Consider the following 47,817-nt stretch of genomic DNA (forward strand, 5'->3'; position numbering starts at 1 on the left):
GACTTCCCGGGGCCCCGGCTCCCCGAATCCCAGGTCCGACGGGTCGTACGAGCCCGACGGCACGTAGTGGCCTCCGGCCGCGACCGAGCGTGCATCGCGCGCCTCCCCGGCGTTCTTCGTCCAGATGCGCAGATCGCCGGATCCCGCCGGCAGGGCGTAGACGGGCGGGGTCCCCCCGTACGTAACCCCGGCCGGGTTCGAATCGCTGTACCCCAGCCGCACCCTGGCTTCGCTCAGATCCACGCCCCAGCCGATCTCCAGGACGATGGGGATGAACTGGTCTCCCACGCTGGCGTCGTCGGCGTTCTCGGGCGTGCCGTCCCAGTCGAATCCGTCGGCGAAGTCCGGTATCCCGTCCGCGTCGGCGTCACCCGTGTTCGGCGCGCATACCTTCCCGGGCTTGTCCGGATCGTTGGGCACGTCCTCCACGCTCTCCTCGTAGGCGTTCCTGGACGGCGGGCCGTACGGTCCGGCGTTGTTGTCGGAGTCGGCGTCCAGGTCGATCTCGATGTTCGTGGTGTGTACGATGTCGGTCGACGTCGGTCCATCCTCGCGGTGCAACACCGTGTTGAACTGCAGCGATAGCGCGATGTCGCATGGGCCGTCCTGCACGGCCTCGACCCAGACCTCGTCGGGTGGGGCCTTGTAGTGGGCGGTCCCGGGGGGTTCCGTGTCCTGTTCAACGTGCCATCCCCACGTCCGGTCCTCCCCGTTCATGGGCGTCGGGGAGTCTTCTTCCAGGAAGAACTCCACGGCTGACGCAGGATCCGCTTTCAGTTGCGCCACCCAGTAGGGGAAGGGATCGGAGGGGTGGTCCATGCGGATCGCGTTCAGGTCTTCGGGGAAGAACGCGATGTTGAGCCGGCGGCGCGGGTGGCCGATGGGGTCCACGACCAGAATGCCTCCCGGGACTTGCTCCTCACTGTCCGCGAGACCTTCGAGGGTCAGTTTTGCCGCGAAGATGTGGATCGGCTCGGAGACGGCCGTCGCGAAATCGCCGTCCAGCGTATACGTCATCGTCGCCTTGCCCGGGACGACCTCGTTGTCGGCGTCGAACTTGTAGACGGTCTTCGGGGTGTTCGTGGGAGGGATGGCAAACTGCCAGGCGAATGTTGCTTCTTCCGGCTCGTACGGACGGGGCCGCACGCCCAGGGTTGCCTGCTGACTATACAGCGGCACGTACTTCGGTATGCCGTACGGCGGATCGAGGAAGACCACCGAGACCCCGCGCCCGAGCAGCTCCATGCCGCCGCCGAGGCCGTCAAACGGCCCGACGCCGGTATCGTCGCAGAGGCCGATGAAGGCGTCGGGCGGCGCCTCCCGGCCGAACACGTCGAACGGCTCGACCGTGTCGAAAGAGAGCCCGTCGTGCCGGGACGGCAGCGTGCGGGCGGAACCCCAGAGGGCGTCATCGAACGTCTGGGCGGCCGCCAGGGCGACGACCGCACTGAGCCCCAGGAACAGCGCCAGCAGGCACACGAACGCGCGCCGCGCCATCCCTGCCTCCCCGTCTCTGCCACCCCTCCACACATTTTGTACACATATCGCTCCTGCATGTCAAGCCCTTATTTCGCATTCGTGCCGGCCGGGCGGGACGCCGCCGGGCGGGACGCCCGGCGCTACCCATTGAGGGCGGGCGGCGTGCATCGGCATCGGGGATGCGTTTGCAGTATGATGGGCGCGCCGGCGGCCCGGGAGGCCGCAGCCCTGTGGAGGTACCGTGCGTTCATGAAGCTGTCGGTGATCATGCCGGTGTATAACGAGGCGACGACGATCGGCGAGGTCGTGCGGCGGGTGCGCGAGGCGGCGCCGGACGCGGAGCTGATCGTGGTGGACGACGGCTCGACCGACGGGACGCGTGCCGCGCTGGAGGCGCTCGACGGCGCCCCCGGCCTTCAGGTGTTCCGCCACGAGAGGAACCGCGGCAAGGGCGCGGCCATCCGCACGGCACTGGAGGCCGTCCAGGGCGACGTGGTGGTCATCCAGGACGCCGATCTGGAGTATGACCCCCGCGAGTATGTGCGGCTCGTCCAGCCCATCGTGGAGGGTCATGCCGACGTCGTGTTCGGCTCGCGCTTCGTGGGGCACGGTCCGCACCGGGTCGTCTACTTCTGGCACTACGTGGGCAACAGGCTGCTGACGCTGCTGTCGAACTGCTTCACAAACCTGAACCTGACGGACATGGAGACGGGGCACAAGGCGTTCCGGCGACAGGTTCTACGGGCGATGCCGCTGAGGGAGAACGGGTTCGGGTTCGAGCCGGAGGTCACGGCGCGCGCGGCGGCCATGCGCTGCCGCGTTTACGAAGTGGGGGTCTCGTACTACGGCCGCACCTACGAAGAGGGGAAGAAGATCGGCTGGCGCGACGGCCTGCGCACGCTCTGGTGCATCGTCAAGTACAGCACCTGGGGACGCCGGGGCCGCTGAGCGCACAGTCCGAGACGCCGACCGGGAGGAACGCCCGCCGTTCCGCAGTGGCCCGGCGGGCGTCCGTCGCGGGGCGGACCGGTCAGATCTCCACCGGCTCGCAGAGGTTCGCTGCCTTGGCAGCGGCCCGGCCGCAGATGTGGCAGACGTACTTGGCGTCCTTCGACAACCGGGCTACCTCGGCCATCTTGCGCTTGGCCACCAGGTCGCACAGGTGCTTCGAATGCCCGGTGTGGTTCTCGAACAGCCTGTGCTCCGGCACGACCATCCCCTTGCCCTCTGACTTCGCCATTGCCCTGCCCCCGAATGGAGAAATGGAACGCTACTGCTTGAGTCCAGTGTATGCACGAGCCCGGCCGGAGTCAAAGGCGCGGGGACCTGCGCAGGCCGGCTTCGCTTTGACACGCCGGCCGCGGTCGCATATACTGCACTAATCCGGTGTACTTTGTCATCTGCAGGGGTGAGGCCGATGCGACTGCCCACGCGAGTGCGGTACGGATGCCGGGCCATGGTGACGCTGGCGTTCCTCCAGGAGGACGGGCCGGTGCCTCTGGAGGCCCTGGCCGAACGGCAGGGCATTCCGGAGCGCTACCTGGCCAAGATCGTGCAGGACCTCCGTCGCAGCGGCCTGATCCGCAGCGTTCGCGGCGCGCACGGCGGCTACTGCCTGAGCCGGCCGGCCGCCGAGATCAGCCTCCTGGACGTCTATGAGGCCCTGGAGGGCAGCTTCTGCCCCGTCGACTGCCTGGACACGCCCGGCTCGTGCGGGCGCACGGACGGGTGCACCACCCGGGGCGTCTGGCAGGAGCTGCGCGAGGCCGTCGTCGGCGTCATGCAGGCCCGCACGCTGGAAGACCTGGCACAACAGTCGGCCCATCGGGCCGCAGGGGGGACGGCATGAAGATCGCCGAGAACGTCGTAGAACTGGTCGGCCACACCCCACTGGTGCGGCTGGGCCGGACGGCCGCCGGGCTGCCCGGGCACGTGGCGGCCAAGCTGGAGTCCTTCAACCCGCTCTCGAGCGTGAAGGACCGGATCGCCCGGGCGATGATCGAGGCGGCCGAGCGCGACGGCCGGATCGGCGCCGGAGCGGTGATCGTGGAGCCGACGAGCGGCAATACGGGCATCGGGCTGGCCTTCGTCTGCGCCTCGCGGGGCTATCGTCTCATCCTGACGATGCCGGAGACGATGAGCGTGGAGCGGCGCATGCTGCTGCAGGCGCTGGGCGCGGAGGTTGTCCTGACGCCCGGCCCGGCCGGCATGAAGGGCGCCATCGCGGAGGCCGAGCGGATCGTCCGCGAGACGCCGGGCGCCTTCCTGCCCCAGCAGTTCACGAATCCGGCCAACCCGGCGGCCCACCGGCACACGACGGCCGAGGAGATATGGGCGGACACCGACGGCGGCGTTGACGTGCTGGTGGCCGGGGTCGGCACGGGCGGCACGCTGACGGGCGTGGGCTCGCTGCTGAAGGAGCGGAAGGCTTCGGTGCGGGTGGTGGCGGTCGAGCCGGAGGCCTCGCCGGTGCTGAGCGGCGGCTCGCCCGGCCCCCACGGCATCCAGGGCATCGGCGCGGGCTTTGTGCCCGCCGTGCTCGACGCGGCGCTCATCGACGAGGTGGTGCGGGTGAGCCAGGCGGACGCCGAACGGACGGCGCGACGCCTGGCGCGGGAGGAGGGCCTGCTCGTAGGCGTCTCCTCCGGCGCGGCCGCCTGGGCGGCCCTGGAGGTGGCCGCGCGCCCCGAGAGCGCGGGCGGGCTGATCGTGGTGGTGCTGCCCGACACGGGAGAGCGCTACCTGAGCACGGGGCTGTTCCGGGAGGACGCGCAGCCGCCGGTCACAGGCGCAAGAGAGCGAGAGCGATGAAGAGCATCTACATGGATCACAGCGCGACGACGCCCGTTCGGCCCGAGGTGATCGAGGCGATGAGCCCGTACTTCGGCGACCTCTTCGGCAACCCATCCAGCGTGCACACGGCGGGCCGCCGGGCGCACGAGGCCCTGGAGGCCGCCCGGGGGGCGGTGGCCGCGGCCATCGGGGCCGCACCGGGTGAGATCATCTTCACCGGCAGCGGCACCGAGTCCGACAACCTGGCCATCCAGGGAGTCGCCGCGGCGACCGGGAAACGGCACGTCATCACGTCGGCCATCGAGCACCAGGCCGTGCTGAACACGTGTTTGGCGCTGGAGCGGCGGGGCTTCGAGGTCACGCGCCTGCCGGTGGACGCGTTCGGTCGGGTCTCGGTGAGATCGCTGGCCGAGGCCCTGCGCGACGACACGTGCCTGGTGACGATCATGCTGGCCAACAATGAGGTGGGCACGATCCAGGCGATCCGCGAGCTGGCCGCGCGGGCCGCCGAGGCGGGCGTGCCGTTCCACACGGACGCTGTTCAGGCCGTGGGGAAGATCCCGGTCGACGTGGACGAGCTGGGCGTGCACCTGCTGTCCCTTTCGGCCCACAAATTCTACGGCCCCAAGGGCGTCGGCGCGCTCTACGTGCGCCCGGGCACGCGCCTGCACGCCGTCCAGCACGGCGGCCATCACGAGCGGGGGCTGCGCGCGGGCACCGAGAACGTGGCCGGCATCGTCGGCATGGCCCGCGCCCTCGATCTGGCCGTCGCCGAGATGCCCGTGGAGGCCCCCCGTCTGCGCGGGTTGCGCGACCGGCTCGCGTCGATCCTGACGAAGCGCGTGCCCGAATGCCGCTTGAACGGCCATCCCGAGCACTGCCTGCCGCACATTGCGAACCTGAGCTTCGAGAACGTCGAGGGCGAGAGCCTGCTGATGAGCCTCGACGCATTCGGCATCGCCGTCTCCACCGGCTCGGCCTGCACGAGCGGCACGCTGGAGCCGTCGCACGTGCTGACGTCGATGGGCATCCCGCCGGAGAAGTCGCACGGGAGCCTGCGGTTCTCGCTCGGGCGCGCGAACACCGTTGAGGACGTCGACTACGTCATCGAGAAGCTGCCGGCCATCGTCGAGCGGTTCCGGCAGATGTCCCCCTTTGCCGGCAGGACCTGATCCCATGACACGCTCTGCACGGGCGGGCACGATCGCCGAACTCGGGCGTCGGCGCGGCGTGGAGCGCGTGCCGGCCGCCGGGTGACGGGGGGACGCCATGCAATCCGAACGGTCGCCGGTCGTCGTGGGCCTGTCGGGGGGAGTCGACTCCGCCGTGGCCGCCGCCCTGCTGCGAGAGGCGGGCAGGGACGTGATCGGCGTGGTGCTCCGCATGCAGGACCCGGGCGACGACGGCCGGCCGGCGTGCCCGGCAGCCGGAGCGCTCGATGACGCGCGCCGCGTCGCCGAGGTGCTGGGCATCCCCCTGCACGTCGTCGACGCCACGGAGGTGTTCGAGCGCGCCGTGGTCGAGCCGTTCTGCGCGGCCTACGCCCGGGGGCGGACGCCGAACCCGTGCGTGCCGTGCAACGAGCAGGTCAAGTTCGCCCTGCTGCGGCGCACAGCGCGGGAACTGGGCGCGTCGGCCGTGGCCACCGGGCACTACGCGCGCAGGGGCCGCGACGCCGCGACCGGGCGCTTCACGCTGCGGCGGGGCGTCGGGGCCGGGGACCAGGCCTACTTCCTGTTCCGGCTCACGCAGGACCACCTTCGCGACGCCGTCTTCCCGCTGGGCGAACACGACAAGGAGCGGGTGCGGCGACGGGCACGGGAGTACGGCCTGCCGGTGCACGACCGGCCCGACAGCCAGGACCTGTGCTTCGTCCCCGCCGGCCGCTACCGCGAGTTCCTGCGCGCGCGCAGCCCGGAGGCCTTCCGCCCCGGGCCGATCGTGCACACGGACGGCCGCGTGCTGGGGCGGCACGACGGCATCGGCGGCTACACGGTGGGACAACGCCGGGGGCTGGGCATCGCCCACTCCGAGCCCCTCTACGTGGTCGCCGTGCGGCCGGATCAGAACTCGGTCGTCGTCGGTGAACGGCAACACGTGATGGGCGCCGAGCTGGCCGTCGAGGCCGTCCACTGGGTCAGCATCCCGCCTCCGGCCGATGTCGTCCGGGCGACGGTAAAGATCCGGTATAATCACCCCGGGGCCCCCGCGTCCGTGACCCCCCAACCGGGCGGGACGGCGCACGTGCGGTTCGAGGCGCCGCAGGAGGCGCCGGCCCCCGGCCAGGCAGCCGTCTTCTACGCCGGGGACCTGCTCCTGGGAGGCGGCACCATCGCGGGGAACAACGGCACGCAACCCGGAGGCAAGCGATGACGGACCCCACAGCGGACACGAAGGACCGGGAACTCCGCCGGCGGCTTCGGGAGATGGGTTCCGTCCTCGTGGCGTTCAGCGGCGGCGTGGACAGCACCTTCCTGCTGACGGCCGCCCTGGACGAGCTGGGGCCGCGGGCGGCCGTCGCCGCGACGGCCCGCTCGCCCTTCTTCCCCGAGCATGAGCTGTCCGAGTCCCGCCGGCTGGTCGAGATGCTGGGCGCGGAGCAGTTGGTCTTCGAGGCCGAACACATGGCCGACGCCCGCATCACGGCCAACACTCCGGACCGCTGCTACTTCTGCAAGCTGGCGTTGATGAAGCAGATGCAGCGCATCGCCGCCGCGCGGGGCCTCCTCCGTGTGGCGGACGGATCGAACGCCGACGACGCCGGCGACTACCGGCCCGGCCTGCGCGCCGCACGCGAGCTGGGCATCCGGCAGCCCCTGATGGAGGCGGGGCTGACCAAGGCGGACGTCCGCGCGCTGTCGGCGCGCCGGGGGCTCCCGACGCACGACAAGCCGTCCGCCGCCTGCCTGGCCTCGCGGGTGCCCTACGGACAGGCCCTTACGGCGGAGGTTCTTGAGCGCATCGACCGGGCGGAGGCCGTGCTGAGGGAGATGGGACTGCGGGAGTTCCGCGTGCGCTCACACGGGCCGCTGGCCCGGATCGAACTGGGGCCGCAGGAAGCGGAGGCGGCCCTCCTGGCGCCCGGCGCACGCCGCCGTCTCGTTGCACGGATGACGGCGCTGGGGTACAACTATGTGACGCTGGATCTGCAGGGATTCCGCAGCGGCAGCATGAACGAGACGCTCGGGTCGGCGGCCGCACAGGATGGGGAGCCATGTACACCGAGAAAGTGATGGAGCACTTCCGCGACCCCCGCAACATGGGGGAGGTCGAGGATGCCGACGGCGTGGGTGTCGTCGGCAACCCGGTCTGCGGGGACGTGATGAGGATCTCGATCCGCGTCAGGGATGGACGCCTCGTGGACGTGCGGTTCAAGACGCTCGGCTGCCCGGCCGCCATCGCGACCAGCAGCATCACGACCGAGCTGGCGAAGGGGAAGACCATCGAGGAGGCGCTCAAGATCGGCCGGCAGCAGGTGGCCGAGATGCTCGGGGGGCTGCCGCCCAACAAGATGCACTGCTCGAACCTGGCCGCCGAGGGGCTGCACAAGGCCATCGAGGACTACCTGGACAAATGAGGAGACGGGACACTGGGCAACTGGCAAGACAGACTGGCCGCCAAGGGGCTTCTGGTGGCCGACGGAGCATGGGGGACCGAGCTGGCCGCCCGCGGCCTGCCGGCAGGCGAAGCGCCGGACGTGTGGAACCTCCAGCGCCCGGATGACGTCCGGGCCGTCGCCGTCGCCTACGTGGAGGCCGGGGCGGACATCATCCTGACGAACACCTTCGGCGCCTCGCCGCTGAAGCTGGCCTACGCGAACCTGGACGACCGCACCGAGGAGATCAACCGGCGCGGCGTCGAGTTGTCGCTCGAGGCCGCCGCCGGGCGCGCGCTGGTCTTCGCGTCCATCGGCCCCTCCGGGGCGCTGCTCGAGCCGCTCGGCACGGTGCGCGAAGAGGACATGGTCGCGCAGTTCGCGCGCCAGGCCCGAGCCATCGCCGAGGCCGGTGCCGACGGCATCGTCATCGAGACGATGACCGCCCTGGACGAGGCGAAGGCCGCCCTGCGGGCCGTACGGGAGGTCTGCGACCTGCCGGTGGTCGTCTCCATGACCTTCGACCGGGGCCCCCGGGGGTTCGCCACCATGATGGGTGTGCAGCCGGCCCAGGCGGCCGAGAAGCTGACGGCCGCCGGCGCCGACGTGGTGGGCGCCAACTGCGGGGCCGGGATCGCGCAGATCATCGAGGTGGCGCGCCGGATGCGCACGGGCACTTCCCTGCCGCTCTGGTGCAAGCCGAACGCCGGCCTGCCCCGCCTGGTCGGCGGCCACACGATCTACGAGGAAACGCCGGAGGAGATGGTGCGCCACGTGGCCGACCTGGTGGACGCCGGGGCGCGCATCATCGGGGGATGCTGCGGAACCACACCGGCGCACGTGCGACTGCTGGCGGCCGAGTGCGCCCGGATCGCGGGGACGAGCACGGACGGATAGCGTCCGGCGTCCCGGCCGGGCGTCTCCGGCCGGGCGTGTCCGGCCGGGCGTGTCCGGCGTCCCGGCCGGGCGTGTCCGGCGTCCCGGCCGGGCGTGTCCGGCGTCCCGGCCGGGCGTGTCCGGCGTCCCGGCCGGGCGTGTCCGGCCGGGCGTGCACGGACAGACGCGCAGGGGCACGGCGGTGCGTGCCCCTCCAACGGCGTCGGAGCGTCCTTGCCCGGGGGCCGCGTCAGCGGCGCAGGCCCTGGGGCGTGTAGTCGCCGAGTCCGGCCGCGGGGGCCATCTTCGGGGCAAACTCGGTGAACTCCGGCAGCGGGTCGCCGATGATCGGACGCGCCCACCGCACGAACTCGTCGGTCACGTCCACCCGGCTCTCGGCGATCCACTCGGACGGGAAGTGGCGTTCGGCATTCGCAACGACCTCCAGCGGCACGTCGCCGTAGGTCACGGCGTAGTCGTCGCCCGGCGTGCGCAGCAGGGTGGACATGACGCCGCTGCGGCCGTCCAGCGCCAGCTTCGCCGCGTGCACGCCGATCTGGTAGGCCTCCTGCAGATCGACCGACGAGGCCCGGGAGATGTCGCGCCGCTGGATCGTGCCCGGCACGTCGACCCGTGCGATGCCCGGCACGACGAGGCGCGTCTTGGAGCGCCCGGAGGAGTCGGTGCGGTCCATGCCGTTCAGGTGGCCCATCAGGAGCTGGGCGGCCGTTGTGCGGGACGCGCTGAACTGAGCGTGGCCGAAGCTGTCGCGCAGTTCCTGCACGTCGCCCAGGTTGGCGCCCTCGGTGATGACGACCATGCAGCGCCCGGCCTGGCGCAGGACGGAGTTGACGTTCTCGGTAATCAGTTCGAGGTTGGCAACCGGGTCGTCCTTGCTGAGCGCCTCGGGCATGATGACCAGCAGCGGCATCCTGCGCTGGGGGTCGCCCAGGCGGGCCGAGGCTGTGATGAAACCGATCTTGCGGCCCATCGCCTGCATGATCAGCACGGGATCGCTGGTGTGGCTGGCCTTGTTCTCCTCGTTGGCCTCGCGCACGTTCATGGCCCAGTAGCGGGCCACGCTGCCGTAGCCGGGGTTATGGTCGCACAGGGCGAAGGTGCCGTCCGGCTGGAGCCCGCCGCCGACGTCGTTGTCGACGGTCTTGGCCAGGCCGAGGCCCTGGAGGTCCAGCCCCTGCTCGCGCGCCATGGTGGCGACGCGGTTGGCGGTGTCCATCGAGTCGTTGCCGCCGACGTAGAAGAAGCAGCCGACGCCGTGGGCCTTGAAGACCTGGGTGATGCGGGCGTAGTCTTCCTCGAACAGCCCCCCCTTGCCGGCCAGTTTGTAGCGGCAACTGCCGATCGAGCCGGCCGACGGCGTCTGCCCCAGCCGGCGGACCTGCTCGGGGTCCTGGGCGGTGAGGTCCACCAGTTCGTTGCGGAGCACTCCCAGGATGCCCATGCGGGCGCCGTAGACCCGGTCGACCTGCGGCGAGGCAGCCAGCGTCTCGATGACGCCCCGCACCGAGTTATTGATGACGGCGGTCGGTCCGCCCGACTGCGCCACGACGACGTTCATTGCCATGTCTGCACTCCGTTTCGCCGGTGATGGAAGCGTCCGGATCACACCGTCAGCAGCGTGCCGTCCGGGTGAAGCTCCCGGTAGGTGGCCGCCCGCTTGTCCTGCAGTTCGCGATAGGCCTGGCGCGCGTCGTAGCCGGGCAGTTGCCAGGGGCCCTTCTCCAGGAGGATGTTCTGGAACTCCGCCACCTTCTCGTCCTCCATGGCGCCGCAGTAGCGGCCCTCGAAGAAGGCGTCGAAGGCCTCGCGGGCGTTTTGCCAGGCCTCCTGCTCCTTGCCGGCGGGCGTGGGGTAGAACATCGCGTTGTTGGCCTGGGCCGCCTTCAGATCTCCGCCGCCGTCGCCGACCATGATGACCTGGTCGTCGCCGTAGCCGCCGGCCTCCTTCAGCAGGCGGATGTGCTCGTTCTTCTTGCCCATCTCCTTGCCGGCGATGGCGCCCACGTAGTCGGCCAGTCCGGTGCGCGTCCACCACTGGGCCAGGTCGCGGTACGGCGTGGCCGAGACGACCAGGATGTCGGCCTTCGCGCTCAGGTATTCGAGCGTCTCGCGCACGCCGGCGAACGGCGCCATGCCGAGCGTGACGAACGGGAACGTCCGGTCCACCGCCTCGCTCCAGCCGAGCAGCCGCGTGATGTTGTAGTCCAGCCCGTTCTGCTCGTGGAAGTGGCGCAGCGAGGGGATGCCGAACCCCCAGCGTCCGCCGCTCGCGTCGATGAAGTCCACGTAGCGCTGGACCGACGCCAGCAGATCGCGGACGTGGTCGACGGGCATCGCCTCGGTCGCCTGCGGGTCGTCCAGCAGGGACGCCAGGGTGTGGCGCACGGCCAGGTAGCGGTCGCAGCCGCGGGTCTTGCCCCACAGGTTGTGATGCTCGGCGTGCAGGCGGAAGAACATCTCGATCCCGCGCAGGCCGTTGAAGTCCATGAAATGCGGGTGGAAGACGACGACCTGCTTCGCCCACATGTTGTCGAGCGTGCAGCCGTCCGTGTCGATGCAGATGGCGAAGTCACGCTTCCGCTGCCACTGCCGGACCTGCTGCTGAGGGTCCTGAGCGATCTGCTCGTCGGTCAGCACTCCCTGGAACGCCATGGCATTCTCCCTTTCGGGGCCCCCGCGGGGGGGGCCCCGTCTGCTCGGATGCCCCGGCCCGGCTGCTCAGCGGGCGGGGTTGAGGTGGTAGCCCTTGCCGTCCTTGTCGACGCGCTCGAAGCCGTGCTCGCCGAAGGTGTCCCGCTGGGCCTGGATCATGTTGGCCGGCAGCCGCGCCGTGCTGTAGGTGTCGTAGTAGGTCAGCGAGGCGGCAACGGAGTCCACCGGCAGGCCCAGGGAGACCATTGTGGTCACCCACCGGCGCCAGTTCTTCTGGAACTTCGCCGAGACCAGCACATCTTTGAAGTACGGCGCCATCATCAGGCTGTGCAGCTTCGGGTTCTCCAGGTAGGCCTCGCGGATCGGGTCGAGCAGCTTGGAACGGATGATGCAGCCGCCCTTCCAGATGCGGGCGATCTCGACCATGTTCAGCGTGAAGTTGAAGAGCCCGCCGGACTCCGCCGGGTCGGCCTTGGAGCCTTCCTGGAGCATCCAGAAGCCCTGGTCGTAGGCCGCGATCATGGTGGCGTAGAGGGCGTCTGCCGCGGCGGCGATCAGTTCGTCGCGCTTCTTCGGCGTCACGCGGCTCAGCGCGAAGTGCTTCAGCCGCCGAGCGGCCTTCTCGCGCTGCGGCTTGAACGAACTCATGATGCGCGCCTGCAGCGCCGCCGCGATCGTCGGCACGGGCACGCCCAGGTCGAACGCCATCTGCGAGGTCCACTTGCCGGTGCCCTTCTGGCCCGCGCGGTCCACGATCACGTCCAGCACGGGCTGCTGCGTCTCGGCGTCCACCATGCCGAGGGCGGCCGTGGAGATCTCCATCAGGTAGCCGCCGTGCGCGCCGGCCGTCAACTTCGCGAAGATCTCGTGCAGCTCCGGGTAGGACAGGCCCAGCGACTGCTGGAGGCCGAAGAAGACCTCCGAGATCGCCTGCATGATGCCGTACTCGATCCCGTTGTGGATGTTCTTGACGAAGTGGCCGGCCTCGTTGTCGCCCAGGTAGGTGCAGCAGGGGCCGTCGACCTGCGCCGACACGGTCTCCAGCATCTTACCGACGACCTCGTAGGCCTCCCTGGTCCCGCCCGGCATGATGCTGGGGCCCTTCAGGGCGCCCTCGGCCCCGCCGCTCACGCCCGTGCCCACGAAGAGGATGCCGCGCCTGGCGAACTCGGCGCAGCGCCGGGCGGTGGACGACGGGTGCGAGTTGGCCGCGTCGATGATGACGGTGCCGGGGGGCACCAGGTCGGCCAGCGGCGGCACGCTGCGCGTGGTCTCGCCGATCCGGGCCTGCGAGCCGGTGAAGAACAGTTCGTCGATGCCGCCCAGGGGCTCCACGACCGGGTCGTTGGCCTTGATCATGGCCAGCACGGCGCCGCCGGGGCTCTTGAGCGCGCGGCAGGCCTCCACCAGCGTCTCGGCCGTCCCCACACGGTCGGCAATCGGCTCGTTGGCGACTTCCTTCGCGAACAGCTCCGTGCGGGCGACCGTACGGTTGACGCCGATGACCCGATAGCCGTTCCGGGCGAAGTTCCGGATGAAGTTCTCGCCCATCACGCCCAGCCCATACAGCACCAGATCGTATTCGCCGTTCAGATTCGTCACCGACATGATTGGTCTCCCAGATGAAGCACGGCCGACAGGACACACTCGCGCCGCAACGGCCCGCGAGAGTCAGGGGAACGGCCATTGTGCCAGAGCCTCATCGCGGTGTCAAGCAAGGGAACGCACGGACGGACAGACAGGAACCGACACGGACCGACACGGACTGACACGGACTGACACGGACGAACACAAACCCCGGTCCGCACGGGGGCGCCTGCACGCGCGGCTCCCGGGGTAGCGCCGGGGGTTGCCGGGCAGGGGCACGACGGCGCCGGCGTCCGTGTCAGTCCGTGTCAGTCCGTGTTCGTCCGTGTCAGTCCGTGTTCGTCCGTGTCAGTCCGTGTTCGTCCGTGTTCGTCCATGTGTGGCACAGGCGCGTGCCCTTCCAACGACGCACCGGCGCGGCCCTTGCACGCAGCCGGTGGATGCGCTATAAGCAGGCGATGTGTGGCCCCGGCGTGCGTCCGGACCGCCCGGACGCGGCCGCGGCCCTCCGACCTCATTCCGTGAGCCAGGACGGGGGATTCGCATGAGCAGGCCGAAGACCAGACGCGTCGCTGCCATCGACGGCAGCGGACAGTTCATTTTGATCACCGAGGACGTGCCCGAGCTGAAGCCCGGCCAGGTGCTCGTGAAGAACGAGGCCACGGTCATCAGCCCCGGGACGGAGCTGGGCGAGGTCCCCAACCGCCGGGCCAACCCCAAGCCGGACGCCCGCCCCCGCCGGTTCGGCTACAGCAGCGCCGGCGTCGTGCTGGAAGTGGGCGAGGGGTGCGACGACATCGCCGTCGGCGCCGAGCTGGCCTGCATGGGCGGCGGGTATGCCCTCCACAGCGACTACGTCGTGGTGCCCCGCAACCTGACGGTGCCCAAGCCGGCCGGCCTGACCTTCGAAGAGGCCGCCTTCGCCCACCTGGCCGCCACGTCCATGCACGCCGTGCGGCGCGTGGAGGTCGGGCTCTGCGAGCACTTCCTGGTGGTGGGCCTCGGCATCGTCGGCCAGATCGCGGTGCAACTGGCCGCCGCCGCCGGCGCGCACGTGGCCGCACTGGACCGCATCGAGCATCGGCTCGACCTGGCCGACCAGGGCGGCGCCGAACTCGTCCTGGCGGGCAACGGCGACGAGCCCGAGCGTGTCCGCGAGTTCACGCGCGGCTACGGGCTGGACTGCGCGCTGATCGCCTTCGGCGGCGACGCCACGGCCGTGGTCGAGATGATCGCCGGCATGATGAAGGTCGCCCCCGACGGCCACCGCATGGGCCGCCTGGGCATCGTCGGCGGCGCCCAGTTCCAGACCAAGGGCTGGCCGGTGGCCGTCGGCAACATGGACATCCGCCCCTCCTCGCGCCCCGGTCCGGGCTATCACGACGACGCCTGGGAGCACGGCCGCGACTATCCGCCCGTGTTCGTGCAGTGGACCACCCGGCGCAACATGGAGGACTGCCTGCGGCTGGCCGAGGTGGGCAAACTCGATTTCGAGATGCTCGTCACGCACAGGCTGCCGCTGGACGACTTCGCCGAGGGAGCCGAGGCGCTCGTCAGCAATCCCGCTTCGGCACTCGGCGTGGTGCTCAAGCCGTAAGAGAGCCGACCCGCGAACGAGTTCGCTCCCCGGGGCCGCCCGTCCCGGCGGCCCCGGGTCTTTCCGGCCGGGGCGGGGGGGCCGGAACGACTGCTCGAGAGACACGGGGACCGAACGTGCCTGCGTCATTGCTGTTCGCCCTGGCCCTGGCCGTGCCGGCGATCCTGATCATCAACCGTCTTGCGGACGACCTCGCCCCCTGGGCCGCAAACTCGCACCCAACCGACGTGCGGAGGCGGCACGTCCAGGACGTCACGGCCGGCCGGCAGGAGTACCTGGTCGTCCAGGGCGGCACGGTGGACGGCCGGAGCTGCCGCTCCCCGTTCGGCGTCTTCGACGGCTGGACGCAGAGCTGGGAGTCCAACCGCTTCGTGCGCATTGAAAACGTGGGCGACACGGACGTGGTCAACCCCTGGCTCTCCAACGGCCGCAACAACTTCCGCACCATCGAGGAGATCGCCCGCCAGGCCGTTGCGCCCGGCATGACGGACCGCCAGAAGGCCATCGCGATCTGGTTCCAGGAGGTCACCCACCGCCATCACGCCGGCGGCGACAACAAGGAAGTCGGCGACCCGGTCAAGGTCTACAACATCTACGGGCACAACACCTGCGGCAACGACTCGATCTGCATGGCGGGCCTCTGGACGCGCGCCGGCATGAAGGCCACCCCCGCCCACCCGCAGGGGCACTGCATCTCGCAGGTCTTCTACGACGGCCGCTGGAACCTGCTGGACGCCGACCTGCAGGGCATCTACCTGCTGAGGGACAACCATACCGTCGCCAACGAGCAGGAACTCGTGCGCGATCACGATCTGGTCAAGCGCACCCACGCGCACGGCATCCTGCGCAGCCGGAGCACGGCCGCCGCCGAAGGCGTCGCCGCCTGCTACACATACGAGGGCGAACTCGGGGACGGACGCGACGCCAACGGGCAGTTCACCATGGCCATGACGCTGCGGCCCGGCGAGGCGCTCGTCTACCGCTGGGGCCACACCGACCCGGCCAGGTGCAGCGGGACGCATCCGCCGAAGTACCCCGACACGGTCTGCAACGGCCTGTGGGAATACCGCCCCGACCTGTCCGGCGACCTCTGGCAGAAGGGCGCCGAGAGCGTCCGGCACGTCCGCAGCACGCCGGACGGCCTGGCCGCCCGCAAGGGGCGCACCGGCGCCATCGTCTGGAAGATGCGCAGCGCCTACGTCTTGGTCGGCGGCCGGCTGGACGTCGACGGGTCCGGCCCGCGGTTCCTCCTCTCCTGGGACGGGCAGGAGTGGCGCCCCGCCGGCCCGGACCTCGACGAGCACTTCCCCCCGGCCGAGCGCGCACGCTACCATTACTACCTGAAGTGCGAACTCGAAGGCGACGCCCGGCTCCGGGGGCTGACAATCGTCAACGACGTCCAGATGGCCCCGCTGGGCATGCCCGAGATGGCCGTCGGCGAGAACCGGTTCGTCTACGCCGACGAGTCTCCGGGCGGCCGGAGCGTCCGCATCGTGCATGAATGGGTGGAGCGCTCGGCCACCCGGCCGCCCCGCGCGCCGGCCGCGCCGCTCGAACCCGCCGACGGAGGCGAGGCGGAGGGCACGCGGTTCGCCTTCCGCTGGGCGCCGTCCGAGCATCCGGACGGCGCCGCCATCGTCGACTACCACTTCATGCTGTCCGACCACGCGGACATGCGATTCCCGCTGTCGATGGACTTCTGGAAGCTCATCTCGCGCACCCCGGACAAGGGCACGGCGCAGTACTCCCTGCCCCTGCCCGGCCTGCTGACGCCCGGGACGACCTACTACTGGCGCGTGCGCGCGCAGGACGAACACGGCGTGTGGGGCCCCTGGAGCCGGACCTGGACCTTCACGCCGCAGGGCCCCGCCCACCCCGTCGACGTGCGGTTCGAGTTCGACGCCGGCGCGGGCACGCTCCGCTGGCGCCCGAACCCCGTCGGCCGCCCCCCCGCACGATACCGCGTCTACGGCAGCGACGAGAAGGGTTTCACGGTCAGCGACACCCCGTACGACGTCCGCGTCCGGAACGGCGACGAGGGCGCGACGGACAGGTTCCCGGCGAACCTCGTGGCCGAGACGTCGCAGACGCACCTGGCCGTGCTGGGCGCCGGCCTGGACCTGCCGAACGCCAACAGGGCCTACTACCGCGTCGTCGCCGTCGACGCGAACGGAAGCCGAAGCTGGTCCTCCGACTACGCCGTCGCCGAACGGCCCTTCATCTACACAACGCCCATCACGGAAGCCGTCGTCGGCAGGGAGTACGCCTGCCCGGTGGCGACGGTGCGCTCGCTCGGGGACGTCCGTTGCCGCGCGGGGTCGAAGATCGGCCTCTGGGACGTAGAGCCGCCGCAGTACAGGCTCGAGGAGGGGCCGGACTGGCTCCGCATCGACCCGGCAACGGGCCTTCTTTCCGGCACACCGACTGCCGCGGGGATGTTCGCCGTGGCCGTGACCGCCGTCATCGACCGCCCGGTGCGCGAAGTCGATGAGACCCTCATGAAATGGGGCCGCGAGCGCGTCGTCCGGACCCGCATCGAACACGTCGGCGCTGCCACGCAACGCTTCGTCCTCGCCGTGACCGACAGCAAGGGAGCCGCCGTATGAACGAACCGATCCGCGTCAAGCCGCACCACGTCGTCGACATCATCACGTCCTTCGGGACCGGCCGGCGGCGTTTCGAGCCCCACCCCTACGGGCACGCCGTCCACTCCGTCGCGGCGGCCGTCGCGGCCGACCCCGACGTGATGCTCCAGATGGAACTCGGCGCCGACGACATCTGCGCGCCGTGCAGCCACAACATCGACGGCGTCTGCGACGACACGATCGACACGTCCTACCGGCCGACCGCCCCGTCGCTCAAACGCGAATGGAACCTGCGGCTCGACCGCCGCTGGTGCACCGCGCTGGGGCTGCGCGAGGGCGACCGGCTGACGGCCCGGCGCTTCTGCGAACTCCTGCGCGACGGCCCTCAGGACCTGACGGACATCTACCGCGAGATCCCGGCCGACCGCACCGCCGACCGCGCGGCGAATCTGCAGAAGGGCGTCGCCGCCTTCCTGACGGGCCAGGTGCGGCTCGAAGCCTGAGGGCGCTCCGCCTGCATGCAGGCCCCGGGCGAGACGCCGCCGGGGGCCGCCCGTCGGCATCCCGCCGTGTGAGTCCGTGTTCCGTCCGTGTTCCGTCCGTGTTCGTCCGTGCTCGTCCGTGTTCGTCGGTGTTCGTTCGTGTGGCGCCGCAGTTGACCGGTCCGCGCGCGACGTGGTAGAGTCTCCCCCTGTATGAACGCGCCTTTCCGCAACTACTGGAGCATCGAGATGTCCGAGTCTCAGGAGACAACGGCGCCGTCGTTGGCCGGCGAGTCCGCCGCCGAACCCGACGACCCACACGAGCCTGAGCCCGGTCCGCTGTACCGGCGCATCCTCCGTACGAACCGGCCGGCCGTCGTTCTGCCGTGATCTCCGGTTCGCCTCGGGGCGGCGCATGCAGGGGCCGGCCCCAGGGAGGCGAACCATGAAGAACCCTCTCCTCGCACCCGAACTCCGGGAACTCATCGCCGGAGGCGACACCGGCGTCCTGAAGGACTTCTGCAGCTCAACGCACCCCGCCGGAGTGGCCGAGTTCCTATCGGCCCTCGAACCGGACGAGATCCGGCAGGTCCTGTCCCTGCTGGATGCCGAGCCGGCCGCCGAGATCTTCCATCACCTCGACGAGGGCATGCAGACCGAGACCGTCGAGCGCCTCCGGCGCAGCGAACTCGCGCGGATCGTCACGCACATGGCGCCGGACGACCGGGTCGACCTGCTCAAGCGCATCCCGGAGGACAAGCAGCACGTCCTCCTGCAAGCCCTGGCCGTGGCCGAGCGGGAGGACGTCCGTCGTCTGGCGTCCTACGAGGAAGGCACCGTCGGGTCGATCATGACGACGGAATACGCCACGCTGCCGCCGTCGGTCACGGTCGCCCAGGCCATTGAGCGGCTGCGCGTGGCCGCCCCGGACAAGGAGACCATCTACTACGCCTACGTGGTGGACGAGGCCCGCAAGCTCCTGGGCTTCGTCTCACTCAAGGACCTCATCCTGGCCCCGCCCCACAGGCGCGTCGAGGACCTGATGCACCCGGACGTGATCTCCGCCGGCGTGCAGGACGACCAGGAATCCGCCGCCCTGCTCATATCGAAGTACGACCTGCTCGCCCTGCCGGTGGTCAACGGCAGCGGCGCGCTCGTCGGCATCGTGACCCACGACGACGCCACGGACGTGCTCATGCAGGAGAACACCGAGGACATGGAGAAGCTCATGGCCATCGGCGGTTCCCACGAGGCGGCCGCCTACCTGCGCACGCCCGCCTGGAGCCACTTCAGAAACCGCGCCGGGTGGCTCGTCGGCCTGGCGGTCCTGGGCCTGGTCTCGGGGGCCATCGTCCAGAGCTTCGCCAACCTGCTCGTCCAGTTCGCCATCCTGGCGACCTTCATGCCCATGCTGGCCGACACGGGAGGCAACACCGGCAGCCAGTCGGCCACACTGATCGTACGCGCGCTGGCCCTCGGCGACGTGCGGCCCCGCGACGTGCTGCGCGTGCTGGCGAAGGAGTTCGCCGTCTCCGGCCTCCTGGCTCTGACCCTGGCCCTCTTCTGCTTCGGACGCGTGTGGCTGTTTGCGCGGGGTGCCGACGTGACGGGGGGGCTGTCGGTCGCCCGCGTCGGCTTCGGAGTGGCGCTGGCGCTGGGCCTGCAGGTCGTCACCAGCACACTGATCGGAGCCCTTCTGCCGCTGGGAGCGGCCCGACTGAGGATCGACCCGGCCGTGGTCGCCAGCCCGGCCCTGACGACCATCGTGGACATCACCGGGCTGCTGATCTTCTTCACGACCGCAAAGGTCGTGCTCGGCATCTGAACCGAAGCGGCTTGAAATGCGCCGCCCGGCTCACGAGAATGGACGCCGCGTGTGCGGCCCGGCCGGCCGGGCCGCACACGCACGACCTGAGCGAATGGGAGTGGCGTCATGCGTCGAACCGATGGGATGAAGGCGCTCCGTGCCGGGAAACTGCTTGCCCTTCTGCCGCTGCTTGTGGCTGCATCCTGCTGTCTCACCCTCGCCTCCCCGAGGCCGGCCGTCCGGCGGACCCTCGTCCTGAACCCCTACGCCGGGGTCGACTGGGACACGGTCGGGCACCATCGGGCCAACCTGCACGCACACACGACCCGGAGCGACGGCACCATGGAGCCGCAGGCCGTGATCGACGAGTATCACAAGGCGGGCTACACCATCCTGGCGCTGACCGACCACAGCCGATGCACCTACCCGTGGGAGGACCTGGGCCGCAGCCCGGACGAACTCGGCATGGTGGCCGTGCCCGGCAACGAACTCTCGCGCCATCATCACACCGGCAGCTTCTTCTGCACGCTGGAGACGGACGAGACCGATCTGGACGCCGCACTGCAGGCCGTGGCGGACCACGGCGGCCTGGCCGTGCTCTTCCATCCCGGCCGCTACTGGCGGCCCGACCTGCTCGCCGAGCCCGTGCCGGCCGCGGTGCGAAACGACTACCTGGGCTACCTGCGCCGGCACGACCATCTGCTCGGGATCGAGGTCTTCAACCAGCGCGACCGCTACCCCTGGGACCGCCTCCTGTGGGATGCCCTGCTGGCCGAGTGCATGCCCGACCGACCGGTCTGGGGCTTCGCCGACGACGACATGCACTCGATGAGCACCTTCGGCTACGGCCGCAACGTGTTCCTGCTGGACGAGGCATCGTTGGACGCCGTGCGCCGGGCCATGGTCGGCGGCGCGTTCTACTTCAACCACGGCACCGAACCGGACCGCCTGCCCGTGCTCACACGCGTCGCCCACGACGAAGAGGCGGGCACGCTCGAGGTCACCGGCGAGGTCGCCGGCGAGCCGCTGGCACGGACGGCGTACCGCTGGGTTTCCGACGGACGGCCCGTACAGGTCGGCCCGCGGCTCTGCTACCGGACGGTTCCCGGCCTGGGCGGCTACGTGCGCGTCGAGCTGATCGGCCCCGGCGGCACGACCTACGTCAACCCATTCGGCCTGGGCGGCCGCTGAGCACCGTGCGCACCGGTCGCTGCCCGGTCAGTCGCCCAGCCGTTCCATAGCCTCAACCTGTAAGCTCTGCGGCGTGAACTGCTGCAGTTCGATGCGGATGCCGTCCGGGTCCGTCACCCAGACCTGGTAGCTCCCCTCCCCGCCGCGCACGATGTCGGTCACATCGACGCCGCGCTCGCGCAGCGTGCGCACGGTCGCCTCCATGTCGTCCACCTCGAAGCTGACGTGCTTGTGCGAGGCGTTGGGCGGCAGGGGCACCGGGTCGCCCTCGAACAGCTCGACGAACGTGCGCCGCCCGGCCAGCAGGAAGATGCCGCGCACCTCCCCGCCCCGCAGGTCGAAGTCGAACGCCTTGCGCAGCCCCAGCTTGTTGCACCAGAAGTCCACGGCGCGGTCCAGGTCCGAGACGAGGTAGCAGGCGTGCGAAATGCCGGTGATCATGTGGAACTCCCTCAGAGATTCGATGCCGTCAATACGGCGCGGCCCCCGCATGCCGCAGGTCGGCCGCGTAGTCCTTCTCCCGGTACTCGCGCACCATGTCGGGGTCGAGCGGGTAGTTGCCGTGCCGGCGCGCCGCCTCGACCATGGCGCGGTAGTTCTCCGGCCGGACGGCCGGATGAATGCTGTTGGACGACGCCAGGATGAGGCCGCCCCCGACGCCGCCCTTCGCCAGCGTCTCCTTGACCGCCTCGACCACCTGCTCCGGCGTGGCGTACGGCAGCAGGTGGCTGCAGTCCACGTTGCCGGCCAGCGCGATGCGGTCGCCGTAGCGCTCCTTGACCCGCCCGATGTCCATGTTGGCCACCGGCTCGATGGGGTCCAGGACGTCGATGCCGGCGTCCACGATCATGTCGATGATCGGCCACAGGTCGCCGTCGGTGTGCTTCAGGAACGGCAGGCCGTGAGCATGGGCGACGCCCACGACCTCCTTCAGGCACGGGTAGAGGAAGCGCTCGAAGTGCGTGGGCGACATGATGGGCGCCAGGTTGTGCGCGTAGTCGTCGCCGGTGCACAGGATGTCGGCCCCCGCCTCGGCGGCGCGCTCCAGCACCCGCAGCTTGTAGTCCAGGACCATGCGCGAGAGCCGTTCCGCGAAGGACGGGTCCAGCGCGTAGTCCATCAGCAGCGCTTCCATGCCGTGCAGGTAGTGCGAGAACTCGAAGGCCTCGTGGCTGAGGAAGACGATGCAGCGCTTGCCCTTGAACCGCTCGACGGCCATCTCCAGGCTGCGCAGCCGCTCGGGCGCCTCGGGATCGGGCGGGCGGTAGTCGGCCAGGTCCGACTCGGTCCGGATGGGGTGCTCGACGCAGTACGGGATGCCCGACTCCGGCACCCGCCACGTGATGCCCCACTCGTCGCGGTAGGTCGCCGCGTCGATCCAGTCCGCGTCGCCGTCCTCGAAGACCGTGATGCCGTCCAGGTCCTCGGCCTCGATGAAGTCGGCCTGGAGCAGGAAGCCGCCCTGCGAACCGCGCTCGTAGCGGCTGACGCGGTCGGGCGTGAGCAGCTCGGGGCAGAGGGCCTGGATCACCGGGCGGTTGATGATCAGCTCCCAGACGGGCACGCGGTCGGGCCGGCCGCGCCGGGCGGCCGTCATCATGCGCTCGTAGCCGTTCATCGGACGCTCCCAGGTCTGCTGACCCCCACATTCTACACACTCCGCCCGGCGACCGAGACGAAAACGACCCCGACTGCGCCTGAGAAGGACGGAGCGCTGGACGTTCCGTGCACGCTTGCGTATAGTGGGGGCCGGTTTCTGGGGCTGCCGCTGACGGGCAGACCGTTCTTCTGGGAGCACAGCATGTCGCCGCTCGTGACGAAGGTGCCGAAGAGGCTGCTGGAGAAGGTCCGTCGCATCCGCGAGGACCTGCATCGCCATCCGGAACTGTCCTTCCATGAGGAGCGCACGGCGGGCCTTGTGGCCGACCGGCTCCGGGCGTTGGGGCTGGACGAGGTGCGCACGGGCGTGGGCACGACCGGTGTGGTGGGCCTGCTGCGCGGCGTGCAGCCGGGCCCCACGGTGGCGCTTCGTGCCGACATGGACGCGCTGCCGATCCGCGAGGAGACAGGGCTGCCGTATGCGTCGGTGCACGACGGCCTCATGCACGCCTGCGGACACGACGGCCACACGGCCGTGCTGCTGGGCGCCGCGGAGCTGCTGGCCGCCGCACGCGCGGCCCTGCGCGGCAACGTGAAGTTCTTCTTCCAGCCCGCCGAGGAGGGCGGCGCGGGAGCCGCGCACATGGTCCGGGATGGCTGCATGACGAACCCCGACGTGGACGCCGTCTTCGCCCTGCACGCGCGCCCCACGATCCGGCCGGGCCAGATCCAGCTCTCGCTGACCCCCAACGCCGGCGTCTACGGATTCGCCATGGACGTGACGGGCCGCGGAGGCCATGGCGCCTATCCCCATGCCTGCGTCGATCCGATCGCCATCGGTTCGGAGATCGTCGTGGCCGCCCAGACGATCGTGAGCCGCGAGGTGCGCCCCTCGGAACCGGCGGTCCTGAGCTTCTGCGTCTTCCAGGCCGGTACGAAGGACAACATCATCCCCGAGACCGCCCACCTGGAGGGGACGATCCGCGGCATGGACTTGAAGACGCTCAAGGCCGTTCGACGGGCGCTCGAACGGGTGGGCGGCAACGTGGCCCGGGCCATGCGGGGGCGTGTGAGCTTCCGCGAACTGGAGGCCTACCCGCCGGTGAAGAACGACCCCCGGATGCTCGAACTGGTCAGGGGCGTCGGGAGCGAGGTCCTGGGCCGGCGGAACGTCCTGCCGCCGCCGCCCCAGCAGATGGGCGCCGAGGACTTCTCCTTCTACCTGAAAGACCAGGGCGGCGCCCCGGGCGTCATGTTCGCCCTCGGGGTCGAGACCGACGAGACCCTGCACACGCCGCGCTTCGACTTCGGCTCGGCCGCCCTCGAGCCGGGCATCCTGATGATGGCCGGCGTCGCGATCCGCGCGCTCGATGCCCTGGCGTCCGCCGGCGGTCAGTAGCCCGCACGCTTGTCGACAACGTTCAGCAGCGGTTCGCCGGCGGCGAAACGGCGCACGTTCTCCCGCAGCAGGGCGAACTGACGCCGGAGCGTCTGCGGCGAGAAGCCGGACACGTGCGGGGTGACCACCACGTTCTCCATGGTCCAGAGCGGGCTCTCGACGGGCAGCGGCTCCCGGGCGGTAACGTCCAGGCCCGCACCGCCCAGGTGGCCGCGCTGCAGGGCGTCGATCAGCGCGGATTCGTCCACCACGGCGCCGCGCGCCACGTTGACGAAGACCGAACCGGGCTTCATCAGGGCCAGCTCGCGCCGGCCGATCAGGCCCCGGGTCTCGTCGGTCAGGGCGCAGCTCAGGACCAGGTAGTCGGACTGCCGGAGCAGATCGTCCAGGCGGTCGGGGCCCCAGACCTCATCGGCGAACTCGTCCGCCTGCGGCCGCCGGCGCAGGGCGAGCACGCGCATGCCGAACCCCTTCGCCCGCCGCGCCACCTCCCGGCCGATGCCTCCGTAACCGACGACGCCGAGCGTGGCGCCGTTGAGTTCCCGCACCTGCCCGGTGATGCGCGTGCGGGCGCCCGGGGCATGCCAGAGCTGCTCCGGTGGGCGCCGGGCGCAGGTCAGCAGGGCGCGGGAGACCGCCAGCATCATGCCGATCGCGTGGTCTGCCATGGGCACGGCGAAGACGCCCGCCGCGTTCGTGACCAGCACGTCGCTCTCGGCCAGCGCGGGGAACATCTGCGACTCGATGCCGGCCCAGTCGAAGTGGACCCAGCGCAGGCGTCGGGCCGCCGCGAAGATGTCCTCGTTCCACGGGCCCGGCACGTAGGCCTCGGCATCGGGGATGTCTCGTATCGCCTCGTCGCGCGTATTCGTCACCACCACGTTCTCATCCGGAACGGCTGCGGCCAGTCCCGCGCGATCTTCGTCCGACATCCGTATCGCCACTACGATCTTCACGGCCGTCTCCTTCCCTGTCCGGCGGTCCTGCGTCCGCGCCCCGGCCGTCCTGAGCCCGGTACCCGGGGGCCGCCGGTGCCGGCTGCGCCAAACCATAGCGCCTCGGCGCCGGCCGCGCAACAGGAACGCCGACCCGCTGTGGGCCGGCGGCCGCCCGTGCGAGGGGCACGCGCCGTCGTGCCGCTCCGTGCTCGTCCGTGGTGGTCCGCGTGTCCGTGCATGGGGCTTGACGCACCGAGAGAGAAGCCGTAAACTATACAGGCGTATCCTCCATGAGGTGGGGCGCATGCATACGCCGTGCATCATCCACGTGGACGCCGATGCGTTCTTCGCGTCCGTCGAGCAGGCGCTGGACCCGTCGCTGCGGGGCCGGCCGGTGGTTGTCGGGGGCGGGGTGGGCGGGCGCGGGGTGGTCGCGGCCGCGTCGTACGAGGCGCGGCGGCTGGGGCTGAGCGCGGGCATGCCCATCGCCCGGGCCCGGGAGCGCTGTCCGGACGCCGTCTGCGTGCCGCCCCGGTTCGAGGAATACAACCGCTTCGCCGCGCGCATGTTCGACGTGTTCTCGGGCGTCACGCCGTTGGTCGAGCAGCCCTCCCCGGACGAATGCTACCTGGACCTTCGGGGATGCGAACGCCTGTATGGTGCATGGACGCCGGCGCCCTTTGCGCGGATCGCGCCGGGCGTCTACCGGCGTCGCGAAGGCGACCGCCTGCCCGCCGCACGGTGGACGTCCGTGCCCGCGTCCTGCTCCTGGCCGGCCGCCGTGGCGCTGCGGATTCGGCGGGCAGTGCGCGGGCAACTCGGGCTGAACGTGTCGGCGGGCATCGGCTCGAACAAGCTCATCGCCAAGCTGGCCTCGAAGCTGGCCAAGCCGGACGGCGCCGCGCTGGTGGCGCCGGGGTACGAGGCCGATTTTCTGGCGACGATCGACCTGAAGGACGTGCCGGGCATCGGCCCGGTCACCCGGGAGCGCCTGCATCGCTGGAACGTGCGGAGCGTCGAGCAGGCGCGGCGCCTGCCGCCGGAGGTCTGGGAGGACGCGTTCGGTCCGGAGCGCGGGGCGGCGCTCTACGGCCTGGTGCGCGGCGATCTGCCGTGCGAGGCGGCCGGGCTGCGCGCGGACGGGCCGCCGCGCTCGATCAGCCGCGAGACGACGTTCTGGAGCGCATCCGGCGACTACGCATTCGTCGAGTCGATGCTGTTCTACCTGACCGAACGGCTGGGGCGCGCGCTGCGGAGGGAGCGCGTGCACGGACGCACCGTGCAGGTCAAACTGCGCTACCAGGATGCCGCGGCCGTGCAGTGCGCGCGGACGCTGCGGGCGCCGACGGACGGCGACGCCCCCATCTTCGCGGCCGCGCGGAGTCTTCTGCGGGCGCGGTGGACGCGCACCCGCCGGCTGCGGCTGGTCGGTGTGGGGCTGGCCGACCTTCGCCCGGTGCTGGCGCGGCAGGACAGCCTGTTCGACGGCGACGCCGAGCACGCCCGCCGCATCGACCGCTGCCTGGACGGCTTGCGGGACCGGTTCGGCTTCGACGTGATCCGGCGCGGCCTGTCGATCAACCTGGATCGGGCGGACCGGCCGGAGCCGGCGCGGCCGTGACCTCGCCCGCCGCCCGGGGAATCCGATATGATGAGGCCTCCGCAGAGTGCGGAGGCCTCCGCAGAGTGCGGAGGCTCCCCCGCCGGCTGTTCGCCCGAACGGGGAACCGGCGCGTTCCGACCACCTTCCGGCGGGCCATGACATGGACAATGACCGCATGAGACGCGCGACGAACCGGGCGTGCGGGGGCGCCGTGACCCTGCTCCTGCTCGCAGCGTCTGCGGCGCTGGCAGCGTCTGCGGCGCTCGCAGCGTCTGCGGCGCTGGCAGCGGCCGTCCCGCAGGACGAGGGGGCGCCGCTGGTGTCGGTGAACGGCCACCTGATCATGACGCGCCACCTGGAGGCCCATCTGCGCACGCTGCAGCCGCTGTCCGCAGCCGCGTTCGACTCGGCGACGTCGACGGCCATCGAGCTGGAGTACGTGGACGCGCAGCGGCGCCGGGAGGCGCTGGAGACGCTGATCGAGCGGCGCCTGCTCTACCAGCAGGCGCAGGAGGAGTACCTGGGCACCGAGCAGGCGCGCACGATCGTGGACGCGGCGGTCGAGGACGAGGTGCGCAGGTTCGAGGAACGCGTCGGCTCCCTGCTGACCGCACGCCGCGTGCTGGCCCAGGTGGGGATGACGCTGGAGGAGTACAGGGAGCTGCTGAGGCAGAGCCTGCTGACAAACAAGCTGCTCTCGGACAAGGTGGTCGCGCGCGTGCTGGTGGCGCCGGCGGAGTCGCGGCAGTACTACGCCGGCCACCCGGAGGAGTTCGCGCAGCCGCGGGCCATCCTCTTCCGGCAGATGCTGTTCGTGGTGCTCGGCGAGGACGACGAGGACGAGCAGCGCGCGCGGGCGGAGGCCGCCCTGGAGCGGCTGCAGGAGGGCGAGGCGTTCGAGGTGGTGGCCCGGGACACGGCGGCCGAGGCCGAGGGCGAGCCGGGAGCCGTCCGGCGTGTGGAGGTGCCGGACGACTTGCCCGAGTGGCTGCCGCCGGCCGTCGAGGGGCTGGCTGCCGGCGAGACCTCGGAGGTGCGGCGGCTGGCCGCCGGCTACTCCGTGGCCCGCCTGGAGGAGGTGCGCCCGCCGGGCCTGAGGCCGTTCGAAGAGGTGCAGCCGGCGATCAAGGAGGCGCTGCTCCGGTACAAGCGCGCCGTCGCGCAGGCGAGCTACGTGGAGGAGCTGCGCAGGACCGCGCGCATCGAGTACCTGCCCGCCGGGCGCGATCTGATGCCGCAGTGACCGGACCGGGGCATCCGGGCATTGCGCCGTCATCGGCGTGCCCGCTGCCCGGCCGGCGGAGGGGGGGGCACTTGAAGGGCCGCCGATGGGGGCTATGATGGTGGCTTTCGACCCCTGTGAGGCGGGAGGCCGGTGTGGACGATTTCCTGCGCGTGGCAGTGCCCGTCGCCCGTGTGCTGATCCCCATCGGGTTGGGGGTGCTGCTGCGGTGGATGCGCGTGTTCAACGACGACGACGGGGCGGTTCTGCGGCGGTTCGTCGTGCGGTTCACGGTGCCGCTGTTCGTCTTCTTCTCGATCTACGAGTCGTCGCCGGACAGCTTTCGGGCGATCGGCCCCATGGCGGCGGCCCTGCCGGTCTACACGGCGGTGCTGTTCGGGATCGGGTGGGTCGTGGCGCGTCGGTTCGGCGACGGGCGGCGCCGCGCGGCCGTGCACAACTGCATCACGTTCTGCAACTACGGCTGGCTCGGCTACGGCGTGGCCTACGCGTTGCAGGGCCAGGAGGGGCTGCAGCGGGTCATCTACTTCCTGCTGCTCTGGTGGCCGGTCTTCTATGCCTTCGGGCTGCTGATCGGCTACGTCCACCTGGGCGGGCAGAAGGGGTGCATCCCGCTGCGGCGCACGCTGGCGCTGGCGCTGCCGCCGGTCGGGGCCATGGTGTTGGGCCTGGGGGCGAACCTGGGCGGGCTGGTGCTGCCGGCCATCGCCGTCGAATCGCTCAAGCCGCTCGGGGAGATGACGGTGCCGATCATCCTGCTGAGCGTGGGCATGATGCTGGACTTCAGCCGGCTGCATCATGAGGTCCGGCCGGCGCTGCTGATCTCCGCCGTCAGCCTGGCCGTCGGCCCCCTGGTCGCCTGGGCGGTGGCGGCGCTGCTGACGAGGGACGCCGTCAGCCACGCCGCGCTCGTCCTGGAAGGCGCCATGCCGGTCGCCACGGTCATCCCGCTGCTGGAGGAGAACTACGAAATGGACGCCGACCTGGTCAGCACCTCGATCGTGCTCAGCACCGTTCTGTCGCTGGTCTCCATCCCGATCGTGGCCCTCTTCGTCCTCGGTTGAGCGGGCAGGCCGCGCCGCTCAGACCTCGTCGTTGTACCCCGCCGGCTCGTCCTGCGCCTCGTGCATGCGGCGTCGGTTCCGCGCAACGGCGATGCTGCGGACGAGGGTCAGGATGCCGAACAGCCCCACGGCCACCGCGATCGTGCCCTGAACGGTCAGCAACAGCAGTCGGTGGTCGCCTTCGGCGATCTCGCGGATGCCGGCAGTCACGAGCACGGCCGCGGCCAGCACGGCCAGGGCCACGACGGGCCGGCGGCGGCTCCAGAGCCAGAGCAGGGCGCAGAGCGCGAACACCACCAGCACGACCACCGCCAGGAGAGGCAGCAGGGCCGAGGAGGCCACGCACAGCATGCGGACCTCCGCCGGCACGTGCGGGTTCAGGATGAGGCCCTGGAAGTGGAAGCGTTCCGGCAGTTGCGGCTTGGCGCCCGCGATGACGGACGCGGATGCGGGCGCCGCCTTGGCGCCCGCTCGACCGGAGACGACCATTTCGTTGCTGACCCATTGGACGTTGGAGTAGGAGGCGGCTTCGCCGGCCGATTGTGCGATGCCGGCCGGGGTGCTGGACGGGCGCAGTCCCCGCAGCATCGGCTCCATGAGGGCCTCCGAAGTGAGGCGTTCGAGCGAGCCGGACGAGCTGACCACGCGGTAGCCGCGCGGCAGTTGGAGCTGCCAGCCCAGGCGCAGGATGCGCACGCCTCGCAGGCCGGGGGCCAACAGATGGACGGATTCGACGCGGGACAGCTCGTCGCCGCCGAGTTCCTCCCACCAGAGTTCCACCTGCACGGGGCCGCTGACGCCCTGGAGCTGCGCGATGGGGATCTTGGTCACCTCGCCGGTCGCCGTGGCCTCAGTCAGAGGGCGAACGGACCGGCCGTTGACCGTGGCCTGCCAGAGCCGGGCGCCCTCGGGCAATTCCACCTCCAGGAACGGCTGGTAGCGGCTGCGCACGGTCGCGACCATGCTGGTGATGCGGTTGCCCTCGCGCGTCAGCGTCGTGTCCAGGTTGCAGGCTTCCACGACGGCCGTGACCACGTCGGCCTCGGCATGCCGCACCGAGTCGAGCGCCAGCGTGTAGGGGTGGGCCAGGTAGCGGAACGCGAACAGGATCGGCACCGTCTCCCGGCCGATCTGCGCTGCGACCGACGGCGGCAGCTCGCGGAACCGCAGGGGGATCTCCTCCTCGTCCACCGGGGTCAGGTTCTCCATCCGGTCGGGCACGGGGGTCAGTTCCAGCGACGGGTCGCCCGTGACGGCCAGGTAGCCGATCTCGCGTTCGACGCTGTCCATCTCGATGCGGGGCCCGGCAAAGGCGCGCTCCCGCGCCCTGGGGTCCAGGTCCATCGTGTACTCGAAGATGAGCGTATAGGAGTCCTTCGCCTCGCTCTGGAGTTCGACGCGCCACAGCTCGCCCGGCTTCTCCTCCTCCTCGGCGACCCGTTCCTGGATCTTGGTGTTCCCGCCGCGGATGTTGGGCTCCTTGACCCCCTCCGGCAGGCGGACGCGGAATTCGTTGACGCCGGCCTGCTGGATGGAGAACTCGATGGTGCTGGCGCCCATCAGGTAGTCCTCGCCGAAGCGCACGTAGTTGAACGTCTGCGCGGTGATCTTGGGCGAGATGCTGGTGAGGTCGAGCTGCAGGTCCCATGGCGATTCGATGACGCGGAAGGCCAGCCGGGCGTTCCGTGCGCGCTGGAGCAGGGACGGGGCGATCTCCTGCACGTCCACATCGTGCAGTCCGTCGCCCTCGCCGCTGCGCTTCAGGCGGATGCTCTCGTCCGTGCCGATGGCGATGAAGCCGCGCTCCTGCTCGCAGCCGAGGGTGTAGATGGCGGGGATCGCAAACGTACCGGTCTCGCCGGGCTTCGGCAGCTCCCGGCCGAGCAGCGCCTCGGTTTCGACCTCGACGCGCACCTCGTCCGTCGTCTTCTCCGTGAGCTGGATGGTCAGCGTGCGCGAGGCCTCGTCGTAGGTGTGGTCCTCGACGCGGGGCCCCCGGACGACCAGGTTCCCGCGCAGCTCCGGCGGCACGTGCAGACGGAGCTGGAAGACGCCGGCCTTCTTGATCCGGTAGTCGAACACGGACTGGTAGCGCAGGCTCTTGCGCGTGATCTGCACCATGTGCAGCGGTTCGCACCGCAGCTCCGGCTCGACGTGGCTCACCTTCAGGGCCAGCGTGTACGGGAAGGTCAGGTAGCGGAACGCCAGCACCGGCTGGGCCGCGCTCTGGTCCGAGACGATCTTCTGCACGGCGGCCATGCCGCGCGTCTCGGGCACGTCGATCTGCGTGATGCCCGCCATGCGCACCGTCTCGACGGCGATGCCGGAGTCGGCCGCCAGGGCCACCGTGCCCCACTGGCGCTCGGCTCCGATCAGGTTCACGGCCGGCACGACCGCCGAGGCCGCGTCGGCAACGTCGCTCTGGGTCTGCAGACCCAGGCGGTAGGCACCCTCGGCCTTCGAGCGCAGGTCGACCGTCAGCACGTTCGTGGCCGGGTCGAGGCTCTGGTTGTTGATGTTCTGGCCTTCCAGGCTGATGAGCTTCACGCCGGGCGCCAGGCCGATCTGGAGCTGGAACACGCCGGCGTTGCGGATCTCATACTGCACGTCCCAGTACTGGCGGAAACGCTCCAGCGAGGCGACGGCCAGGCAGGAGACCTCCCCGTAGACCCGCGGCTCGATCGTGGAGACGCGCAGGCGCACGGCGAACGGACGGGCCAGGTACCGCAGCCCCAGGCTGAACTGCTCGGGGCCCGCGCGCAACTCGTCCGGCATCTCGGTCAGGTTCACCTGGCCGATGTTCTCGCGCTGGACGATCTCGGCCTGGAGGCCCTTCTCGACGGCGACGGCCAGCACGCCCTTCTCGCGGGTGACGCCCCGGGCGACGATCTGCGGCGCCTCGACGTCCACCGGCACCGGGTCCAGCGTGCGTTCGAGCACCAGCGTCAGGGCGAAGCGCGCCGTCGCCGGCTCCAGCAGGCTGACGGCCAGAACGCTGCCGCCGTCGTCCCCCGGCCGCAGGTCCCAGTTGCGCAGCGATTCGCCCTCGACCTTCAGCAGGCTGTAGCCGGCCGGCAGCTCCACCTGGGCCTCGGCCATCTGGCCCTGCAGCACGGTGTAGTGCAGGGTCGACTCCACGCGCAGCAACCCGGGCGAGATGCGAAGGGCCGTGTGCTGCTCGGCGAAGGCCAGCGTCTCGACCTCGCGCACCTCGGGGGCAGCCTTCCATGTCAGGCGCAGCGTCCCGTCGATCGAGCCGAAGACGCTCACGGTCGTCCGGCCGCCCGCCGCGTCCGTGCGGTAGGGCAGACCGGGTTCGAGCGTTACCTCCACGTTCTCGTCCGGGATGGTCACCTCGCAGAGGCCGCTGAGGGCGGCGACCATCGGCACCTGGACCGTGCTCGTCTGCCGGTCGCGACCGACCGCCGTGGCGAATTCCACGTCGGCGGCGTACTCCCCGCGGCCGGGCAGCAGCAGGCCGATCCGGTCGCCCCGCCGCATGACGGTCGGGCCGGTTCCGAGCCAGCCGCCGCCGGACGCCCTGGCCGAGAGGACGCCGACGCTGCCCCCGAACAGCGGCACCCAGACGCCGCCCTTGTCGAGGCTGCGCATCCGGACGGACATCGTGCCCCGGAGCGCGTTGCCGTCGGGTGCGGCGCGCACGTTGACCTCCTGCATCACGTAGGCGGGCAGGCCGGTGTCCGGCGTCGGCATCTCGTCGGCCGCCGCCGCGGCCATCGCCGCCAGCAGGCACAGCAGCCCCGCAGTCGTGAGCCTCCTCACCATCGTCCATCCTCCCTTGTCGGGCGAAGCGGCCATGTCCTCTCTCCCTCAGCTTGCCTCGTGTTGCGATTTCGGTCCGAATATCGATTGCAGAACGACGATGAGCCCCTCCGCGACCAGGCAGAGGGCCATGGCCAGGGCGGTGCCGGCCAGCAGGCATCCGGCGGCCGGCGGGGCGGCCACGACCGCGGCCACGCCGCCCAGGAACGCCAGCGCGGCGAACGGGACGGCCAGCCCCGTGTTCCGCACACGCAGGACCAGGAACACCCCAAACGCTGCGGCCGCCAGGGCCAGTTCGCAGGCCATGGCAGCCCCGCCGCTCACCAGGCGGAACCACACCGCCGCAGCCGTGCGGCCCAGAAGGGGCGTGGCGAACCTGTAGGTCGCGCCCCCCGGGTCGGGGAAGTCGATGGTGATCGGCAGGGCGCCCGTGCTGCGTCCGCCCGGCAACTGCCGCACCAGCGAGCCCGTGCGGAAGCGCAGGGCGGGTTCGCTCGGCGCCGCCACCGTTGCCTGGGCCGGCTCCGTTGCGTGTCGCAGGAAGCTCCGCTCAGGGTGGAGTTCGCTGGGGGCGTCCGCCCCGACACCCCCCAGCCCGGCCTGCTCAGGGATGCGGCCATCGTCTGCGAACATGGCCGTCGCCTCGCGCTTGGCGATCTGCTCGGCGATGAGGTCCAGGTCGTCGTATTCCCCCCGCGACATCCTTATGGCGTCGGCCACCCGCATTCCACCCCTCCGCGCTGCGCCGGCCGCATCGGCCTCCTCCTCCCGGTCGGAGAGGCGCCGCATGACCTGTGCCTGGCCGAGCTGGCTGCGGGCCTGTTCGTGCTGAGGGTCCAGCCGAAGGACCTGGTCCAGGTTGGACTCTGCGGCCTTGTAGTCGCCGGCCTGCAACTGGGCCATGGCCAGGTTGTAGCGGTCCGTTGCCAGTTGCTTTGTGAGGGCCTGAGGGGGTTCGGCCGCGGCGGGCTGCGCCCCCTTATGGGCCTCGTGCCGTTCGCGCCGTTCGCGACCGCGCGCGGGCGCGGAGCGTTCGAGCGCGCCGGCCAGGCGGCGGTCGGCGACGTAGGGCGCCAGGTCGGAAAGCTCCTTCGGCGCCCGGCCGTCGTTGCGCGCCGCGTATTGCTCGCGTGCGGCCAGGATCTGGTCCGCGCCGGCCTCGACGAGCACCTCGTCCAGCACCTGCTGCCTGAGGGCCGGCTCCGGCCCCGAGGCCCCCGGGGCCGTCGTGGCCGCCGTCTGCCGCTCGAGGCGGACCGCCAGCTCGAGTTCCTCGCCGGTGATCGCGGTCTTGCCGAACGAACTCGGCACGGTGGCGCCCGGGGCGGACGCGGTCCGTTCGGGCTGCCAGACGGCAATCAGTTCCTCGGTGCGGGGGTTGCGCAGGATCCCGTCGTCGGGATTGGCGCTGACGCACTGGACGGCGCCGTCCATGTAGAGCACATGAATGCACGCGGCGGCGTCGGGAGGCCAGAGGTAAGCGAGCACCTCAGTGGCCGCTGCGGCGCCGCTGGGCCGGCGGTAGACGACCTCCTGCCCGTTCCACCGGAGCAGGGATTCGTCCGCCAGGTGTCCGTCGTCCACCAGCGACTGCAGGTCCGGGGGATACCGGCCGTCTGCGTTCGCGCGGTAGTGCTCGATCCCCATGAAAAGGTTGCGAAGATTGGACGTAGCCGTAGTCCTGCATGCCATGTAGCGCGCCCGGCCGAGCGCCGGCATGAGCATCGCCGCCAGGACGACCCCGACGGCCAGGACGGCGAAGACGAGGAGCAGAGGCCTCGAGGGGACGAGCCGGCGGGCGAGGGCGGGATGCCGCGTGCAGGTCCTGACGAGGCCGTAGCCGACGGCGCACGCGGCGGCCAGAACGCCGATCAGAACGAGCGCCCCGGCATGCCGCCGGAACGGGCTCCAGACGGCCCTCAGCAGGCGGCCGGTCAGGCTCGGGTCCGGCGGCGGGCCGAGGGGCCTGCCCATGTTGCCGCCCACGGCGGCCAGGCGCACTCCCTCGGGCACGCGCACGGTCCATTCGAACTGCCCGACGTTCAGGCTCAGGTCCGGGGCCGCCATCGCCTGCCGTGAGAACGGCCTCTGCGCGCTCTGCGGCGTCGCGTAGATCACGTCGATGGCCGACATGCCGAGCCGCGCGGCGCGTTCGCTCGTGAACAACGGGATCTGCAGCGTGCGCTCCCCCTCGCGGAAGGGCTTGATCGGTTCGTTGAACGCGTAGGTGCCGATCAACCGCGCCTTCGGCCCCAGCGCGTCGAGGTCGAGCGTCAGGAACTGCCGGTTCTGGTTCGACACCCAGAGCCGCAGGTGATTGAGCGTCTCGCGGTTGTCCTGCAGCACCGTGTCGAGCCACGCATACGGGATGCGCGCGCCGAGCAGGATGTCGCTGAGCGCCTGGGCCTCCACGGCCACGGGCAGGGACCAGTCGGCGCCGCGATAGGTGTAGGCGGCCAGGGCGGGAAGCTCCCGGCGGTACCCCCACGGCGCGTACGACTCCTGCGGATCGGCGCCCGTGAGCGCACCGGGCAGGGCAGCCGGACGCACCTCCACGTCGGGCCGCGCCTGCAGAAGCAGCAGGGCGCCGTTCTGCTCCCGCGCCCCCCGCAGCCGGACGGTCCCGACGTCCACGGTGGCCGCCGCCACGTCACTGACGACGTCGTAGTGGACCCGGCAGTCGAAGGTGCCCGTGCGGCGGCCGCGGAAGCGCACGCGCCACGCGCGCCCCTCCCCCTGGCTGAGGACCACCTCGGGGCCCTCGAAGCGCGGCGAGACGGCGCCGTCCGGCAGGTCGAACACCAGTTCGCCGACGCCGCCACGCTCGACGGCGATGCGCACGAACGCCGTCGCCTCCACCTGCCCCGCGCGGAAACGCAGCACGTCGAGCACCTCCGCGGCGTAGACGGGCCGCACGGTCTCCGTGTGCACGTCCAGCCACCAGCGGCTGTCGAAAAGTTCATACAGGAATCGGTTCTCAAATGCCTTGAGGTAGTCGGGCGCCTGCTCGACGCGCAGGGAGTGCAGGTTCGTCTGGCCGTCTTCGAGCGGGCGGACGTCCACCGAGACGTCGGTGCCGACGCCGAACCAGCCCTTCAGGTGGGCGGCGTCGCGCAGACCGATGCCGCGCAGGCGCACGCGGCCCGGCACGGCCGGCTCGGAGGCCACCAGGCGGAAATGCAGGGCGCCGCTGACGGGCTCGTGCAGGCGGATGCGCACTTCGGAACCGTCGCCGGGCTGCTCCCAGGACTCGATCCGGGGGCCGTCGACCCGCTCGGCCGTCAGGCCTTCCGGCAGCAGCACGCACAGCTCCGCCATGGGCCGCCGGCGGACCTCCAGGGCGAACAGGACCTCGCGCAGGATGCGGTCCTCCTGCACCGTGGCGTGGTCCTGCACGGTGCCGCCGAGTTCGGCCCGCACCGGGTAGACCTCCACCTGGACGGCCAGCGGCCGGTCGCGGAACGCGTAGGCGGCCTCAGGTTGGCGCCGGCGGAGCCACTCCGGGAGCTGGTCGGCGGCGACGCGCCAGGGCTCGGCCGGGCCGCCGGTCGTCATCTGCAACTCGGCCGCCGACGAGAGCGCCAGCCGGTAGTCGGCCGCGTCGACGCCCGGCATCGTCGGCGGGGCCAGCACCAGGCGCTGCCCGCCATCGGCCAGGGCCTCGGTGAGGATGGTGATCTGGACCGCCTCGGCCGCCGGCCCGAGCGGCGCGATGCGCAGTCGGGAGCCCTCCTGGGTCCAGTCGGGCCGGCCGCCGGCCGCCCCGACGCTCCGCGCGAGGTGCCCGTCCGGCAGCACCACGACGGTTTCGGGGGCCGGACGGCCGTAGTCGACGACGATGCGGTGTGTGCCCGCGATCCCGTGGGCGGCCACGGCGTAGTGGGTCTCCACAGCCGCCCGGGCGGACGCGCGGATGGGCACGCTCCGCACGACGATGACCGGGTCGGCCCGGCGGAATGCGCACGAGAGCTTGTGCGAGCGGCCCTCGGCGACGGTCTGGGCGGCCCCGTCCAAGCGTTCGAACGTGAGTTCGTTGCGGCCGGCGGAGACGAGCACGCGGCCCTCGGTGCGTGCCGCGCCGGGGCACAGGAAGACGGGCACGCCCACCCGATGAGCGCCTCGGCCGTCGTCCTGCATGGCGCCCGTCAGGCGGCACCGCACTTCAAGGAGTTCCCCGGCAGCGCCCTCGGGCAGGTGGAAGTCGAGCGTGCTTCCCGAGATACGCCACCGCACGTCGGCCGGGCACTCGACCGTTTGCAGGTCCGCGTCGGATGGCAACCGGACGGACAGCGAGTCCGGCGGGGCCCCGTCGAAGCGGAACTGCAGCGTCACGGCGTCCCGGAACCCCGGGGGGTCCTCCGCCAGGTCGTGCGTCTGGCCGAACGAGTACGTGGCCACGCGCGCGGGCGGGCGCGGCGCCCACGTCAGCGCCAGCGGACGCACGCTGAGGGGCACAATCTGGAAGCGGGCGCGCCCGTCGGCCTCGTCCAGGGGCAGCACGAGGGCACCGGGACGGGCCGCGAAGTCCACGGCCGGCCCCGGCAGGTCGACCTCGACGGTGCAGTGCACGGCAGGCGGCATGGGCAGGCGGGTCATGAACGCCGTCCCCGTCCGCGCCCGCACGATGCGCTGCCGCAGACGAACCGTCAGGTGCCCGCGCTGCCCGGGCGGGACCGTGGCGTGCAGGGACTCGATGCCGCGGGTGACGACCAGGTCGCCGTGGGCGCCGTCGACGCGCTCCAACGTGTCGACGGGGGACAGAAGGAGGACGTCGGCGGCCGTCCGGCCGGGGTTGTGAAGGTCGATCTCGTAGACGATCGAGAGGAACTCGTCTTCGGCGCGGCAGCGCACGTGCGCCTCCAGGCACGGGTTGACAATGGCCGCACGGGCGCCTGTGCCGGCAAGCGCCAGCAGGAGCGTCGCTGCAAGGACGACAGACCGTCGGAGCGCCTGCATCTCATCCCCTCCGTACGATGCGGGGCGGGCACCGGCCCGATGCCCGTGTGCCCGTGAGACGATCCTCGAGGCCCGAAAGTTCCATGCCTCCTCCGAAACGCCCCCACGGACGGCTCACGAGGGCCCCTCCGCAGGCGGCCGTCCCCGGGGCCGCAGTCGGTTCAGCTTGGCCGTGTCGGCGCGCATCTGCACGGTGCCGCAGGCGGCGCAGACCCACGCCCGGGTGGGCACCAGGCTCTCTTCGAAGACCCAGAAGCGGGCGTGAAAGGGGCGGAAGTAGAGCCGGCCGGCCCCCTGCAGGCGGCCCTCGACCAGCACGTTATGCCCGCAGGCCGAGCAGCGGCCGGCGGCGGCCTCGGCCTCCTTGCGGCCGGTCGACTTCTCGATGACCGCGTCCAGCCCCTCGCGGGAGAACCGGGTGGCGCCGCCGATCTTGTAGAACGACAGCAGCCCCTCCTTCATCCAGCGGTAGATCGTCGGCTCGCTCACGTCCAGATAGGTGGCGGCCTCGCCCACCGTGAACCACTCCGGCATCGCCGGCCTGGCGTCTGCTCGGTCTTCTGAGGCCATGCATGCCCCTGCAAATGGGTCTATAGCCTATCATTAACTATTATACGCAATCGCGCGGCGCTGTCAAGCCCCGTCATCCCTTTCAAGACACCCCGGATGCGTCTTGCGCCGCGCCGGCACTTGTGCTCTAATGGGTTCGGGTCCGATTTCGGTGAGGTCGGCCTCCGCACGGATGCGGAGTCGAATGCCGCCCTGAGGGGGGAGGACGAAGGGCGGTGTGTTTATGTACGGAGAGCCCGTCACCCACCGGGCGGAGACGGCCCGTTCCGCCGACGCCGTGCGCGGGCCGGCTCTCGGCCATGCACCTGCCCTGACGCATTCGGTCCGCAACGCCCATCCCGGCTGCGCCGGCCCGGCAACCGGGGTCTGCACCCCTGTCCCCTTCCGCGCTGCGCGCCGGCGGTCTGCCCGGCGCTCCCCGTGGCCGGGGGCGATGGAGGTGGCGGGCACGTCCATGCGGCGAAACTGAACGGAGACGGACATGGTGCTCGTGCACGACATCACCGGTCGGGAGACGGTGGCGGACGAACCGGAGCGGGGACGTCAGTGCTCCAATGCCGTCATGGACACGGTCCGTGCGTTGACCTGCTTGCTGGACCCCGACGGCCGCATCGTGCGCTTCAACGCGGCCTGCGAGCAGGCGACCGGCTACACGGCGGCCGAGGTGGAGGGGCGGCGGATATGGGACGTGCTGACCCCGCCGGAGGACCGCCCCCTGCTGCAGGGCGTCCTCGCGGCGCTGAACAACGGCACCGACTGCGTGGAGCACGAGGGCCACTGGCTGTGCAAGGACGGCGGGAGGCGCTGCATCGCGTGGGCATGCACGCGCGTGTGCGACCGCTCGGGCCGCCTCTCCCGGATCATCGCCACGGGGCTCGACCTCACCGAGCTTCGGCGGCTGGAGGACGGCGCCCGCCAGACCGCGCGGCTCGCCACGGTCGGCCAACTCGCGGGCGGCGTCGCCCACGACTTCAACAACCTGCTGACGGCCATCATGGGCTACATCGGCTTCGTGCTGCCGGAACTCCCGGAGGACTCCCGCGTTGCCGAAGACCTTCGGCTCGCCATCGACGCCGCCACGCGCGCGTCGCAACTGACCCGGCAGTTGCTCACGTTCACCCGCGGCGCGGGTTCACCGTCCGCCTGCATCGACGTCAACGGAGTCGTCAGGGACACCTGCAGCGTCCTGCGGCACCTGATCGAGGACCGGGTCGATCTGCGGGTCGAACTCTGCCCCGAACCGCTGCCCGTCCGGGCCGACCCCGTGCAACTGGGCCAGGTGGTCATGAACCTCGTCGTCAACGCCCGCGACGCCATGCCCGGCGGCGGCGTGCTGACCGTCCGGACGGCGCGCCAGGACGCACCCGCCGGAGGCGCCGGCCGGGCCCGACTCAGCGTCTCGGACACCGGCTCGGGCATCCCGGAGGATATCCGCGAACGCATCTTCGAGCCCTTCTTCACCACCAAGGCGGGCGGCAGCGCGGCCGGCCTCGGCCTCGCAACCGTCGACCGCATCGTCCGGCAGCACGACGGGCAGGTCGCCCTGGAGAGCCGTCTCGGCGGTGGAAGCACCTTCACGGTGCGGCTGCCCCTGGTCGAGGCCGACTCATCGGCTCGGCGCCCCGCGGCGCGGCCGGACCGGTCCGGGCGCGGACAGCGCGTCCTGGTCGTCGAGGACGACATCGAGGTCCGCGACCTGGCCCGCCGGGTGCTGCGGGACTGCGGCTACGCCGTCTGGGAGGCGGCCGACGGCCCGGCGGCCCTCGCCCTGCTGGAGCGCACTGGCGCCGCGCCGGACGTGCTGATCACCGACGTCGTAATGCCGCGAATGGACGGCCGCGAACTGGCCCAGCGCGTGCGGCTGCGGCATCCGCAGGTGAGGATCCTCTTCATCTCCGGCCACGCGCACACCCACGCGGGCGAGGACCTCGGCGACCAACTGGCCTGGCGCTTCGTCCACAAGCCGTTCTCCATGGAGCGCCTGGTACGCAGGGTGCGGGAGGCACTCCAGGAGCCGGTCTGAGGCCGCCGCAGAGGAACCGCGTCGTGCCGGAACAACGGCCTTCAGGCCACTGTAACGGTTCACGGATTTCCTGAGAATCTGCCCTCGGGGTTTGCGTATCCTGCCGCATCATGGCAGACGCAGCGACATCCGAATGCCCCAACTGCAGACGGCTCGAAGCCCTTCTGGTCGCTCTGGAAGCCCACTTCCGCTTCATCACGACGCCGGGCGTGGAGCCGACGAACGACCTTGCGGAGCAGCCGCTGCGGTTTGTGGTGATCGACCGGCGCATCACGCAAGGCACGCGGGGTGAGGCCGGACGGCAATGGTGCGAGCGGTTCTGGACGGTGCGTGCCACCTGCGCCCAGCAGGACCGCTCTGTCTTCGAGTTCCTTCACAGCGCCGTGACGGCCTCCTTCACGACCCGCCCTGCACGGTCCCTTCTGGCGGCTTGACCAGAAAGCCGTGAACGGTTACAGGCACGCGAAGCACCCGGGCCAGAAGGAACGCAGACAGACCGAGGGTGAGAGGTGGCTCGGAAGTCACCAGGACCGAAGTGCGACCGCTGCGAGGTCTCGGAGGAGATCACTTCGCGTGAGTAGGGATGTTGTCCAACGCCCGCTTGAAAGAGCATGCTTTCAGCGATACCATCTGCGCGAGGGGGGAGGTGTCAACCTGGGAGATTGGCTGCTATGGCCACGCGCCGTCGTAAGAAGCAAACCAAGGGTTCGGAGGACTACCGGCATCCTGAGTCTACCAGCCCGATGCGGCCGGATGTGGGCACGCAGGCGCAGTTCCGCAAGAAGAAGCCGCCGGTCACCTACCGATATGACTCCTCCCTCTCGCCGGCGCTGGACTGGGACGGGCAGAACGGGGCGCGGGAGCTGGGCGAGTGGCTGCTGGCCTGCATCGAGGACGCAGCCGCGCTGGAGCCGCCTCACAAGTTCTCCGAGCCTCGGGTGTTCAAAGGCGGCGACGGCGCGGTCCTCGTCACAGTCTCCGGCCTCCATGATGCAGTTGAGCAGCTCAAGCGCCTCGGCAAGCCGTTCCTGAACTGGGCGGGCAAGGCGGAGCGGCTTTCCTTCGATGTGCCGACGCTCCCGCTTTTCGTGCACGAACGCCTCAGCACTCAGGCCATCATCGAGACGCTCAAGTCCCACCGCAAGGCGCCCGCCCTCAACCAGATGGCGCTCTTCGCCGACCCGCAGCATTCGGTGTCCGACCAGGTGCTCAGGGCCTACGAGTATCGGGACAACTGGGTGAACCGGCTGATCCTGGGTGACAGTCTCGTGGTGATGAACTCGCTGCTGCACTATGAGGGGCTGGGCGGTCAGGTGCAGATGATCTACATGGACCCCCCGTACGGGGTCAGATTCGGCAGCAACTTCCAGCCCTTCGTGCGGAGGACCGAGGTCAGGCACAACGACGATGATGACGTCACGCGAGAGCCCGAGATGGTGCAGGCTTACCGAGACACATGGGAACTCGGTATTCATTCGTACTTGACTTACATGCGCGACCGCCTGCTTGTCTCCCGCGAGTTGCTCGGCCCCTCGGGCAGCGTGTTCGTTCAGATCAGTGACGAGAACCTCCACCACCTCAGAGAACTGATGGATGAGGTCTTCGGTGCCGACAACCTGGTAGCGGTGATTGCTTTTACGAAGACCACCGTCGCAACATCCCTCCTGCTCCCCACCGTGTGCGACTTCGTTCTGTGGTACGCGAAGGATCGTTCTGCCGTGAAGTTCAGGAGTCTGTTCCTGCCCAAGAAGCTCGGCGACGAGGGCGCCACCCGTTACAACTTCCTCGAACTGCCCGATGGGACACGAAGGCGGCTCACCAAGGAAGAACAGGAAGGAAGCGTGGCCGCTCCGGCGAGCGGAAGACTCTACACCACTACTGATCTTAAGTCGCAGGGGTTCCGGCAGTTCACCACCGTGCCATTCGCATTCCAAGGCCAGGAGTACCATCCGGGCCCGAATATGAACTGGAAGACAACTCTCCAGGGCCTTGAGCGGCTTGCGGGCCAGAGTCGGATAGTGGTCGAAGGCAACTCGCTTCGCTACCTGAGGTACTTCGACGATTACCCCGTGAACCCTCTGTCAAACGTGTGGACGGACATCGGAGGCATTCAGAGCCGGACTGACCCAAAGGTCTACGTTGTACAGACGACGAACAAGGCCATAATGCGTTGCATGCTGATGACAACGGACCCCGGCGACCTGGTTCTCGACCCGACCTGCGGGAGCGGGACAACGGCGTATGTCGCCGAACAGTGGGGGCGGCGCTGGATTTCGATTGACGTGAGCCGCGTTCCGGCCGCGTTGGCGCGGCAGCGCATCCTGACAGCCACGTTCCCCTGGTACGAACTCCAGGACGAGAAACGCGGCCCGGCAGGCGGCTTCGTCTACAAGCGCAAGCAGAACAAGAAGGGCGAGGAGGTGGGCGGCATCGTCCCCCACATCACGCTGAAGTGCATTGCCAACAACGAAGAGCCGCAGATGGAGGTCCTTGTCGACCGGCCCGAAGAAGACAAGGCTATCACGCGCGTGGCCGGTCCGTTCGTGGTCGAGGCGACGATCCCGACACCGGTGGACTGGGAGGCGGACGGCGAGGAGGACTCCGGCGCGGACATGCAAGAGCGTGGCGCGTTCCTCGACCGCATGCTCGAGGTACTGCGCAAGAGCCCGGTCCTCCGCCTGGAAGGCAACCGCACCGTGACGCTCAAGAACGTCCGCCCGCCGGCCAAGTCGCTCTCCCTCTCCGCCGAGGCGATGGTGACGCCTGCCGAACTCGGTCCGCCGAAGACGCTGGAGGACATGCGGGAGCACGCCCTCGACGCGAAGGGAGGGCGGCTGCCGTTCAGCGACAGGCCTGTCGCCATCCTGTTCGGCCCCGAGAACGGCGCCGTCAGCGAGAAGCTGGTCTACGAGGCGGCGCGCGAGGCGCACGCCAAGGACTACGCGCACATGTTCGTGATCGGCTTCGCTGTCCAGCCGAACGCGCGGAAGCTGGTGGACGACTGCGACAAGGCCGTCGGCGTGCCGGCCAGCTACGTGCAGATGACGCCGGACCTTATGATGGGCGACCTGTTGAAGAACATGCGGTCGAGCCAGATCTTCAGCGTCTGCGGCCTGCCCGAGATCGCGGTCCGGAAGACCAAAGGCGGCAAGTACCAGGTGGAACTGCTGGGCCTGGACACCTTTGACCCGGCGACGATGAAGCCTGAGCACCGGCGCGGCGACGACGTGCCGGCGTGGTTCCTGGACACCGACTACAACGGCCTCTGCTTCCACGTCTGCCACGCGTTCTTCCCGCTCACGGGCGCGTGGGAGAGCATCAAGAAGGCGCTCAAGGGGACCTACGACGAGAGCGTGTGGGACCACCTGGCAGGGACGACGAGCGCGGAGTTCGAGCCCGGCGAGCACGGGCAGGTAGCCGTCAAGGTGATTGACGACCGTGGAAACGAGCTGCTGGTGGTGAAGGACCTGAAGGAGGCAGACTGATGGCTGGTGCCACTGGCGGTTTGGTCCCGGTGGAGCGGATTGAGCGGCTGATTCTGGTGGTCCGAGGCCACAGGGCGATTCTGGACAAAGACCTGGCGGCGCTCTACGGCGTCACGACGGGCAATCTGAACAAGGCCGTCAGCCGGAACATCGAGCGCTTTCCCGAGGACTTCATGCTGCAACTCACCGCAGAGGAGTTCCGCGACTTGAAGTTCCATTTTGGAACATCAAGTTGGGGAGGCACGCGCAAACCGCCCAGGGCGTTCACCGAACAGGGCGTCGCGATGTTGTCCAGCGTGCTGCGCAGCAAACGGGCGGTTCAGGTCAACATTGAGATCATGCGGGCGTTTGTCAGGCTCCGCGGGATGCTGGCCTCGCATGCGGACCTGGCGCGTCGGTTGATGGCTCTGGAGAAGAAATACGACGCGCAGTTCAAGGTGGTGTTCGACGCCATTCGGCAACTGATGGCCGAGCCGGAGGCGCCGCGCGGCCAGATAGGGTTCCGTCGTCCCAAAGTGGAGGGGGACAGGCCGTGACCAGTTTTGAAGTCCCGACACCCATTCTGAACACCCCCTTCGAGGAGCCGAAGGAGTACTGGTACATCCGCGAGGGGGAGTCGCCCGAGCAGCGGCCGGGACGGCGGCCGTCGGTGATCTACCCGCCCAGCGACACGCCCGTGGCGTGGACCATTGACGAACGTGTATTGCGGCGGTCGGACGAGTTCGCGCCGGGCTACGAGATGGTGTTGGTCAACCTGATCCGCCAGCGGTTGGCCGCCTGGCGCAAGGACGGATACCCGGGCGTGACGCGCGTCACGAAGGAAATGCTCGACTACTGGCGGCGGGACGGGCGCAAGACGCCGCTGTTCTTCGCCCAGATTGAGGCGGCGGAGACGGTCATCTTCTTGCGCGAGGCGCGGCAGGACTACCTCCAGGGTGTCAGCGTGCCGCTCGACGAGCCGAACGAGAACCAGAGGGCGGCCGGGGCGAAGGCGTTCCTGCGGTACGCCCTGAAGATGGCGACCGGCTCGGGCAAGACGACCGTCATGGGGATGCTGGCCGCCTGGAGTATCCTGAACAAGGTGGCCAGCCGAGCGGACGCGCGCTTTTCCGACGCGGCGCTGGTCGTCTGCCCGAACATTACGATCAAGAACCGCCTGCGCGAGCTCGACCCGGCCGAGGGCGAGGCCAGCCTTTACCGCACGCGCGACCTGGTGCCGCCGCACCTGATGCCACAGCTCAGCCAGGGCAAGGTGATCGTGACGAACTGGCACCTGTTCCAGCTTCTGGAACTCGGGAGCGACGCGAAGGTCAAGAAGGTCGGGGTGCCGGTGCGCACGCTGGAGACAGTGCATATCCGGGACAAGACTACGACGGCCCGGGGCTATCGGTACCTGTCGCTCCAGGACTACCAGATGCAGGTCGCCAGGGGGATGCTGACGGTGCGAAAGGAGTACGTGGACAGCGACGGGCACGTCGAGAAGGCGGATGTCGAGTCCGTGCGCTACGTCGAGAGTGACACGCACTGGGACCAGCGGGTGCTCGGGCGCGAGATCGGTGGCAAGCAGAACATCCTGATCATGAACGACGAGGCACACCACGCCTACCGTATCCGACGGGAAGAGAAGGACGAGGACGAAGAAGACAGCATGCCCGGTGGTGACGAGGACGTCGAGGACTTCTTCACGGAGGCGACGGTCTGGGTCGAGGGGCTGGACCGCATCCACAAGATGCGCGGCGTCAATCTCTGCGTGGACCTTTCGGCGACGCCGTACTTCCTGGGTCGGGTGGGGCAGGAGACTAACAAGCCGTTCCCCTGGGTCGTGAGCGACTTCGGGTTGACCGATTCCATCGAGGCGGGGCTGGTGAAGATACCGCAGCTCGCCCTGCGCGACACGAGCGGCGAAGAGCGGGCGCTCTACTTCAACCTCTGGCGGTACATCCTGGGGCGGCTGACCCCACGGGAGCGTGGCGGCAAGCGCGGCAGCCCGAAACCGGAGGCGATCTTGAAGCACGCCCATCATCCAGTCGCCATGCTGGGCGGGCAGTGGGAGGAGACACGGGAGGCGTGGCAGAGGAACGAAGACGATCCCCGGCCTCCGGTGTTCATCGTCGTCTGCAAGAACACGAAGATCGCCGACGCAATCTACCGGTGGCTTGCCAACGATGAGTGTCCGTCTGGTGTACCGCCCGTCGGGGTGCCGGGCTTCGCCAACGGGAACGGTGAGGTCAACACCATCCGCGTCGACTCCAAGGTGATCCACGAGACGGACACCGAGGGCGCGAAGTCTGACGAGACGAAGTGGATGCGACTGACACTGGACACCGTGGGCAGGCTGGACTGGCCGACGGACCGGCAAGGTCGGCCCATCTACCCGGAGGGCTTCGAGGAACTGGCGCGAAAACTCGGCCGACCGCTGCACCCGCCAGGGCGCGACATCCGGTGCATCGTCAGCGTAGGGATGCTGACTGAAGGATGGGACTCCAAGACGGTCACACACATCATCGGGCTGCGACCGTTCATGTCGCAGCTTCTGTGCGAACAGGTCGTCGGCCGGGGGCTGCGTCGCACGAACTACGAGGACTTCGACGAGAACGGCAGGCTGACCGAGGAGGTAGCCCAGATACTGGGTGTGCCCTTTGAAGTGGTGCCTTACAAGGCGACCCCCGAGGGGCCGGTCAAGACACCGAAAAAGCGCAAGCATGTCCACCCGCAGCCGGATCGGGAAAAGTACAAGATCACCTTCCCGCGGGTCGAAGGCTACACGCGCGCCATACGCAACCGGATCACAGCCGACTGGGGCAGCCTGCCGAAGCTCCGTCTGGACCCGATGCACATACCGCCCGAGGTGCAGCTGAAGGCGAGCGTTCCGAACAACGAGGGGCGTCCATCGCTCTTCGGGCCGGGGAGGATTGACGAGGTTACGCTCGATGCCTACCGCAAGGGCAGGCGGATGCAGGAGCTGGCTTTCGAGCTTGCAGCGGCGGTCACGCGAGATGTCACGGGGCAGGGATCGTTTGAGCTGCCGGCGCACGTGCTGTTCCCTCAGGCCCTCCAGATCGTGCAGCGCTTCCTGCGAGAGTACGTGACGCCCGTGCCGCCGGCAGAACTGATCGACGTGTTCCTGTCTCCGTATTACGGCTGGGTGAGCGATGTGCTGCGGGAGGGCATCCGGCCCGACACCAGCCAGGGCGACCCCCCAGAGATCCCGCTCTACGAGCAGCATAGGGGGCCGGGGTCGACGGCCGAGGTGGACTTCTGGACGAGCAAACCCGTTTGGCCGGTCGAACACAGCCACGTGAACTACGTCGTGGCGGACACGAAGCGGTGGGAGCAATCAGCGGCCTACTTCATCGACACCCATGACGCCGTCGAGAGATTTGTGAAGAACGCCGGGCTTGGGTTCGCCGTCCCCTACGTCCACAATGGCGAGCCGCACGACTACGTGCCGGACTTCATCATCCGCCTCAAGCCGGCTGGCGGCCAGGAACGCTACCTCATCCTGGAGACCAAGGGCTTCGACGAACTGGAAGGGGTGAAGCGCGCTGCAGCCGAGCGATGGGTGCAGGCCGTCAACGCCGACGGCAAGTACGGCTGGTGGGCATACGCCGTAGTGCACTCACCGCAAGAGACCAGGGAAGTGATCACGAGTGCTGCCAGCAGCAGAGCCGACTGACGGGCTCAGAACAGGCCGTCCGCGCACTGCATTCGGCGCAGCGCGCAGCACGTCTGCAGGCCGAGCGAGGCTTCATCGCGAGAGCATGGCCACGCCTAAGGGAGCACTTGGCGTCCGGCAAGGAAGGTAACCGTTCACGGATTTCCTGACAATCTGCCCTCGGGGTTTGCGTATCCTGCCGCATCATGGCAGACGCAGCGACATCCGAATGCCCCAACTGCAGGCGGCTCGAAGCCCTTCTGGTCGCTCTGGAAGCCCACTTCCGCTTCATCACGACGCCGGGCGTGGAGCCGACGAACGACCTTGCGGAGCAGCCGCTGCGGTTTGTGGTGATCGACCGGCGGATCACGCAGGGCACGCGGGGTGAGGCAGGACGGCAATGGTGCGAGCGCATAGGGACGGTGCGTGTCACCTGCGCCCAGCAGGGCCGCTCTGTCTTCCGATTCCTTCACGACGCCCTCACCGCTTCCTTCACGGGCCAGCCCGCGCCGTCGCTCCTGCCGGCTTGACCGAGAAACCGTGAACGGTCACCAGAACCTTTTACACATTTCTCCTTGCGCCAACGTAACAATAGGTAGAAGGTCTTCACGCACGCTGTGACGACATCACCAAGAGCGAGAACATCGTGAGCGAAGCGGACGAGCTGTACGACCGACTGATCAGGCCGATCGAGCAGAAGCTCAAGGCCATGTCACCGGTCACTTCAAAACCGGCCACGGGTGGTCACTTCAAAACCAGCCCGTTTATGTATGGTAGTTGACTGACATTGGAGCGTTTTCCCTCCCGGATTTCAAGCCTTCTGCTCGGTTGCCC

35 protein-coding genes are annotated in these 47,817 nt (G+C 69.9%); 24 read left to right on the forward strand and 11 right to left on the reverse strand.

Annotation, left to right across the window (positions count from 1 at the left end):
• The coding region (locus GXY85_05515) for a hypothetical protein (protein NLW50288.1) at positions 1–1,497 on the reverse strand (1,497 nt) is incomplete at its 3' end.
• 231 nt (positions 1,498–1,728) lie between these two features.
• On the opposite strand from GXY85_05515, the gene GXY85_05520 reads away from it, so the two are divergent.
• Complete coding sequence (locus GXY85_05520; protein NLW50289.1) at positions 1,729–2,427, forward strand: glycosyltransferase family 2 protein; 699 nt, start codon at positions 1,729–1,731, stop codon at positions 2,425–2,427.
• An 82-nt stretch (positions 2,428–2,509) separates the two neighbouring features.
• Here GXY85_05520 and GXY85_05525 read toward each other — a convergent pair whose 3' ends face one another.
• Positions 2,510–2,719 (reverse strand): hypothetical protein, encoded by a 210-nt coding sequence (locus GXY85_05525; protein NLW50290.1) that lies wholly within the window; start codon positions 2,717–2,719, stop codon positions 2,510–2,512.
• A gap of 177 nt (positions 2,720–2,896) precedes the next feature.
• Between GXY85_05525 and GXY85_05530 the strand changes: the two genes are divergently transcribed.
• From GXY85_05530 to GXY85_05560, 7 genes are all read left to right on the forward strand, one after another.
• Positions 2,897–3,328, forward strand: coding sequence for an Rrf2 family transcriptional regulator (locus tag GXY85_05530; GenBank protein NLW50291.1), 432 nt, complete (start codon positions 2,897–2,899; stop codon positions 3,326–3,328).
• Positions 3,325–4,290 carry a cysteine synthase A gene (gene cysK, locus GXY85_05535; protein ID NLW50292.1) on the forward strand — a complete coding sequence of 322 codons (966 nt, stop codon included), beginning with the start codon at positions 3,325–3,327 and terminating at the stop codon, positions 4,288–4,290. Before GXY85_05530 ends, cysK begins: the two co-directional genes overlap by 4 nt.
• Entirely contained in the window at positions 4,287–5,444 is a 1,158-nt protein-coding gene (nifS, locus tag GXY85_05540) for a cysteine desulfurase NifS (protein NLW50293.1), read from the forward strand. Before cysK ends, nifS begins: the two co-directional genes overlap by 4 nt.
• A 97-nt stretch (positions 5,445–5,541) precedes the next feature.
• Positions 5,542–6,645, forward strand: coding sequence for a tRNA 2-thiouridine(34) synthase MnmA (mnmA, locus tag GXY85_05545; protein NLW50294.1), 1,104 nt, complete (start codon positions 5,542–5,544; stop codon positions 6,643–6,645).
• Complete coding sequence (gene larE, locus GXY85_05550) at positions 6,642–7,505, forward strand: ATP-dependent sacrificial sulfur transferase LarE (protein NLW50295.1); 864 nt, start codon at positions 6,642–6,644, stop codon at positions 7,503–7,505. Before mnmA ends, larE begins: the two co-directional genes overlap by 4 nt.
• The gene (locus tag GXY85_05555) at positions 7,487–7,849 is read left to right on the forward strand and encodes an iron-sulfur cluster assembly scaffold protein (GenBank protein ID NLW50296.1); all 363 of its coding nucleotides are present in this window, start codon (positions 7,487–7,489) and stop codon (positions 7,847–7,849) included. Before larE ends, GXY85_05555 begins: the two co-directional genes overlap by 19 nt.
• 54 nt (positions 7,850–7,903) lie before the next feature.
• Positions 7,904–8,764, forward strand: a complete 861-nt coding sequence (locus tag GXY85_05560) for a methionine synthase (GenBank protein ID NLW50297.1) — start codon at positions 7,904–7,906, stop codon at positions 8,762–8,764.
• A 229-nt stretch (positions 8,765–8,993) separates the two neighbouring features.
• Here the strand turns inward: GXY85_05560 and GXY85_05565 are convergent, their stop codons facing one another.
• From GXY85_05565 to gndA, 3 genes are all read right to left on the reverse strand, one after another.
• The gene (locus GXY85_05565) at positions 8,994–10,328 is read right to left on the reverse strand and encodes a diphosphate--fructose-6-phosphate 1-phosphotransferase (protein NLW50298.1); all 1,335 of its coding nucleotides are present in this window, start codon (positions 10,326–10,328) and stop codon (positions 8,994–8,996) included.
• A 38-nt stretch (positions 10,329–10,366) separates the two neighbouring features.
• Positions 10,367–11,416: an HAD family hydrolase gene (locus tag GXY85_05570; GenBank protein NLW50299.1), complete on the reverse strand. Its 1,050-nt coding sequence runs from the start codon at positions 11,414–11,416 to the stop codon at positions 10,367–10,369.
• 66 nt (positions 11,417–11,482) lie between these two features.
• A complete protein-coding gene (gene gndA, locus GXY85_05575; GenBank protein NLW50300.1) occupies positions 11,483–13,009 on the reverse strand; it encodes an NADP-dependent phosphogluconate dehydrogenase in 1,527 nt (508 codons plus the stop codon).
• Positions 13,010–13,547: 538 nt separating this feature from the next.
• Between gndA and GXY85_05580 the strand changes: the two genes are divergently transcribed.
• The 6 genes from GXY85_05580 (at position 13,548) to GXY85_05605 (ending at position 20,665) form a co-directional block, all read left to right on the forward strand.
• Entirely contained in the window at positions 13,548–14,600 is a 1,053-nt protein-coding gene (locus GXY85_05580) for a zinc-binding alcohol dehydrogenase (protein NLW50301.1), read from the forward strand.
• 116 nt (positions 14,601–14,716) lie between these two features.
• Positions 14,717–17,206: a hypothetical protein gene (locus GXY85_05585; GenBank protein ID NLW50302.1), complete on the forward strand. Its 2,490-nt coding sequence runs from the start codon at positions 14,717–14,719 to the stop codon at positions 17,204–17,206.
• Positions 17,203–17,688 carry a hypothetical protein gene (locus GXY85_05590; GenBank protein ID NLW50303.1) on the forward strand — a complete coding sequence of 162 codons (486 nt, stop codon included), beginning with the start codon at positions 17,203–17,205 and terminating at the stop codon, positions 17,686–17,688. The genes GXY85_05585 and GXY85_05590 overlap by 4 nt, the downstream gene beginning before the upstream one ends.
• A gap of 192 nt (positions 17,689–17,880) precedes the next feature.
• Positions 17,881–18,057, forward strand: a complete 177-nt coding sequence (locus tag GXY85_05595) for a hypothetical protein (GenBank protein ID NLW50304.1) — start codon at positions 17,881–17,883, stop codon at positions 18,055–18,057.
• A 55-nt stretch (positions 18,058–18,112) separates the two neighbouring features.
• Positions 18,113–19,492, forward strand: coding sequence for a magnesium transporter (mgtE, locus tag GXY85_05600; protein NLW50305.1), 1,380 nt, complete (start codon positions 18,113–18,115; stop codon positions 19,490–19,492).
• 108 nt (positions 19,493–19,600) lie between these two features.
• A complete protein-coding gene (locus GXY85_05605) occupies positions 19,601–20,665 on the forward strand; it encodes a hypothetical protein (protein ID NLW50306.1) in 1,065 nt (354 codons plus the stop codon).
• A gap of 27 nt (positions 20,666–20,692) precedes the next feature.
• Here the strand turns inward: GXY85_05605 and GXY85_05610 are convergent, their stop codons facing one another.
• Positions 20,693–21,106 carry a VOC family protein gene (locus GXY85_05610; GenBank protein NLW50307.1) on the reverse strand — a complete coding sequence of 138 codons (414 nt, stop codon included), beginning with the start codon at positions 21,104–21,106 and terminating at the stop codon, positions 20,693–20,695.
• Between the two features lie 28 nt (positions 21,107–21,134).
• Positions 21,135–22,283 carry a hypothetical protein gene (locus tag GXY85_05615; protein ID NLW50308.1) on the reverse strand — a complete coding sequence of 383 codons (1,149 nt, stop codon included), beginning with the start codon at positions 22,281–22,283 and terminating at the stop codon, positions 21,135–21,137.
• A gap of 183 nt (positions 22,284–22,466) precedes the next feature.
• Here GXY85_05615 and GXY85_05620 point away from each other — a divergent pair, with 183 nt between their 5' ends.
• Positions 22,467–23,663 carry an amidohydrolase gene (locus GXY85_05620; GenBank protein ID NLW50309.1) on the forward strand — a complete coding sequence of 399 codons (1,197 nt, stop codon included), beginning with the start codon at positions 22,467–22,469 and terminating at the stop codon, positions 23,661–23,663.
• Here GXY85_05620 and GXY85_05625 read toward each other — a convergent pair.
• Positions 23,657–24,619 carry a D-2-hydroxyacid dehydrogenase gene (locus tag GXY85_05625; GenBank protein ID NLW50310.1) on the reverse strand — a complete coding sequence of 321 codons (963 nt, stop codon included), beginning with the start codon at positions 24,617–24,619 and terminating at the stop codon, positions 23,657–23,659. The genes GXY85_05620 and GXY85_05625 overlap by 7 nt on opposite strands.
• Positions 24,620–24,905: 286 nt before the next feature.
• Here GXY85_05625 and GXY85_05630 point away from each other — a divergent pair, with 286 nt between their 5' ends.
• The 3 genes from GXY85_05630 (at position 24,906) to GXY85_05640 (ending at position 28,511) form a co-directional block, all read left to right on the forward strand.
• Positions 24,906–26,222 (forward strand): DNA polymerase IV, encoded by a 1,317-nt coding sequence (locus tag GXY85_05630; protein NLW50311.1) that lies wholly within the window; start codon positions 24,906–24,908, stop codon positions 26,220–26,222.
• Between the two features lie 157 nt (positions 26,223–26,379).
• Positions 26,380–27,447, forward strand: a complete 1,068-nt coding sequence (locus GXY85_05635) for a hypothetical protein (protein ID NLW50312.1) — start codon at positions 26,380–26,382, stop codon at positions 27,445–27,447.
• A 134-nt stretch (positions 27,448–27,581) separates the two neighbouring features.
• Positions 27,582–28,511, forward strand: coding sequence for an AEC family transporter (locus tag GXY85_05640; GenBank protein ID NLW50313.1), 930 nt, complete (start codon positions 27,582–27,584; stop codon positions 28,509–28,511).
• 18 nt (positions 28,512–28,529) lie between these two features.
• Here GXY85_05640 and GXY85_05645 read toward each other — a convergent pair whose 3' ends face one another.
• The 3 genes from GXY85_05645 to GXY85_05655 form a co-directional block, all read right to left on the reverse strand.
• On the reverse strand, positions 28,530–32,330 hold the full coding sequence (locus tag GXY85_05645; protein NLW50314.1) for a hypothetical protein: 3,801 nt from the start codon (positions 32,328–32,330) through the stop codon (positions 28,530–28,532).
• A gap of 12 nt (positions 32,331–32,342) precedes the next feature.
• On the reverse strand, positions 32,343–37,250 hold the full coding sequence (locus GXY85_05650; GenBank protein NLW50315.1) for a hypothetical protein: 4,908 nt from the start codon (positions 37,248–37,250) through the stop codon (positions 32,343–32,345).
• Positions 37,251–37,364: 114 nt separating this feature from the next.
• Positions 37,365–37,820 carry a helix-turn-helix domain-containing protein gene (locus tag GXY85_05655; GenBank protein ID NLW50316.1) on the reverse strand — a complete coding sequence of 152 codons (456 nt, stop codon included), beginning with the start codon at positions 37,818–37,820 and terminating at the stop codon, positions 37,365–37,367.
• Between the two features lie 481 nt (positions 37,821–38,301).
• Here GXY85_05655 and GXY85_05660 point away from each other — a divergent pair, with 481 nt between their 5' ends.
• From GXY85_05660 to GXY85_05685, 6 genes are all read left to right on the forward strand, one after another.
• Positions 38,302–39,843 (forward strand): response regulator, encoded by a 1,542-nt coding sequence (locus tag GXY85_05660; GenBank protein ID NLW50317.1) that lies wholly within the window; start codon positions 38,302–38,304, stop codon positions 39,841–39,843.
• A 110-nt stretch (positions 39,844–39,953) separates the two neighbouring features.
• On the forward strand, positions 39,954–40,277 hold the full coding sequence (locus tag GXY85_05665; GenBank protein NLW50318.1) for a hypothetical protein: 324 nt from the start codon (positions 39,954–39,956) through the stop codon (positions 40,275–40,277).
• A 237-nt stretch (positions 40,278–40,514) separates the two neighbouring features.
• Positions 40,515–43,328 (forward strand): site-specific DNA-methyltransferase, encoded by a 2,814-nt coding sequence (locus tag GXY85_05670; GenBank protein ID NLW50319.1) that lies wholly within the window; start codon positions 40,515–40,517, stop codon positions 43,326–43,328.
• On the forward strand, positions 43,328–43,864 hold the full coding sequence (locus GXY85_05675; protein ID NLW50320.1) for an ORF6N domain-containing protein: 537 nt from the start codon (positions 43,328–43,330) through the stop codon (positions 43,862–43,864). Before GXY85_05670 ends, GXY85_05675 begins: the two co-directional genes overlap by 1 nt.
• Positions 43,861–47,004, forward strand: coding sequence for a DEAD/DEAH box helicase family protein (locus GXY85_05680; protein ID NLW50321.1), 3,144 nt, complete (start codon positions 43,861–43,863; stop codon positions 47,002–47,004). The genes GXY85_05675 and GXY85_05680 overlap by 4 nt, the downstream gene beginning before the upstream one ends.
• Positions 47,005–47,189: 185 nt before the next feature.
• The gene (locus GXY85_05685) at positions 47,190–47,513 is read left to right on the forward strand and encodes a hypothetical protein (GenBank protein NLW50322.1); all 324 of its coding nucleotides are present in this window, start codon (positions 47,190–47,192) and stop codon (positions 47,511–47,513) included.
• The last annotated feature ends 304 nt before the right edge of the window (positions 47,514–47,817 follow it).

This window comes from Candidatus Brocadiaceae bacterium, from assembly GCA_012728835.1.
In the GTDB taxonomy this organism is placed as follows: Bacteria; Planctomycetota; Brocadiia; order SM23-32; family SM23-32; genus JAAYEJ01.

Excerpts from the sequence above, each read along its gene's own strand:
- mnmA (NLW50294.1), top strand. The coding sequence starts at position 5,542 with ATGCAATCCGAACGGTCGCCGGTCGTCGTGGGCCTGTCGGGGGGAGTC.
- GXY85_05605 (NLW50306.1), top strand. The coding sequence starts at position 19,601 with ATGCGTCGAACCGATGGGATGAAGGCGCTCCGTGCCGGGAAACTGCTT.
- GXY85_05520 (NLW50289.1), top strand. The coding sequence starts at position 1,729 with ATGAAGCTGTCGGTGATCATGCCGGTGTATAACGAGGCGACGACGATC.
- GXY85_05670 (NLW50319.1), top strand. The coding sequence starts at position 40,515 with ATGGCCACGCGCCGTCGTAAGAAGCAAACCAAGGGTTCGGAGGACTAC.
- nifS (NLW50293.1), top strand. The coding sequence starts at position 4,287 with ATGAAGAGCATCTACATGGATCACAGCGCGACGACGCCCGTTCGGCCC.
- GXY85_05675 (NLW50320.1), top strand. The coding sequence starts at position 43,328 with ATGGCTGGTGCCACTGGCGGTTTGGTCCCGGTGGAGCGGATTGAGCGG.
- GXY85_05580 (NLW50301.1), top strand. The coding sequence starts at position 13,548 with ATGAGCAGGCCGAAGACCAGACGCGTCGCTGCCATCGACGGCAGCGGA.
- GXY85_05620 (NLW50309.1), top strand. The coding sequence starts at position 22,467 with ATGTCGCCGCTCGTGACGAAGGTGCCGAAGAGGCTGCTGGAGAAGGTC.
- GXY85_05565 (NLW50298.1), bottom strand. The coding sequence starts at position 10,328 with ATGGCAATGAACGTCGTCGTGGCGCAGTCGGGCGGACCGACCGCCGTC.
- GXY85_05590 (NLW50303.1), top strand. The coding sequence starts at position 17,203 with ATGAACGAACCGATCCGCGTCAAGCCGCACCACGTCGTCGACATCATC.
- GXY85_05665 (NLW50318.1), top strand. The coding sequence starts at position 39,954 with ATGGCAGACGCAGCGACATCCGAATGCCCCAACTGCAGACGGCTCGAA.
- larE (NLW50295.1), top strand. The coding sequence starts at position 6,642 with ATGACGGACCCCACAGCGGACACGAAGGACCGGGAACTCCGCCGGCGG.
- GXY85_05610 (NLW50307.1), bottom strand. The coding sequence starts at position 21,106 with ATGATCACCGGCATTTCGCACGCCTGCTACCTCGTCTCGGACCTGGAC.
- GXY85_05655 (NLW50316.1), bottom strand. The coding sequence starts at position 37,820 with ATGGCCTCAGAAGACCGAGCAGACGCCAGGCCGGCGATGCCGGAGTGG.
- GXY85_05685 (NLW50322.1), top strand. The coding sequence starts at position 47,190 with ATGGCAGACGCAGCGACATCCGAATGCCCCAACTGCAGGCGGCTCGAA.
- GXY85_05525 (NLW50290.1), bottom strand. The coding sequence starts at position 2,719 with ATGGCGAAGTCAGAGGGCAAGGGGATGGTCGTGCCGGAGCACAGGCTG.
- GXY85_05635 (NLW50312.1), top strand. The coding sequence starts at position 26,380 with ATGAGACGCGCGACGAACCGGGCGTGCGGGGGCGCCGTGACCCTGCTC.
- mgtE (NLW50305.1), top strand. The coding sequence starts at position 18,113 with ATGAAGAACCCTCTCCTCGCACCCGAACTCCGGGAACTCATCGCCGGA.
- GXY85_05660 (NLW50317.1), top strand. The coding sequence starts at position 38,302 with ATGGTGCTCGTGCACGACATCACCGGTCGGGAGACGGTGGCGGACGAA.
- GXY85_05615 (NLW50308.1), bottom strand. The coding sequence starts at position 22,283 with ATGAACGGCTACGAGCGCATGATGACGGCCGCCCGGCGCGGCCGGCCC.
- GXY85_05630 (NLW50311.1), top strand. The coding sequence starts at position 24,906 with ATGCATACGCCGTGCATCATCCACGTGGACGCCGATGCGTTCTTCGCG.
- GXY85_05595 (NLW50304.1), top strand. The coding sequence starts at position 17,881 with ATGAACGCGCCTTTCCGCAACTACTGGAGCATCGAGATGTCCGAGTCT.
- cysK (NLW50292.1), top strand. The coding sequence starts at position 3,325 with ATGAAGATCGCCGAGAACGTCGTAGAACTGGTCGGCCACACCCCACTG.
- GXY85_05555 (NLW50296.1), top strand. The coding sequence starts at position 7,487 with ATGTACACCGAGAAAGTGATGGAGCACTTCCGCGACCCCCGCAACATG.
- GXY85_05650 (NLW50315.1), bottom strand. The coding sequence starts at position 37,250 with ATGCAGGCGCTCCGACGGTCTGTCGTCCTTGCAGCGACGCTCCTGCTG.
- GXY85_05530 (NLW50291.1), top strand. The coding sequence starts at position 2,897 with ATGCGACTGCCCACGCGAGTGCGGTACGGATGCCGGGCCATGGTGACG.
- GXY85_05645 (NLW50314.1), bottom strand. The coding sequence starts at position 32,330 with ATGGCCGCTTCGCCCGACAAGGGAGGATGGACGATGGTGAGGAGGCTC.
- GXY85_05570 (NLW50299.1), bottom strand. The coding sequence starts at position 11,416 with ATGGCGTTCCAGGGAGTGCTGACCGACGAGCAGATCGCTCAGGACCCT.